This is a genomic window from Nocardioides sp. NPDC051685, from assembly GCF_044453405.1.
Lineage (GTDB): Bacteria > Actinomycetota > Actinomycetes > Propionibacteriales > Nocardioidaceae > Nocardioides.
This window is the reverse complement of the sequence record NZ_JBITCR010000012.1, coordinates 1-55,066: the sequence shown is the minus strand read 5'-3', so window position 1 is coordinate 55,066 and position 55,066 is coordinate 1. Positions and strand designations below refer to the sequence as shown.

Here is a 55,066-nt window from a genome sequence, read left to right as displayed (position 1 = left end):
TACACGACCGATCTCCCGATCGCCCACGCCATCACCGGCAGCAAGCGCCGCACCATGGCCGAGCGGTTCGCGGAGACCGGGATGAGTGCCTACAAGGGCACCACGGTCCCCGAGTTCCCGAACCTGTTCTTCGTGGTCGGCCCCAACACCGGCCTGGGCCACTCCTCGATGGTCTACATGATCGAGTCGCAGGTGGCCTACATCCGCGATGCCATCCGCACGATGCGTACGAATGCGTACGCCACCGTCGAGCCGACCGAGGACGCCACCTCCGCCTGGAACGACGACCTGCAGCGCAAGATGGACAAGACCGTCTGGTCGGACGGTGGCTGCGCATCGTGGTATCTCGACGAGCACGGCCGCAACACCACCCTGTGGCCGACCTTCACGTTCCTGTTCCGCCACCTGACCAGCAAGTTCGACGTCGACAAGTATGTCGTCACCGCCGCCGACGGCCAGCAGGCCGACAAGACCCAGGAGAGTGTTCCCGCATGAAGTCCTTCGACGACAAGGTAGTCGTACTCACCGGAGCCGGCTCCGGCATCGGCCGCGCCCTCGCGGTCAACCTCGCCGGCCGCGGCGCCCGCCTGGCGCTCTCCGACGTCAACGAGGCCGGCCTGGCCGAGACCGTCGAGCTCGCCAAGCAGGCCGGGGCACGCGAGATCAAGGAGGACAAGCTCGACGTGGCCGACCGCGAGGCCTTCAAGACGTACGCCGCGGGCGTCACCGCCCACTTCGGCACGGTCAACGTGGTCGTCAACAACGCCGGCGTCGCACTGTCGGGCCGGGTCAACGACCTCGACTGGGACGACATCGACTGGATCATCGGCATCGACTGGTGGGGCGTCGTGCACGGCACGAAGTTCTTCCTGCCCGCCCTGATCGAGTCCGGTGACGGGCACATCGTGAACATCTCCTCGCTGTTCGGGCTGGTCTCCATGCCCGACCAGGCGTTCTACAACGCGGCGAAGTACGCCGTGCGCGGCTTCACCGAGGCCCTGCGCGAGGAGATGCTCATCGACGGTCACAAGGTGGGCGTGACCTCGGTCCACCCCGGCGGCATCAAGACCGCGGTCGCCCGCAGCGCCCGCGTCTCGGCCAAGGACGACCAGGCCGCGACCGCGAAGTTCTTCGACGAGAAGCTCGCCAAGATGGAGCCCGAGCGAGCCGCCGAGATCATCGTCAAGGGCATCGAGAAGAAGCAGGCCCGCGTGCTGGTCGGCCTCGACGCCCACGTCATCCACAACTTCGGCAAGTTCACCGGCTCGCGCTACCAGGACCTGGTCGCGCTGGGAGCCAAATACGTGCTGCCGAAGAAGAACGCCTGAGGCAGAATCGGCGCCCATGCGCTTCGAAGCCGGCCACCCCGTTCGTGTCGAGTTCACGAAGTGGGGTGGCCGGCCTCATTGGTCGTTCGGCGGGCTCTACCTCGGCGAGGACGAGCACGGTGAGTGGATCGGTCACCCGGCCGGCACCCGTGCCGTCAAGCCGAACGACAGCTACATCGCCGGCTGGTCGTGGCTCACCCTGTCACCCCGCAAGGATCCCGCCCATCTGGTCAGGATCAACGGGCAGGGGCAGCCCCAGGACATCTACGTCTACGTCGACATGGCCACGGCACCCGTATGGACGGACACGGTGCTGAGCTGCGTCGACCTCGACCTCGACGTGATCGAGCTGCGCGACGGAACCGTGATGCTGATCGACGAGGACGAGTTCGCCGAGCACCAGGTCTCGCTCGACTATCCGCCTGAGGTCATCGACCTGGCCCGGGCAACGGCGGACCGCGTGCTGCCCGAGGTGAGGGACCACGTCGCGCCGTACGACGGTTCCGCCGAGCGCTGGTTCGAGATCCTCGACCGGCTCACACCGCCGGCGCCGGTCGTGGCAGATTGACCCCATGACGCGCTTCGAGGCAGGGGAACGGATCCGGGTCGAGATGACGAAGTGGGGCAACAAGCCCCATTGGGGCTTCGACGGGATCTACCTCGGCGAGGACGAGCACGGCGAGTGGATCGGCCACCCGGTCGGCACGGAGTTCGCCCGGCCGGGCAAGGGGTGGGTCGCCGACTGGGACTCGGTCAGTCTCATCCCTCACCGCGACGCTGCCCATTTCGCTGCCTTCAACCGGCCGAACGAGCGGGTGAGCTCGCAGATATATGTCGACATGTGTACTCCGCCGATGTGGCAGGACTCGACGGTCACCTGCATCGACCTGGATCTCGACGTGGTCAAGAAGTTCGACGGCTCGGTCTACATCGACGACCAGGACGAGTTCGAGCACCACCAGCTCGAGTTCGGCTACCCGCCCGAGATCATCTCGATGACCGAGGACTCCGCCGAGCGGGTCTATCTCGCGGTCAAGGAGGGGCGGGCGCCGTACGACGCCACTCCTGAGCGCTGGTTCGAGGTGCTGAGCCTTCATCAAGGTATGTAGCCGAAGGCGCACATCCCTCGCGGAGCTCCGCCAGGGATCTGTTCCTTTCCCTGCATACCTTGACGAAGGAACGCCCCGCCGCGCCTAGGAGTCGGTATCGGCGACGGGCACCGGCGTCGCGGCCCGGTCCTTCCGCAGCGGACCGACCAGGCGCGGCCCGGCGAGCCGCGTCTCGATCCGCCAGGAGCGGCGGCTGAGCGGCTGGGCGATGAATTCGCCCAGGTAGACACCGGAGGCGAGGGCGAGGGCGACCGAGGCCGCGGTGAAGAGGGCGACCAGGCCGACCGAGGTGGTCGCCGGCGTCTCCTGGGCCAGCATGGTGAGACCGCGGTAGATCGAGTAGCCGGGCAGGAACGGGACGACCGACGAGACCACGACGACCAGCGGCGGCACCCGCAGCTTGGTGGCGACCGAGTAGGCCACCAGACCGATGAAGAGGGCGGCCACGGCCACCCGCCACGTACGTCCGACGTCGCCGGGGACGACGATGGAGAGGATCACGGCGATGCCGGCGATGACCGCGATCGGAGCCAGCGTCCGCTTGGGGGCGTACGCCGCGTAGGCGAAGGCCGCGGCACCGACCGCACCACCCGCGGTGGCCAGGGTGAGCGACTGCAGCGAGGTGGCGCCGCCCGAGACCGCGGAGTGGATCGGCACCCCGACCGCGCGCGCGAAGACCAGGCCGCCGGTGACCCCGGCGATGATCCCGGCCGTGGAGACCAGCGCCTCCATGATCCGGGCGCTGGCGGTGACGTGGAACCCGGTCAGGGCGTCCTGCAGTGCACCCATGAAGCTGATCCCGGCCAGCATCACGGTGATGTTGGCGGTGATCGAGGTGGAGACGTCGAGGTCCAGCGGCAGCGCCGCGGCGATGACCGCGAGCAGCGTGGCCAGGCCGGCGCCGGCGACCTGCAGGTAGAACAGGGGCAGCCGCCACCCGCGGTGGAGGAAGTGCTGCAGCTGGTCGATCGCGGCGCCGGAGATGAACGCGAGGACGATCACCCAGAGCTCACCGCCGACGTAGACGGTGAACGCGGCGGCCATCACCGCCATGCCGAGCGTCGCGGCCCAGCGCGGCCGGCGGTGGCCTCCGGAGATGATCCGGCCGAGCGCGATCCGGGCACCCTGCAGGTCCACCTCGTCGCGTACGACCTGGCGGACCAGGTGGTCGACCGCGGTCAGGTGGTCGTAGTCGATCGTGCGGTTCTTGACCTGGCGCGTGGTGTGGATCGGGATCGCCTCTGGGTCGGCCTGATAGCTCATCGAGAGGCTGGTGTAGGTGACGTCGACCTCGGCTCCGCGGAGCCCGAGATGCTGGGAGAGCGACCTCATCGTCGCGGTCACGTCAGCGGCCCCGGCGCCGGTCGAGATCAGCAGCTCACCGACGCGGAGGCAGAAGTCCAGAGTCAGGTTCACCTCGCGCGCGTCCACCGTCACAGGGTGCCATCGGGCCGGTGATCGACAGGCATTCACGATGCTCGACAAACGGGCCCGTGCAAGGAACGCTCAATACATGCGGATCGACTTCCATCCCTCGCCCCGGCCGACGCTCGGCGTCGAGTGGGAGCTCGCGCTCGTCGACCGCCAGACCCGGGACCTCGTCAACGTCGCCGACCACCTCTTCGCCCGGGCCAAGGCACGGGTTCCCAACCCGGAGCGGATCCACAAGGAGCTGCTGCGCAACACCGTCGAGATCGTCACGGGGGTCTGCGAGACGGTCGAGGAGGCCATGGACCAGATCCGCGAGACGACCTCCGGCGTCGTACGTGCCGGCGACGATCTCGGGGTGGACCTCTTCGGCGCCGGGACCCACCCGTTCGCGTCCTGGACGACGCAGGAGCTGTCCGCGGGACATCGCTACGAGGAGCTGATCAACCGCACCCAGTGGTGGGGGCGACAGATGCTGATCTGGGGCGTGCACGTGCACGTCGGGATGCCGGAGCGGGACCGCGTCATGCCGGTCCTCAACGGGCTGCTGACCTACTACCCCCACTTCCAGGCGCTGTCGGCCTCCTCCCCGATCTGGGCGGGCGTCGACACCGGCTACGCGTCCAACCGGGCGCTGATGTTCCAGCAGCTGCCGACCGCCGGGCTGCCGTTCCAGTTCGCGACGTGGCAGGAGTTCGAGGCGTACGTCTCGGACCAGACGATCACCGGCGTGATCGAGGAGATCAGCGAGATCCGCTGGGACATCCGGCCCTCGCCCCGGATCGGCACCATCGAGAACCGGATCTGCGACGGGGTCTCCACCATCCAGGAGCTGGCCGCGATCGCCGCGCTGGCCCACTGTCTCTGCGTCGACCTGGACGCCCGGATCGCGGCCGGGGAGCCGGTGGCGACGATGCCGCCGTGGCACGTCCAGGAGAACAAGTGGCGTGCCGCCCGCTACGGCCTGGACGCGATCGTGATCCTCAACGACGCCTCCGAGGAGCGGCTGGTCACCGAGGACCTCGCCGATCTGCTCGTCCGGCTGGAGCCGGTGGCGGCGCGCCTCGGCTGCGAGAAGGAGCTCGCCGGGGTGCACGACATCATCCACAAAGGCGCCTCCTACCAGCGGCAACGCGCGATCGCGGCGTCGACCGAGGGTGATCTGGTCGCGGTCGTGGACTCGGTCGTACGCGACCTGCGCGGGTCGCTCTAGGCCGTTCGGCGCGACGGCAGCGGCGGCAGCGCGTCGGTCGCCTCGAACTGCCCCATCCCGGTGACCCCGAGCAGGTCGACGATGATCGACCTGATCTGGACGAGGATGACCTCGGCGTTGAGGGATTCCGTACGCTCCACCTCGGCCGAGTGGTCGCCGACCGCGAGCAGCACCGACCTGGCCTCCCCGCTCAGCCCGTCCGGGCCGAGCCCCGCGGCGAGCTCGGCCTCGACGACGTCGACGGCGTCTGCGAGTCCGAAGGCCAGCTGGTAGTAGCTCTCCGGCACGATGTCCCCGCGATAGGCCGACACCGCCGCCCGCCGCACCAGCACCCGGGTGCTGCGCAGCGCACGGTCGAGCGGCTCGACGAGCTCGGCCATCCGATGCACGTGGCTGCGATGCCGGAACCGGAAGGGCGACACCGCCAGCACCGACATGCCCTCGTCGGAGGCGTCCTGCAGCTCGCGGATCAGCGGGTCGGTGGCGCGCGCGTCGGCGAGCACCTTGAGCCCGTGGACCGCGTCGGCGTCGAGCATCACCTGGCCGGCGGCACGCAGCAACGAGGCGATCTTCTTGGCCACCACCGCGGCCTGCTCACCGGGCCGCCGCAGCGGCGCGGCGGGCACGATCGAGGCCGCCACCAGCGCGACCGCGCCGCCGATCAGCGCGTCGGTCCAGCGGGTGAACGCCGCGCCGGGCGTCGGCAGCAGCCCCATCACGAAGATCGACTGCACCGCCGCCTGGTTGCGGAAGACCTGCCCCGAGGAGATGAAGATCCCCACGGCCATGGCCATCGCGACCACCAGGGTCATCTGCCAGGCACCCTCGCCGATGACCTGCACCACGATGTCGCCCAGGAACACCCCGAGCGCCACCCCGATGGTCACCTCGGTCACCCTCCGCAGTCGCTGGCCGTAGGAGGTGCCGAGGCTGACCACAGCCGCGATCGGCGCGAAGACCGGTTGTGCGTGGCCCAGCAGTCCGGCCGCGATGAACCACGCCGCCCCGGCCGCCCCGGCGGCCTGCAGCACGTGCCACCGCTTCGACTTCAGCCGCGCCAGCCGGCGACGTACGTCGGACTCCACCTGCTCCCGTGTGACCCGTGGGGCAGAGAACGCCATGGCCGCGATCCTATCTGTCCAGACCCCGCCGAGACGTCACCCGCGTCGGCCGAGACGTCAGGCCCGTCGGCCGAGGGGGCATGACAGCGCCCACTCGGCCGACGCAGGCGACGCCTCGGCCGACCTAAGCGACGCCTCGGCGGGATCGAGATGTCAGCGGGCGCGGGTCACCGAGACGGTCTGGCTGCCGCAGCCGTTGGCGGAGGTGAGGTTGGTGAGGGCCGACTTTTCGGTGCTGTCGACGGAGAGGCGCCAGCGGATCTTCACCGAGACGAACTCCTTGAGATAGCGGCACTTCTGCTGGGCGGGCATCCACTCGGCCGGGTCCTGGTCACCCTTCGCCTGGTTGACGTTGTCGGTGACGCCGACGAGGGAGCCGTAGTAGCCGAGGTCGTTGGCGTAGTCGCGGCGCTCGGTCGAGGTCCAGGTGCGGGCGCCGGAGTCCCAGGCCTCGGCGAGCGGGACCATGTGGTCGATGTCGATGTCGCTGGTGAGGGTCCAGGAGACGCCGTCGTAGTAGGAGTACCAGCGGCCGCCCGACAGCGAGCAGCCGGAGCCGATGGTGGGGGCCTCCTCGGCCTCCGCGATCAGCACCTCGTTGCGGGTGTTGCAGCCGTCGCCGTCGGCGTCGATCCAGTGCTGGAAGAGGTCACGGCTGTAGCCGGTGCGGTTCTCGGCCGCGACGGGAAGGTCGCCGATGGCGGTGGAGAGCGGCTGGGAGTAGGACTCGGCGTGTGCTGCTGCCGGAATCGTGAGCGGCACGAGGGCGCCGCAGGCAAGGATGAACAGGCCACGGAGTTTCATGGGGGTCTCCCGAGGTGAGGTGTTCGGTCGCCCCCAGACGATGCCGCGTTTTACGCACCTCGTGTAACGCGGTTACCAGATGTTGCAAGAAGTTCATCCAGCGGCGCGATCACGCCGAGATGAACGGCTCCGTCAGATGCGGTGTCGCCAGGTGCAGCGTGGTGGCGGCTTCGCGGCTGAGCATGCGCTCCCTCGAGTGCCTGGCCGCCTCAGGGTCGATCTCGGGTGCGTAGGCGATCTCGGGGTGGAGCAGCTGGAGCGCGTGCACCAAGAGGTCGCCGGTGACGAGCGCCAGCTCGCGCCCCTCGGCGACCAGCACGCTCTGATGCCCGGGCGTATGACCGGGCGTGGCGACCGTACGCCCGGCGCGCAGGGTTGTGTCGCCGTCGAGGAGCCGGAGCCGACCAGCCGCCGCGAGCGGGTCGGTGAGGGTCTCGCGAAGCTGGGGGTTGAGCGCGTCGAGGGCGTCGTACTCGGCCCGCTGGAGCAAGTATTCAGCGTTCGGGAAGTAGGGGCGGCGGCCGTGGGCCTCGGTCACGACAGCCCATCCGACATGGTCGGTGTGCAGATGCGTGAGCACCACCGTGTCGACCTCGGCCGGATCGATGCCCGCGGCGTCGAGCGACCGAGGAAGCACACCGGGCACGGGCGCCCACGAGGCGGCGGGGCCGTCCGCCGGACCGATCCCGGCGTCCACGACGGTGAGGCCCTTGTCGCCGCGGATCGCGAAGGCACGGAACTGGAGCCGCCAGCGGCCCTCGGCGTCGACCGCGCCGGGATCGTAACGGTCGACCTCCGCCCACTGCGCGGCCGTGGCCTCGGGGAAGGCATCGGCGCGCGGGGAGAAGAACGGGCCCTCGCCGTCGGGGAGGGCGATGATCTCGGTCGAGCCGATCCGGAGCCGGGGAACGCTGAGGGCCATGGCGTTCTACGCACCCCGCGTGATGCCAGATGTCTCGAGAAGCTCATCCAGGTCGCGCTCGACCAACCCCGCGGCGCCGCCGTTCCCGTGCGCCGCGACCACGGCCCGCAGACGCGCGCGGGTGATGTCGGAGACGTACGCCATCTCGGCCTTGGCCGCGTTAGAGCCCGGCCGGGTCGTCTCGGCGATCTGGACCGACCAGCACGTACGCCGCGCCCCGTCCTCCACGTTGGCCAGCGCGACCGCGTGGCCGGTGGTCCCGGATCCGGCGAAGAAGTCGAGGACCCGCGCGTCGGCCGGCATGGTGGCCAGGATCCGCCGGATCAGGCCGGTCGGCTTCGGCGACTCGAACAGCGGCCCCACCAGCGACTTCAGCTCCGCGACGGCGGAGTCGGTCGAGCCGATCTCCTCGGCCAGCCAGATCGTGGTGAGCTTCTTGCGCCGCGCGTCGCCCGAGGCGTCGCGGGAGAGCCAGTCGCGCTGGTAGACGTCGACCCGCTCCCCCAGCTTCCCGCGTACGCGACGGCACATCAGGTCGTCGGGACGGGCCGCGATCAGCGGAGCGCTCCACCGCCAGACCGCGGGACGGCCGTCACCGAAGACCGGCCAGATCTCCTGGCCACCGTCGAACGGCTCGACATCGACGCGGCCGGAGTCCGGGTCGCCCCACACCGGGAAGTGGAGCGTCCTGGCGGTCGCCGGGTTGAACTTCTTGTTGGTGTTGCGCAGCGGCAGTCGCCGGTAGTGGCGCCCGTCGTCGGTGACCAGCGGGAAGTCCTGCTCGTTGACGGCCTCGGGGATGCTGGACTCCAGCGCACAGGACCGGGCGTCCTTGGCGTAGACCAGCAGATACTCGTGGGACGTCGCGAAGCCGTTGCCGAGCTGGCGGCCCTTGGGGTTGAGGTTGACCACGATCTGCGCGAGCTGGTTGCGCTCGTCGAAGACCTCGTCCATCAGGACCTTGAGGTGGGCGGCCTCGTTGTCGTCGATGGAGACGTAGATCGCCGCGCGGTCGGTCATGACGGCGCGCGCCGCCTCCAGCCGGGGCCTCATCATCGCGACCCACGCCTCGTGGCGGCCGGCCCGCTTGCCGTCCTTCCCGCGCCGGTCGTCGTGGTAGGCGAAGAGACTGCCGGTGTTGTAGGGCGGGTCGATGTAGATCAGGTCGAAGGTCTCCCCCGCCACCGCGAGCGCCCGGAGCACGTCGAGGTTGTCGCCCTCGACGAAGGTGTTCCACGGCTCCCCCACGCGGCGAACGTTAGCCGACGGGCAGGTCGACCGAGAGCAACGCGACCGATCGCTCGGCGACCAGGCACTGGATCTTGGTGCTCTTCGGCGGGGTGACGTGCAGGACCACGTCGTCGCCGCTCGTCGAGGCGGTGATGGTCGCCGGGTCCGGCGCCTCGCAGCCGTCGTAGACCGTCTGGGCGTACAGCCGCTGGCCTGCCGGGACGTGCGCGAGCAGCGTGGTCGCCTTCGTGGTGAACGATTCCTGGAGCGAGGTGCCGAGAGTGGCTGCGTACGCCTTGATCGCGGCCGCGTCCGGGAGCGGCGTCGCGGTCTTCTCCAGGTCACCCTCCGCCGCGCCGCCGGCGGAGACCAGGCCGCGTACGGGCTTCTCCGAGCTCGGCGGCCGGGACGGCTCGGGCTGCGGCTTCGGGGTTCCGGAAGAGGAGGCCGACGGACTCGAGCCCGGGTCGGTCGCTTCGTCGGAGGTGCCGCAGGCGGAGATCAGGAGCGCCGTCGCAGCGAGTGCGAGTGGGAGGAGACGCGTGGGGTGCATATTCCACATACTCCCCACGGCACCCGGCTGTTGCACCCCCGGACGGCCGGTCGTTACGCAGATGGAAGGATCACGCCGTGGCCCGCTTCACCCAGGCCGAGCTCCAGACCTACTACGGCGCCTCGGTCCCCGACCTCCTCCCGGCAGACGACCAACCGCTGCGCCTCCTCTTCGTCGGCATCAACCCCGGCCTGTGGACCGCGGCGACCCAGACCCACTTCGCGCACCCGCTCAACCGCTTCTATCCCGCGATCTTCCGGGCCGGGATCACCACCCGTCCGATCGACGCCTCCGCGGGGATGACGCCGGAGGACCGCGACTACTTCCGCGCCCGGGGCATCGGGTTCACCAACATCGTCCGGCGCGCGACGGCCAAGGCCTCCGAGCTCTCCAACGCCGAGCTCAAGGAGGGCGGCGCCGAGCTGTTCTCCCTGGTCGCACGGCGGAAACCGGCCGTCGTCGCGATCGCCGGGATCACCGCCTACCGCACCGCGTTCAACCGCCCCAAGGCCAAGCAGGGCCGCCAGCCCGAGCCGCTGGCCGGCGCCGAGCTCTGGGTCGTACCGAACCCGTCAGGTCTCAACGCCCACGAAACCGTCCCCACCCTCGCCGCGGCCTACGCCGAAGCAGCCCGCGCCGCCGGCCTGATCTGAGGCCTCAGAACCCCGACGGGGCCTCCGGCAGCTCCGGGACCCCGAGCTTGGCCAGCAGCGCGACCGCATCGTCGGCCGAGACTCTCGCGGACTGTGAGTGCAGCATGTCGTCGACAGCGAGGTCCACCTCGGCGGTGAGGCAGACGAGCACGTCCTCGCCCTCGGCCTCGGCCGGCCCCTGGAAGGCGAGCACGGGCAGGTAGGCGAGGTCCAGGGAAGCGGCCTTCTGCAGGAGACGTACGGCGGCGAGCACGTCGGCACGCGGATCAGCGACCTCGAGCGGGCGGCCCTCGACGGACGCCGCCCCGTCGGCCGGCACCTCGACCACACCGGCGGTCGAGGGGATGTCGTACTGCTCCACCACGGCGATCCCGCCGGGATGCACCACGACGGCCTCGATCTCGCGGCCGGAGACCGGCACGTTGAGCACCACCAGCGCCGACTCGAGCTGGCCGAGCGCCTGGCGGAGCTTCTCCTCGCCGAAGGTCTCCGGGGCGCCGAGATCGAGCATCCAGCCGCCCGCGGCGGTGGCGACCCACGCGGCGGTCTCCTGCTCCTTGAGCGCCATCAACTTCTCGGCCTCCTGGCGCAGCCGGTCGCGCTCGAGCGCCGCGTCGTGGGCCCGCCGCCGCTCGTCGTCGAGCTCGGCGCGCAGCATCGCGACCTCGCTCTCGGCCAGCTGCTGCAGCTCACGGCGCCGCTCCGCCTCCCGGGCACGCTCCTCGGCCGCCTGCTTCTCGGCCTTCAGCCGGGCGACCTCGAAGCGGCGTACGCCTTCTTCCAGGAGGCCGAGGGTGCGGTCGGAGACCGCGACATCGGCGCCGGACTCGAGCCGGTCCCGCAGCGCACCCCAGTTGACCTCGGGATGGTCGGTGACCAGCGCCTCCAGCACCTTCACGAGTACGTCACCCTCGACCCCCACCCGCGAGGCCAGCGAGGCCTGGTTGAACCGAGCGGGAGCGGGAGCCGCGGTCGAGGCAGGAGCCAGGCTCCACTGCCCCGGCGGCCCCTCGACGAAGCCGCCCGACTTCAGCACGGAGAGCAGCTCCTCCTCGGTCAGCAGCACGCGTTTGCCCTTCAAAGCGGCGCGCAGGACCTGCAGGCTCAACGGAGCCCGCAGGCGCAGGATCTCGGCGACGGCCGGCTTGGAGGATTCAGGCATAAGGGCTGGTTGGAGGGGTCGTTCTCGCAGGCGCGGCGATCGTACACCGCAGCACCGACATTCGAGGCCCGCCGGAGCGGTTCCGAACAAAGACGCGAAGGCCCCGGACACCTGCTGGTGCCCGGGGCCTCGCCGTCGGGCTAGCCCAACGGCTTCAGGTCGAAGTCGTAGACGGTCGTCTGACCAGCCACGATCTGCGCCTTCTTGGTCGCGGGCACGAACCCGTCGGCCGCGACGATCACCTGGAGCGGCGCGTTGGACTTCTGCATCCAGTACCCGTAGGTGCCGTCCGCAGATGTCCGAAGCGTCACGTCGTAGGACACCCCGTCGAGGGCCACCACCGCACCCTCGATCGGCGACCCCGAACCCGTCACCGTGCCCGTGATCTTGCCCCAGCCGGAGGGCGCCTTCACGATCATGGTCGCCGGGACCGGTGCCACGGTGTAGGGGGTGTTGTTCCCGATGACCACGTCGGCCGTATAGGTGCCCGGCTGGTCGACCGTGGCGGCGAACGTGACGATCGCGGTGACCGCCTTGCCCGGCGCCAGCGTGAACGACGGCGGCTGGACGTCCAGCCACGCGACGCCACCGCCGCCGGTCTCACCGGTCACATCGAGGATGATGTTGGAGTCGGGGAACCCGAGCTCCGCGGCATCGGTCGGCTCCGGCGTACCGCAGGCGTCGGAGGCCAGGTAGGTCGGCGAGGTCTCGGCCTCGGGGTTGCCGCCGAAGTAGACCGCACTGCCCGCGACGGAGACGACCAGGATGTCGTCGGGCGCGATCTCCGCGGAGGCCGCGACCGGCACCGTGTAGGTCGCCCCGAAGTCGCTGGTCACCGTCGTCGTGCCCGACCCGATCGGGGTCAGGTTGGCGAAGGTGAACGCAGCACCGGCCGGCAACGTGTAGAGCGTCGCCGTCACCGGCGTGTTCCCGTTGGCCGTCTCCTGGACCGCGAAGCTCACGCTGGTGGGCGTGAAGCTCCCCGAGATGCCGAAGTCGCCCGGTGAGTAGGTGCGCAGGATCGTCGTGGTCCCCGAGGGGCACGCGACCGAGCTGGACTGCACGACCTCGTGCGAGCTCGAGTGGGACAGCGTCGTCTCACCCGCCGGCGTGGGCGCGAGCGCCGTGACCGAAGGCTTCCCCGCCGAACCGAGCTTGCTTCCCGGCTTCGAGGAGGTCAGGCCCGACGACTTCGACCCGGCGCCCGGCGCCGTCTTGACCGCGGTGACCTTGTTGGTCGCGCTCTTGGTGACGCCGGCGGAGGCGGTCTTGTCGCCCAGGATGACGACCTCCTCCCCGGTGGCACCCAGATCGACCTCGGCGGGCGCGGACCCGGTGTTGGTGATCTTCAGGTTGCGGGAGACCGAGCCACCCATCGCGAGGCTGGCGTTGAGCGCCGTCTGGGTGACGGCGAGCCGGCCGGCCTTGAGCTGGGCGTCGGAGGTGACGGTCGCGTCCTCGGCGACGGTGACGTCGCGGCTGACCGACACGTAGTCGGGCGCGGTGATGCTCACGCCGTACGCACCGGTCACCATGTCGACGCTGTAGGAGCCGTCGGCGCCGGTCTCGACCGTCTTGGCGGAACCGCCGGCGGTCGGGGTCAGGGTGACCTCGGCACCGTCGATGCCGGACTTGGTGTTGTAGTCCGTGACGACACCGGAGACCGTGCCCATCGGGGCCAGGTCGAAGGTGATCGACTTGTCGTCGCTCAGCGAGGCGGTGTCGAGCGAGAACTGCGTGCCGATCTTGCCGGTGGTGTTCTCGATGCCGATGGTGGCCGAGCCACCGAGGGCCCGGTCGCCGCTGGGCAGGTCGCCGTAGCCCAGCTCGACCCGGCCGTCCTCGAAGAGGGTGACCGAGAAGTCGAGCGGGTCCGTCGTGCTCAGCGGGACGACGTCACGCCACTCGATGACGAATGCGTCCACGCCGTCGACCGTCGTCGCCCCGGTGAACACGTCCGCCTCACCACGAGCGTCGAGGTCGTCCCAGAACGGGTAGATCGCCGCGTTCGGCACGCTGACCGACGGGATCGCGCCGTTGTTGAAGGCCGCGTTCGAGGCGAGGAAGTTCAGGTGACCGTTCGAGGCGACGTACGCCTTGGTGTAGCTCTCGCCGTAGAGCGGGAAGCTGAACGGAAGGTCCACCGAACCCGCCACGTCGTCACCCTCGAGCCCGAGCGCGGTGGTCCCGGAACGTACGCCGTTCGAACCCTCGGAGCAGAAGTAGCCGTAGCCGTCGTAGGAGAAGACCACCTTCACCTGATGGGTCTTGTTGCCCGTGACCTCGATCTCCGAGCTCGTCGCCTCGGCACAGCCCGACCCCTCGGTGAAGATCGTGTACGTCCCCTCCGGCACGCCCGCGAACGAGTAGGTGCCGTCGGCGGCTGCGGTCGCGGACAGGTTGCCCGGCGACAGCTGGACCTCGGCCCCGGCGATGGGGGCATCGGTGCTGGCGTTGGTGACCGTGCCGCTGACCGTGTACTTCGGAGCCTCGGCGAGGTCGAAGTCGACGGTCGTGGTGGCGTCCTCCGTGACGGTCGCCGACCCGGTCTCGGTGACGTAACCGAAGGCCGTGGTGGTCACCTCGTAGTCACCGACGAAGACGTCGGCCGAGAAGTGACCCTCGGCGTCCGTCGTGAGGGTGCGGTCGAGAGCCGAGCCGTCGAGCTCGACGGTCGCGCCCGCGATCGGGTCGCCGCCGCTGGTGACGGTCCCGGCGACGGTGCCGCCCTCGGCCGGAGCCAGGGCGATCAGGCGCGCCAGGTCGAGGTAGCCCTCGCCGTACACGTTGTTGTTCTCGGCGGTGCCGCCGCAGGTGGTGTCGTCGACGTCGGTCGCCGCCTCGTTGAGCAGGCGGCGGGTCTCCTCGACGTTGCCGATCAGGGCCGGGTTGTAGCTCCACAGCGCGGCGACGGCGCCCGCGAGGTGCGGGGCGGCCATCGAGGTGCCGTTGTAGCTGGCGTACCCACCACCCGGGACGGACGAGCGTACGTTCACGCCCGGTGCCGCGATGTTGGGCTTGACCAGCCCGTCCTGGCCCGGGCCACGGCCCGAGAACGAGGCGACGGTGCCGGAGGAGTCGACCGCGCCCACCGAGTAGGTGAGCGTGTTCGCGCCCGGGGAGGACGTCCCCTGGCACATCGAGCCCGGGTTGCCCGAGGCCCACGAGGAGAACTGGCCGGCGGCGTTCCAGGCGGCGTTCACGTCGTCGAAGAAGGAGTCGATGTAGCCGACGCCGTTCCAGCCCCACGAGTTGTTGATGACGTGCGGACGCTTCGACACGTCCGGGTTCTCCCCGTCGGCGTCGGTCGGCTCCAGCAGCCACCAGCCCGAGTCGAGGAGACCGGCGTCGCTGCCGCAGCAGCCGTTGGTCTCGATCCACTCGGCGTCGGGCGCGACACCGATCTGGTTGCCGGCGCCGTCGTCGCCGACCATGGTGCCCATGGTGTGGGTGCCGTGGCCGTCGAGGTCACAGGGACCGCTGGAGCAGTCGCCGTAGGCGTCGAACCAGTTGTAGTCGTGGGTGAAGGTGCCGTCGCCGTTGTTGCCGCGGTACTGGTCGACCAGGGCCGGGTGGGTGTAGTCGGTCCCGGAGTCGACGCTGGAGACGACGATGCCGGCGCCGGTCGCGCCCTGCGCCCAGGCCTCGGGAGCGTGGATGAAGTCGATGCCCCACTCGGTGCCCTGCGGCGCCTTGGTGGCCGTCTCCTCCTTGACCGGCTCGACGAGCGAGAGCCTGGCCCGCTCGTGGACGGTCTTGATCTCCGGGTCGGCGGCCAGCTTCAGGGCCAGCTCCTCGGAGCCGTCCTTGACCAGGATCGCGTTCGAGATCGCGTACGTCTTGTAGCTGACCTTGGCGGCGTCGAGCTCGGCGACGGCGCCTGCCTGGGAGGCCTTCGCCGTCTTCTCCAGCGCGTCGACGACGTACTGGCCGCGCTTCGTCCAGTCCTTGATGGACGTGGCGGGCCCAAGGTTGGCCTTGTCGGAGAACCGGAGCCAGAAGTCGGTCGAGTCCGACTTCTCGAACTTCGACTCGAGGGTGGAGGAGAGCTTGGCCGCGGGGGCCTTGTCGTCGGCCGTAGGGGTGCCGGCGAATGCGGGGGTGGCGGCAAGCATCGCAGCGGTTGCGGCGAGTATGCCCGTGGCTGCTACGGCCGATCGGCCGAGGCGTGAATATCTCAAGGTGGGTCTCCTTGCGGAAACCGTCGGCAGAGCCCGTGATCAGATCGTGCGCGCTTCCCGGGTAATGCGGACGGATCGAATATTGCCGCCCGAAATCGTTCTCGGGATTTGTTACAGGTAAAGACATTCACAGCCCCGGAGCGCGGCAGATACCTGTCAATGTCGTAAAAGCGACACGGAGTCTAGACAGGTTGGCGAGTCAAATATGACACGGGTGTGTCATTGACACCGGCCCCGGTATCCACGCCGATCGGATGGCCCCACGAAGACCGCGGGTCGTTGGGGTAGGTCTCCTTTCCGTTCGCTGTACGTTTTGTGAAAGGAGGGGCATGTCTGCGATCAAGCGCGTGACGAACACGTCCGAGGCCGAGGCGCTGGCGGCGTTGCTCAACGGCGACACCCGCACCAAGCCGACCGTGGTGGTGACCGTCGCGTCCGGCCACACCGAGCCTTACGCCGACGTGGAGAGGATCGCGGCCGAGATCGGCGACCTCGCCGACCTCTACCTGGTCACGACCGGCGGCCACACCTGGGCCTTCTCCAACAAGATGACGCCGGGCACGCAGGTCTACGGCGGCGCCGGACGGGTCTACCCGATCGGCCTGGCGTGGAACGTCGATCTGAAGCAGGCGCCGCTCCGGTTCGCCTGGAACAGGTCCGAGGGCAAGAAGCTCACCGGACAGCTCATCGACGACGCCCTCGACATGGCCGCGGCCGCCGGCCTCTTCGACAGCGCTCGCACCGCCTCCACCCGCGAGCGCCGCGCCGGCACGGTGCGCTCGATCATGAGCGAGCGCGCGCTGGTCGACCTCGGCGGTGGCGACATGGCCTCGATCCCGCCCCAGCTCGCCCAGGCGGGGGTGCCGATCGAGCGCGTCCTCGCGCCCGGGATGGCGGTGTCCGGGGTGCTCGAGAAGAAGTCACGCTGGCTCGACATCCGGGAGAGCCGCCCCACCGCCGAGGAGGCACTGAAGGCGTACGCCGCCGGGGACGTCGTCCCCGCCGAGGTCCGCTCCGTCCTCGCCGGCTCCGCGGACCTGCGCCTGCATCCCGACGTCACCGTCGAGCTCTTCCGCTCGGATGTGACCGGCGACCCCGACGACGACCTCCAGGCCCTCCTCACCCCCGGCGAGGTCGTGCTCGCCCGGGTCGTCGCCACCGGCCCCAGGTGGCGGCTGTCGCTGCGCGAGGTCCGCGAGCACGACACGGCCCGCGAGGCCCTGGCCCTGTACGCCGGCGGCCCGCCCTGGCTCGACCCGGATGCGCCGCCGCCTGCTGTCGTCGACCATGTCGAGACCGTTCCCGAGCCTCAGGGAGTCGAGGCTGTCGAGGCCCCTGCGGAGGCGGCCCCTCCCGAGCCTGCTCCCGAGGCTCCGGCCAGGCCCGCGATCCCGACGCCCGCGATGATGCCGCGCCGCAGGGGCGAGCCGGTCCGTGCGGTCCGGCCGACGCCGGTGGCGGCGGCGTCGTCGCCCGAGCCGATCCCCATGCCGGAGAAGGAGGCCGCTCCGGCGAAGAAGGCCGCGGTGCAGTCGATGTCGCTGCAGGTCACCGCGATCAAGGCCGAGAAGGCTCACCTCGAGGCCGAGCTGGCCGAGCTCCGCGACCAGGTCTCGGGGCTGCGCAACGAACGGGTGCAGTTCGCCAAGGACCTCGCCCGTGCGGCCCGTCAGGTCGAGACCCGCGATGCCGAGCTGGCCCGGATGCGCTCTCAGCTGCGCCGCGCCAAGCAGCGGACCGCGCCGCCGGAGGTCGCCCTGCCCGTCTTCGCCGACCGTGAGCGCGGCTTCCGTCACCTGGTCGAGGCCGCCTGGGCCCGCCGGATCCCGGTCGGCGAGCAGGCCACCCGGCCGCTGCCCGAGTTCGCGATCGGCGAGCGGTTCCTCGACAGCGTCGACGCGCTCGAGGGCATCGCCCTCGACAAGATCGCCGACGTGGTCATGGAGGTGCTCACCGGCCTCGCGGAGCAGTCGACCGGTCGCGAGCTGCACCAGCTGCGTACTTCTGCCGGGGGCAACGCCGCGCCACAGTCCCGCCCCGACGGCGCGGTCTGCTACCGGGTCTCGATGCAGATCCACACGCCCAGTGCCCGCCGGCTGCACTTCTGGAAGTGCCCGGACGGCACCATCGAGCTCTCCCGGGTCGTCGTCCACGACGACATGGAGCCGTGACTCAGCCCCAGCACCAGGTCAGCAGACCGACCAGCGGGTCCGGGATCGACTCGATCTCGACGGCCTCACCGAGGATCGTGCCGTAGCGGATCTTGCGTCCCGAGGCGGTGCCGAAGAAGCGGTGCAGCTGGTCGGCGACCTCCTCGCCGCGGTGCTCGGGCTGGTTCTGCAGCGTACGGAACTTGCCGCCCTCGCCGTTGAGCTCGAGGATCTCGACGATCCGTGCCGCCCCGATCGCCCGGATCATCTCGTCCTCGAGGTCGCGCCGGCAGGCGAAGAACCCCTGCCCGGAGAGGTCCTCCCCGAGCTGTCGGCCCAGCGCGTTGGTGACGAAGTGCTCCTCCGCCTCGTCGTAGAGGCCTCCGACGCGGTGTCCTGCGGCCGTCGTCTCGCGGATGAACCGGCCGGCGTTGCCCGCGCCGTTCATCGAGACGACCTCGATGCCGAGCTCGGTCAGCTCTACCCCGTATCGCGGCGCCAACGCCTCCACCAGAGCCTTGTCCGACTCCCCCTCGACAAGCAGCGTGATCGGTCGCGTCATGGCGCACACCCTAGAAGAAACGTACGTCGGCATGCCTGGTCCATATATGCAACAGTCTGGACTAGCGTTGCATATATGGAACAGGACGTCGGACGGCTCGTCGCGGAGTGCATCGGACGCTCCGGGCTGAGCGCTCGGCAAGTGGCAGCGCGCGCCGGGGTGTCGGCCTCGACGGTTCACCGGATCGTCAACGGTGTGGTCAGTCCGTCTGTCGACACGCTCGACAACATCACCACGGCCTGCGGCGCCGGGCTGACGATGAGCGCCTCTCCGCTGGCGACGCCGTCGGCCGCGGCAGCGGCGCGCGCGATCCTCGATCAGCTGTATCCGGCCGACGTGTCCCCCGACATCGAGCTCTGGGCGGGCCGGCTCGACGCCTGGGCCGACGGCGACCCGATCCAGATCATCGAGGAGGCGGCGCGTGCCTCCGGCGTTCCGCACCGGCCCGATGCCCTCCTGCTGAGCGGGGAGGCGACCATCGGCCGGCTCGCCTCTGCCGGCGACGCCTCCGGCGGGCGCTGGGCACTCTCCGGCGCGGCCGGCCTGGACCTCCCCTCCTTCGACGAGGCCGTCCCGCGGGTCACGGTCCTGTGGTGCGAGGACCCGACCGCGGTCCAGCCCCTCCTCGTCGACGGCACGCTCCGCCCCGCGCCGGCCTCACAGCACGCGACCGTGGTCGTCGTCGCCGCCGAACCCGACCTGTTCATCGGTGCGTTCGAGCGTGACCGGGTCGTCTACGCGGCGCCGATCCAGATCGCCATCGACGCCATCTCGGTCGGCGGCGACGCCGCGGACCGGGCCCGCGAGGAGATCCGGACATGGTGACGAAGCAGCCCCGCTGGGCGCCCGACCCCGAGACGTACGCTGCCCGCAAGTCGGCCACGAGCGACATCTATCGCGAGGTCGCGGACCGCGAGGACCAGGTGCGCGACACCGGCGTCTGGTGGACGGAGGTCGACACCGCCCGGATGCTCCCGAGCGACACCGAGAGCGCCTGGCGGCGGTTCCGCGCGAGCCTGCCCGAGCTGGTCTGGAACGCGGCGCGGCTCGAAGGCAACAGCTTCACCCTTGCCGAGGTCCGCACCCTCCTCGCCGGCGTCACCGTCGGCGGCCACCTCTCTGGGGACGAGGCGCAGGTGCTGGCGCTCAGCGAGGCGTACGGCACGCTCCGCGACCTGGTCGGCTACGGCAGGTTCCATATCGACAAATCGACGTCCGACCGTCTCAACCGGATCGTCGCCCGCTACGAGACGCCTGACGCCGGGAGGTTCCGCGGCGAGGGCACGCTGCGCCGCAACAGCAGCGAGCAGCTCCGCGCCCGCTTCGCCACGCTGCAGGAGCGTGTCGCCGAGACCGACGACCCACGGCTCCAGGCGCTCGTCTACTTCTGCTCCGCCGCCCGGACCCAGTTCTACGCGGGCGCCAACAAGCGCACCGCTCTGCTGATGACGACCGGCATCCTGTTGTCCAACGGCTTCGACGCCATCACCGTCCCGCACTCCCGGCGCCTCGAGCTCGACCACGCCCTCGAGACTCTCGACACCACCGACGAAGCCACCGAGCTGATGGCCCTCATGGTCGACTGCGCTGCCTCGGAGGGCTGAGCTCACAGCACCAGATCGGCCCGATGCCGGGTCGCCCGCACCAGCGCGGCGTTGCGCAGGTCGCTCTCGGCGATCTTGGCCTCCGCCTCCGCCCGCGACCTCCCGCCGGCGAGGAACCGCTCGAGCAGCCGGGGCACGAGGATGTCGTCGGGGACGTCGACGAACCACGCCTCGTCGAGCAGGCTGCGTACGTCCTTCCAGGGGCCCTCGTCCAGGAGCAGGTAGTTGCCCTCGGTGATCACGATCGGCTCGTCCTCGATCACGACGCCTGCGGGCACCGGTTCGTCGGTGACCCGGCTGAACGTCGGCCACTCAACCCGTCCCGGCCGCGCCCGCACCCGTCGCAAAGCCGCCACATACCCCTCGGCGTCGAAGGTGTCCGGCTCCCCCTTGCGTGCCCTCGCACTCATCTCGTCCAGCTCCGCGTTGCGCCGATGGAACCCGTCCATCGGCGCCACCACCGCGACCCTTCCGGCTTCGTTGAGTACGTCCCGCAGCCGCTCCGCCAGCGTCGACTTCCCCGCCCCCGGCGGCCCGACGATCCCCAGGACATGCCGACCCATACCCGCGCGCTCTTGCACCCGCTCAGCGAGCTCGGCGACGTCCATCACTCGTCACGCCCTGAACGCACTGAACCATGTGCTGATCGTGTCGCCGACCTCGTCAGGAGGAACGAATACCGCCAGGTCGGCAGTTGCAAGGCTCTGGATGTGGCCGTCCCCGATGATCGTCCTCAGATAGCTCTGGCCAAGGCGGATTGCCTCGCCGCACTGCGGATCATCACCATGTTCGTCGAACTTCGCTCGCACCGCTGCGCCATCGCTCGTCGCCAGCAGTCGCCAGACGTCGACTGCATCTTTAGGACGGACGCGATCTCGACCGTTCCCATCACGCTCGCGGATCCGCTCGCCGAGCTTGTATGCCTTCGCGCAGAGCAGACCGGCATATCCGGCCACCCACGCATCCCTCATCGAGCCGTCGACGAAGTTCTCGACCTTCATCAGTGATCGATCTAGGACAACGAGCTCCAGGCCCGGCGTGTGGCGCGTCGCCTGTTTGCCATGGCTCTTGAGCGCGTGGGCAGACCGACGCCCGCCTCCCGCGATCGAGGTCGGCACCAGGAGGTCGACCTCTCCGATCGGGTCGCCCGACGTGCCTATCCCAGTTGCCCACAGGCCGGGCTGCGCCCCGTATCGGCGGCGCAGTCCAGGATCGTGGTGACGTGCTTCGTCCTCGAGCTCCGCAAGAGTCCGGAACCCTGCCCCGCGCATCGCTGTCTCCAGTCGTGGCTCAGCGCCCACCAGCGCTGGCGTCAGGGCAAGGTCTCCGTCCTTGGTGGCGTCCGCCGCTATGTCGAGGTCGCGGGTGCGCTCGAAGACCGCGTGGGCGCCTGCAACGGTCACCGCATCACGGTGCGAGGCGATGGCGTCCAATGCAGCACACAGCGCTGCTCGGCTCGGCGCCATAGCCGCATGGACCCCCGCGAACGCTCGTGATGAGGCCGGCATCTGCAGCCTTGCCGCGACTTCCACGAACGGGCTGATGGAACGGCGAGACCCGTCAGGCACTGTGCACACCTTTGTCTTCGGATTCAGGCGCAAGCAGCGCCTCCAGGATGGTGTCGGCCTGCTCTGGCACCCGGTCGTTTCCGCCATAGCAGTCGAGGACGATCTGCCAGGGCGCGACGTACCAAAGGCCGTCCTCCTGCCAACGACCGGCCTCGCTGAAGCCGTCGAACGGAAGCAAAGTGATCGGCTTGCCCCACTCCCGCGGCCCTTTGAAGACCAGACCGAGCGCGTCGATCGCGGCGTCCACGTTCTCCACGTAGAACGTAGGCTGGCTTTCACTCGCCGAATAGACCAGGCGGTTGGCCGCGCGGTCCCCCGTCCCGGCCCATGCAAGATCGGCCCGGATCAGTCCGTCGGCGACGTCGTCCCAACCGCGGTCCTGACGCACCCTGACCACCTTGGGTCGATAGGCGAGAGCCGCCGCGCGACCGGCCCGGAAGGCGAAGGTCTGCAGGTCGGGGACGGTGACGTCACCGACGCCGTCCAGCTTCAACGTCCCGGTCATGATCCACCGGTTGATCCAGTAGTCGGCCTCTGGTGGTTCCTCCCCGACGCCGAGGATCCAGCGCGCTGTGGCCGCGGCGAGAGGGTCGGACACCGGGTCGAACCGCTCGTCGAGGCCGACCGCGTCGAGCAGTTTGAGCACCACGTCGTACGTCGGGTTCATCTTGCCCGACTCGACCCTTGTCACGGTCGACGGAGATACCCCCGCCAGCGCTGCCACTTGACGGGCGGACAGCGCGTTCATCATCCGCGCGGTGCGCAGCCGCTGGGCGAGGGTCCCCTCCATGAACACGAACCTACGCCTTGGCGTTGCTGATCCGCAACACCGAAACTCAGGCCACGGCGACCTCGAACTCCACGACCGCCCACGACAGCGGGGGCAGGGTGAGCCGGGCCGCGCCGTCCTGGACCCCGATGCCTTCGAGTGGCACCAGCCCGACAACGTCGGGAGCGGACTCGACGTTGGATGAATGCCGGTCGCCGCCCTCGGGAATGGTGAGGACCTCGGCGCTCGCCACGCGGGTGACTCCCAGACCGCGCAGGTCGACCGTCACATCCGAAGCCTCCTCGAGCCCACGGTTGGCGACGAAGAGCGCGACCCGGCTGTCGGTCTTCGACCAGGTGGCGGCAGCATCGATGACGTCGACGTCGCCGAACTTCTCGGTGGCGATCTGGTCGGCCGAGACCGCCAGCCGCAGGATCTGCCCACGGGCCAACGCAGCCATCCGGGCGAACGGCCAAAAGATCGTCTGCCGCCAGGCGGAGCCGCCCTCCTCCGAGCGGATCGGGGCGATCACGTTGACCAGCTGCGCCTGGTTGGCGATCCGGACGCGGTCGCCGTGGCGCAGCAGGCTGTTGAGCAGGGTGCCGACGACCACGGCATCGGTGACGGAGTAGGTGTCCTCGATCAGCCGCGGGTGCTCGCGCCACTCCTTCCTCACCTGGTGAGGCTGGTCGGCGGTGTCGAGCCCTTCCATGTACCAGACGTTCCACTCGTCGAAGGAGATGTCGACCTGCTTGGTGTGCTTGCCGGCCGCCTTGACGGCGTCGATGGTCGCCACGACACCGTCGATGAAGGCGTCCATCCCGACCGCCTCGGCCAGGAAGGAGGCGGCGTCGCCGGAGCGCTCCTGGTAGTACTCGTGCATCGAGATGTAGTCGATCTCGTCGTAGGCGTGGGTCAGCACGGTGTGCTCCCACGAGCCGAAGGTCTCCATGTAGCGGTTCGACGAGCCGACCGCGACCAGCTCGATCGAGTCGTCGACGAGCTTCATCGCCTTGGCCGTCTCCTGCGCCAGCCGGCCGTACTCGTGCGCTGTCTTGTGGCCGATCTGCCAGGGCCCGTCGAGCTCGTTGCCCAGGCACCACAGCTTGATGTCGAAGGGCTCCTCCGCGCCGTTGCGCCGGCGAAGATCCGACCAGTACGTCCCGCCGGGATGGTTCGCGTACTCGACCAGCGCCCGCGCCTCCTCCACCCCACGCGTACCGAGGTTGATCGCCTCCATCACCTCGACGTCGGCCTCCCGGGCCCAGCCCATGAACTCGTGGAGCCCGAACTCGTTGGTCTCGATCGTGTGCCAGGCGCCGTCGAGGCGGCGGGGCCGGTCCGCGACCGGGCCGATCCCGTCCTCCCAGTGGTAGCCGGAGACGAAGTTGCCGCCGGGGTAGCGTACGACCGTCGGGCCCAGCTCCCGGACGAGCTCGAGCACGTCCTTGCGGTAGCCGCGGTCGTCGGCCGTCGGGTGGTCGGGTTCGTAGATGCCGGTGTAGACGCACCTCCCCATGTGCTCGACGAACGAGCCGAAGAGACGACGGGGTACGTCGGCGATGGTGAAGTCACGGTCGATGGTGATACGTGCGTGGGTCATAGGTCTCCTAGCGTTGCACGCGCACTATTACATCGTTGTAATGGCGTGGGCAAGGGTCTCGTCCTCCCCTATTCGGTGGATCCCTCCCGACGCCGACCGACCGGGTCTCGATCACGAGGGCCAATGGAGGCATGACGTCCCGAAAGCCACCCTCCCGATGAGCACGACGCTCCTCATCGGTGCGGGTATCGGCTACCTGCTGGGCATCCTCGTCGGCGCGTGGATCGCCCGCGGCCGCCGGACCGCCCACTAGCTACCGCGTGGTGCTCCCCCGGACGACCAGCTCGTGCGGGATCGCGACTGCGCGCGGCGGCGCGGTTCGGTCACCGATCCGGGTCAGCAGCAGGTCGACCGCTGCCTCGGCGTACGCGCGCCGGTCCAGGGCGACCGTGGTCAGCGTCGGGTTCATGAAGCGGGCGTGCTCGACGTCGTCGAAACCGGTGACCAGGACGTCCCGGGGCACCTCGAGCCCATGCTCCTGGAGCACATGCATCGCCCCGAACGCGATCGAGTCGGTGAAGGCCATGATCGCGTCGAAGGTTGTTCCCCGGTTCAGCAGCTCTTTTGCCGCCCCGGCCCCGCCGACCATCGACCACTCCTCGACGTTCACCTCGAGCGCCTGGTCCGGCTCGATGTCGTGGTCGCGGAGTGCGCGGTGATAGCCCTCGAGCCGCTGGACGCTGGTGGCCACGGCGTCGACAGCCCCCGTCTCGCCGCCTAGGACGGCGATCCTGCGCGCACCCCGGTCCAGGAGGTGAGCCGCCACCTCGTACCCCGCCTGCCGGCTGTCGATCAGCACCCGGTCGACCTTGTGCTGCTCGACCTCCCCGATCAGCACGACCGGCGGCACCTGATCGTCATGGACGATGATGCTGTCCTGGAGCCGGATCGGGTTGAGGATCAGGCCGTCGACGAGGTGCTCGCGGGCACGCGAGACGAGATCGTGCTCCCGCTTCGGCTCGGCCCCCGTCTCCTCGATCTGCACCGCCATCCCCCGCGCGTGCGCCACCTGCACCGCCCAGTGCACCATCTCGGCCGAGAAGGCCGTCGACAGGTCCGGCAGCGCCAGCGCGATCACCCCCGACCGCCCGTTCCGCAGGCTCCGGGCACTCAGGTTCGGCACGAAGTCCAGCTCCGCGACCGCCGCCAGCACCTTCTCGCGGGTGTCGGGACGTACGAGCGCCGTCTCGTTCATCACGTTCGAGACCGTCTTCGGCGACACCCCCGCCAGCGCCGCGACATCCTTCACCGTCGCCCGCCGCGACCCCCTGGTCATGGGGTCAGAGTATGCGAGCACACCCTCTGTGCCCTGCGGAACGGGGAGCTTCGGCCAGACGAGAGCGTCCAGTAGCCAGCCTCGTACAGAACTTTTATGTTCTCGTCTGGCGAATGCATGTTGACCAATGTTGACGCGTGTCGAAAACCAAGGCCGGAACCCACCGACCTCTGCCCACAACCACGGCGCAGACTCTCGCTTCACGCCTGCGCTATCTCCGCGAACAAGCAGGACTCACTCAAGAGCAGGTGGCCGGCTCCGCCGACGTTTCCGTCCAAATGGTTCGACGTCTCGAAGCTGGCACCGCCAATCCCACTCTCGGCACGCTCCACGCGGTTACCACCGCACTCGACATCGCGTGGACCGATCTCTTCCTAGAGATCAAGTAATGGCCGAGTACTTCTTCGGAGAGATCCCGGGACAGCCCGTTGGCACTTCGTACGCCCGCCGCCGCGCCCTGGCGGATGCCGGCGTCCACCAAGTCCTTCAACAAGGCATCGCCGGAAACCGCCGTGTCGGGTGCGCCTCCATCGTGGTTTCAGGGGGCTACGAGACTGACGAAGACTACGGACACGAGATCTTCTACACCGGCGCAGGCGGACAGGATCGCGACACTAAGAAGCCGGTCGAGGACCAATCCCTCGACAAGAACGACAACGCGGCCCTGGTGCGCTCGGAGGAGACTGGTCTCCCTGTCCGTGTCGTTCGAGGCAAAGCATCGGACAGCGAATACGCGCCCGACGTTGACTATCGATACGACGGCCTTTACAAGGTGGTCAACCACTATGAGAACTACCCGGACGACGGATTCCGTCGCTGGATGTTCCACCTGGTCCAACTCACCCCTGAGGAAGCGGCCCCGTACACACCTACAGAGAACGCGTCCGCAAACAGGCGCGCGTATGTCGAACTCGGCCTCGGCTCGGAACCCCGCCGCTCTGATACCCCGCTTTCAACGGACCCATCCCGAGTCGACCCGTTCTACGACAAGCCGGTCGAACTCATCCTCCCACCAGGCAAGACTGATCCGGGCACGAAGACCGTCATCAGCCAACGAGTTATCCGAGACACGAAGGTCACTGCCATGGTGAAAGCCATGTACGCAAACACCTGTCAGGTCTGCGGGATCCGGATCGAAGTTAGAGCCGGCGGGTACTCAGAAGGTGCGCACATCCGACCTCTCGGCAGGCCGCACCACGGTCCAGACACCATGAACAACATCCTCTGCCTCTGCCCTAACCATCACGCAGCCTTCGATAAGGGCGGGCTCTACCTGGACGACGCCCTGACCGCTTACACCGCGGACGGCTCAGTCCTCGGCACGTTGTCGTTACACGCTGACCACGACATTGATCTGAACAACGTCCGCTACCATCGCAACTTTCACCGACACGGCATCATCGAACATCCGTGAGCCCGCAGGCCGCTACTGCCAGTGCGGTTGCAGCCTCGGCGAAAGCCAGCGAAGCCGGCGCACGGGTCACCAACCGCGACGGTCGTGACCAGGAACTGGCCTCGCCCGCCGCGTCGCGGCCGCACCAGGGGTCGGTGACCTGCTTCTCGACGCGTTAAGCAAAGACGGCCTGGCCCTACTGCGCGAGATTCTTTGCTTGATTCGGTTTAGATGTCGGTGGTCGCGGGTAGAACACTTCACGTGAAGGCTGCTCGGGCGGCATCGAGGGATCGGGGAGGCAGGCGGGCGTTTGGCCGACTGCTGGCCTTGGCAACCCTTCTGCTCACGTTGCTCACCATGCTCCCGGCTGCGGCGATCGACGTACCGTTCGACCCGTTGCCGATCCCGGGCGAGGACGCGTGCAACAACCTCGATGCGCCGATTCCGGCTTCACCTCATGGGTTCGGATCGTTCGTCGTCGAGCTCGATATCGATCGTGCGGGACGCTCGGCAGATCCGTTCGCGGCTCAACACCCGGCGTCGATCGAATCGGTCTACGGAACCTCGCCGCAATGGTTCACCTACGACAACGGCTGCACGGGACAGTTCGTGGCCGACGCCGGGACGGCCATCAGCAACATCCTGCTGGAACTTTCCGGCCTGCTGCCGAACTGGTCCCACGCTCTGCTTCACTCGGTGCTCTCCCCCAGCTCATGGCTGATCGCACTCGAAGAACCCGTCGTGGATGCCACGACTGCAACCGCACAGGGAGTGTGGTCGCCATGGTTGCCGATCGTCCTCCTTCTCGTCGCCGTGATCATCATCTTGCGGTCACGGGCCGGTCGATTCGCCGGGTCGGCCACCGCAGCAGCCTGGGCGCTTCTCGTACTCGGCCTCTCGTCCTGGTTGATGAACTACCCGTTGGAGGCCGTCCACCTCGTCGATGACGGAGTGCGCGGAGCGACCGAGCTGATCGCCACGTCGTTCAACGACGACAAGGCTCTCCCGGAGGACGCCAAAGACCTCGGCGACGAGTCGGCGGTGGTCGCGGTGGACATCCAGTTCGACCACATCGTCCGAACCACGCAGTACCGCACCTGGGCGACGGGAGTTTTCGGCAATCCGGACTCGACGACAGCCAAGGAGTACGGGCCTAAGGTCTTCGCCGCAACGCACTTCTCCTGGGAGGAGTACGAGACCTACCGCGGCGATCCCGAGGGCGCCGGCGCGAAGATCGTCGAGAAGAAGGCCGATGACTTCAAGACGTACGCCGAGCAGATCAAAGAGACCGACGCGCTCGCGTACGACCACTTCAAAGGCGGCCACTGGTCACAGCGAGTCACCACCTCGCTCGTGAACCTCGTCATGATCTTGGTGACCTGCGGTTTCTTGCTCCTCGCTGCTCTCGCCACGCTGCTCGCGTACGCCCTGATCCGGCTTCTTGTCCCCTTCTCACCGGCACTGGGTGTGCTGTTCACGATCGACCACACGCGCGACGCAGCGGTCGCGATGCTCAAGCGCGTCGCCGGCCCGTTGGTGATGGGTCCCGTCTGTTTCCTCGTCGGACTTCTGCTGCTGAGATTCTTCGCTGCCATCCTTGCCTCCGACACCATCTGGTTCGTCCTCAAGCTGGGTCTCATCGGCGTCCTGACCTATGTCGCTTGGAAGCTGGTGCGTCCGCAGGCGTACACCGTCGGCCCTGTCCTGAACCGCGCCTTCGCGCCTCTCAGGGCAGCCGTGGCAGCACGAGCGGGTGCTGCGTCTGGAACACAAAGCGTCGCCAACAGAGTCGAGGCGACACCCACACACGCTGGTCCGCGGTCGGCCAGCTTCGCTCTTCCGTACCTGCCACCGCCCGGGGCGACTTGGACCGATCCTGATGCGGCCAGCTTCGTGCCGTACGTTCCAGCGCCAAAGGCGCTGGAGGCATCGCCCTCGGCCGAGGTAGGGCTCGTCGCGCGCTCGCCAGCCACACCGCCTGCGAGCAAGAGAGATCCGCAGTACGGCTGGCCGATCGGGCCGCACCCACTTGTCAGGGCTAGCGAGATGTACCCGGCGCCACCTGTAAGGCGAACGGCCGCGATCATGCCTCTCGGACCTAGGACCCGGTTCCCACCGGACGGTCTCAAGCTGGAGCCAAGCACGGCCTACCAAGTGGCTGGGCGCGGGACCTACTACACGGACGAAGAGGGAAGCGTCATCCACGTCGAGACGGCGTTCGGAGCGAAGGGCAACCTGAACTGGGACCTGAACTACCCAGCGGCCAACGTGACCTACGTTGTCAGCGACCGGTTCCGCTACGACACCGACAACGGAACCAGGACCGTGAGAGCGAGCGACGTACAAGCTAGGCGCGGCGATGCGCCGCGGTCACCGTCGATCCAGTCGTCAGTCGGAAGAGCCGCCGGAGACGGCTATGACGGCGGCCATCTCCACCAGAACGCACACGCGGGAGGAGCGGAGCGAATCAATATCGTCGCCATGCTCCAGGAACTGAATCGGTCCGGCTCGCAGGAGTACGGCTCCATCCCGAACAGCTTCTACCGACTTGAGACCGAACTGCGTGCCATGGTCGACACCGGGCGTAACGTCGAGATTGATTTGTACATCGACTACCCCGAGGACAGCGACAGCCGAACGCCGACGGCCATCACCGCCGAGTACCGGATCGACGGCGGAGACCCCATACGAGAGGAATTCGAGAATGTCCGAGACGACTGATCCCGAGGTTCCGGCACTGATCCGCCAGGGCGAACTGATCGAGGAGATCTCATCGCTTCTGTCGGAGAGTGTCACGGGAGACTGGACGAAACTCGTCCTCAATCGGCGCGCCTTGTCGATGTTCTCGGAAGAGACCATGCAGGTCACCCGCCCTGACGGTTCCACAACCGGAACTCTGGGACCACGACAGGCATCGAAGCTGTTCAAAGAACTGCGCCACGTCATGTACCGACCGGGAGCAGGCACCTGGCTGTCATTGGAGTGGACCGTGACGAACCAGGGCGGACAGCGAAGGGCGGATGTCGACTTCAACTACGACGACGAGCCCGCATGGCGGCGCGACATCGATCCGGGTCTGTACGGACTCGACCTCGACAAGTTCCCGCGACGTGAGGACGCCATTCCTGACTGGCTCAAGGCGAAACTGGCCGAAGCCCGCGCACGTGCCAAGTGATGCTGTTTCAGGCTTCAATCTTGGCGAGGCTGAGGTCGAGACGGTGGAGGAAGGTTGAGAAACGTACGGAAGCTGCTCGATCCTACGACCTTGTCATGTCCGCTCGTGCCGTGCGCATCACCCGATCGACCTCCTTCAGCGCTTGATGGCGGCGCTCGACGAGGTCATCCATCTCCACGGGTTCGGTCCCTATCGACCTAATCGATTCTCGCACCGTCTCCAACTCGGCCAACAGGTCCTCGTCGCCGCTGAGGATGGCGACCTGACCGATGACAGCCCGAAGGCGGGACTCCATGCCGTACATCGCCATCCGGCGTGGCTCTCGCTCGTCCTCTGGAAGATTCTTGATGCGCGCGTCAGATCTGTCGAAGCAGACGCGCAGGTACTCATACAGTCCCCCGGCACACTCTCCGTATACGACGAGCTTTGCCTCGAGAACTCGATTGTCCCGGTCCTTACGACGGGCGATTTCCCCCGAGAGCCAGGTTGCGCCCAAGGTGGCAATCAAGCCCATGGCCGCCACGATGATGGTGATCACCTCGGTGACCATAGTGCTGCGTGGACTGAACGGCAGGGGAATGTGCGGACTCGAGCCACGCTTCGCCGAAGTGCGGTAGGAGAACGCCACGGCCGCTCAAGCCTCCCGGCGCCAGCGGTCGGGGGTGGTGCCGTAACGGGCCTTGAAGCGGCGTACGAGGTAGCCGGGGTCGGTGAGGCCGGTGCGGGTGGAGATGACCGACAGGGGCAGGTCGGTTTCGCGGAGGAGGCGGCGGGCTTCGGTGAGGCGGCGCTCGGTGAGCCAGTCGAGGAGCGTACGGCCGGTGCGTTGGCGGACGACGGTGGTGAGGTGGCCGGGGGTGTAGCCCAGGGATCGGGCCAGGTCGCCGGCGGAGACGCGGGTGGCGTACGTCCTCTCGATCTCGTCGAAGACGCGGGTGACCAGCGGGTCCGGGGCGATCGGAGCAGACGGGGCCAGGCGGGCCGACGCCACGAGGAGCTGAGACAGGAGCGCGGTGACGGCGTCGTGGGCGCCGAGGCGGTCGGGGTGGCGTAGCTCGTCGGCCAGCTCGGTCAGCCAGGCCTGCCAGCGGGGGCGCTCGGGTTCGGGCACCACCGCGCGACGGCCGTCGGCGGCGAACAACGCGAGCAGCGGGTGGTGGGCCCAGGTGAGCGGGGAGATGGATGCCAATGAGGGGATGGCGTCGGGGGTGAACGCCACCGACCAGGCCCGGGCGTGGGTGAGCTCGGCGATCGACTCGGCCGCGACGACCTCACCCGGGGCGACCGCGTGGACCTCGCCGTCACGCAGCGCCACCTGCTTCCCGTCGAGGTCGACGGCGCCGCCGCCGTGCTCGATGTAGGCCAGCACCCAGAAGTCGTGGGCGTGCCGGTTGCCGGGAGGCAGGTGCTCGGTGTCGCAGTCGGGATCGAGGGGTACGACCCTGACCGCCGGCATGCCGGGGCTCTGGTCCCAGCCGTAGACCGGGGTGCCGTCGGCGCGCACCATCCGCACAGGACGACCACCCGCCAAGGCATGATCCGAAGAACGTCCCATCGCTACCGACTTCCCTCCCACCGCAAATCCGCAGAATATCCCATCGTGGAACCATGACCACCATACAGATCATCGACGGCCGCGCCGAGAGCGATCAGGGCCGAGACTTCCTCCCCGGCATGGGCCGCACCTGGCTCCTCCCCCTCTACGACCTCTTCACCCGCTTCGCCCGCGTGCGCAAGCTCCACGAACGGACGGTCGAGCTCGCCGGCATCCAGCCCGGCCAGAGCGTGCTCGACGTCGGCTGCGGCACCGCCAACCTCTCCTTCGCGGTGCTCCGCGCCGTCCCCGAGGCCGTCGTCACCGGGCACGACCCCGACGCCGGCGCGCTGCGGATCGCCGCCCGGAAGGCGGGTCGGCGCGGCGTACGTCTCTCGCTGGTGCAGGGGTACGCCGACCGGCTGCTGCCGAAGGACGGCAGCGTCGACCACATCGTCTCCTCGCTCGCGCTGCACCACGTCGACGATGCCGGGCGCGAGGGGTTCGGGCGCGAGGCGTATCGGGTGCTCGAGCCCGGTGGTCGGGTCACCATCGTCGACTTCGGCGCCCCCGACCACGGACACGGCGGGCACGGGCACCGCGGGATGAACGCCCACACCGAGCGCAACCTCGACAACGGGATCGTCACCATCCTGACCGACGCCGGGTTCACCGACGCCCGCGAGATCGACCACATCGAGCACCGGTTCGGGCCGATCACGATCGTCCAGGCGACCCGCTGACAGACCTCGGTGTTAGACCCGCGCCGCACGGGCGGGCAGGCTGGCCCCATGTACTTCATCGGAGTCGACCTCGCCTGGGGCGTGCGCAGGCCGACCGGCCTGGCCGTCCTGGACGAGGAGGGCCGCCTCGTCCACGTCTCGGCCGCCAAGACCGACGACGAGATCGTCGCCGCCCTGGAGCCGTACGTCGACGGCGACTGCCTGGTCGCGATCGACGCTCCCCTGATCGTCACCAACCCCACCGGGAACCGTCCGGCCGAGGCGGCGCTCAACAAGGACTTCGCCCGCTTCGACGCGGGTGCGCACCCGACCAACACCAGCAAGCCGGAGTTCAGCGAGCAGCCGCGGGGCGCCCGGATCGCGGCCCGGCTCGGGCTCGACATGAACCCCCGCTCGGGCCGACGGCGGCGGGCGATCGAGGTCTATCCGCACCCCGCGACGGTCGCGTTGTTCCGCCTGGGCCGGACCCTGAAGTACAAGCACAAGTCGGGGCGTGAGGTCGACCAGCTCCGTGCCGAGCTGCTCGTGCTGCTCGGCCTGCTCGAGGGTCTGACGACCGCCGAGCCGCCGCTGCTGCTCGACGACCCGTCCTGGCTCGCCCTCCGCACCGCCGCCGAGAGTGCCGTACGCAAGAGCGAGCTGCGCGCGGTCGAGGACCAGGTCGACGCGGTCCTGTGTGCCTACATCGGCCTGTTCGCGACCCGCGCACCGGACCGGACCACGACCTACGGCGACTTCGCCACCGGCTACATCGTCACGCCGACGCTGCCCGATGACCTCCGCCCCACACCGCGCGGACGGGCCGGGGCGACGGTCCACGACCCCGGGACCGCGGTCCGTGAGTACGCCGCGCTCCAGCCGATCCTGCAGGAGGCAGCCGACCAATACGTACGGCTGGTGACCTCGATCCTCGACGAGGCGGGCATCAACTACCTGACCGTGACCTCGCGCGCCAAGTCGGTCGCGTCGTTCGCGGCCAAGGCGGCGCGCACCGTCGACGGACGGCCGGTCTTCACCGACCCGCTCCGCGAGATCACCGACCAGATCGGGCTACGGGTGATCACGTACGTCCACAGCGACGTCCAGGCCGTCGCCGACCTCCTCGACGACCAGGTCGTGGTCCACGACGACCGCGACATGGGCGAGGAGACCGCGAGCGAGGGCCGGTTCGGCTACGCCAGCCGCCACCTGCTGGTCAGTCTCGACCCCGCGCGCGAGGGCCAGGCGGCGTACGAGCTGTTGCGCGGCCGCCAGGCGCAGATCCAGATCCGCACCGTGCTGCAGCACGCCTGGGCCGAGTTCGAGCACGACATCCGCTACAAGGGCACGATCCCCAGCGAGCACGTACCCGACTTCGACCGCCGGTTCACGCTCGCGGCCGGGCTGCTCGAGCTCGCCGACCGCGAGTTCTCCACGATCAGGGACCGGCTGCGGCAGGGCGTGACCGGCGCCAGCACCGAGGCCGTCGACGACGACCCGCGCATCAGCCCCCGTGAGCTGGCGGCGTTCCTCGCCGGGCAGTACGCCGACGCCGGCTGGTCGCGCACCGACCACTACGGGTGGATCTCCGGCGTCATCCTCGAGCTGGGCATCACCTCGCTGACCGAGCTCGGCGACGCGTTGCGCTCGGTGGACGAGGACACCCTCATGGCGCGGATGGACTACCGCTATCCGCCGGGCGCCGTGCGGCGGCTCGACGACGCGCTGCTCTGGGTCTACGGCGACACGTACGTCGGGCTGCGCGCCAATGCGCAGAGGGTGGCCGGCCTGCGGGCCAGGCTCGCCAAGATGCACGACACGGACTGAGTCGATCGCCCGTGTAACACGCTGTTCGTAGGACTATCCGGTCGTTCTCATAGGGCGAGTAGTCCTACGAACAGCGTGTTACAGGAAATCCGCTCCGTCTCCGGGCGCGAACCACCCCCATGAGACGTCTGGATCGTCACACCCTCGCCCATGCCGCCGCCGGCGTGCTCGCCGGAGCGGTCGGCATGTCCGTCGCGCACCTGACGGCCGCGCTGCTGACGCCGGCCTCGTCACCGGCGCTCGCGGTCAGCACCGCGGTCATCGACGCCACCCCCACTCCGGTCAAGGAGTGGGCGGTGCGCGAGCTCGGCAGCGCGGACAAGCCGATCCTGATCGGCAGCGTGCTGCTGGTCACGATCGCGTTCGCCGCCGCGATCGGCGTCGTGGCCCGCCGACGGCTGCGACTCGCCGTCGCGCTCATCGCGGGACTCGTCGTGCTCGCCGGAGCCGCCGTGGTCCGCCAGCCGCTCTTCGAGGTCACCGACCTCGTGCCCACGGTTGTGGCGCTCGTCCTCGGGCCCGCCGTGCTGGTGCTGCTGACCCGCGCCCTGACCACGGAGCGCACACCGGCTCACCGGAGCGACGCCCCGAGCGAGGGCGCTGCCACCCGCCGCAGCGTGCTGATCGGCTTCGGGGCGCTGGCCCTCGTCTCCGCCGCGGCAGCGACCGGCGGGCAGCTCATCGTTCGTGGTCGCACCGCGCTCGCCGACATCATGCTGCCGCGGGTCCGCGACCCGTTGCCCACGCTGCCGGCGGGGCTGGAGGAGAAGCACAAGGGGATCTCCCGGTTCATCACCCGCAACCGCGACTTCTACCGGGTCGACACCAAGCTGGCCGTCCCGATCGTCGACCAGAACAGCTGGTCGCTGACCATCGACGGGGACGTCGAGCGCGAGCTGACCTTCAGCTACGACGACCTGCGTGAACGGGAGAACGTCGAGCACGACATCACCCTGACCTGCGTCTCCAACGAGGTGGGCGGCAAGCTCGTCGGCGCGGCGCGCTGGACCGGCGTACCTCTCAAGGACCTGCTCGAGGAGGCCGGCGTCGGGAAGGACGCCGACCAGATCCTCTCGACCGACGTCGAGGGGTTCACGATCAGCACCCCGCTCGAGGCGGCGCTCGACGGCCGAAACGCGATGATCGCGCTCGGCATGAACGGCGAGGTCCTCCCCCGCACCCACGGCTTCCCGGCCAGGCTGGTCGTGCCCGGCCTCTACGGGTACGTCGGTGCCACCAAGTGGGTCACCAAGCTCACTCTGACCCGCTATGACGAGGCGACGGCCTACTGGACCGACCGCGACTGGGCCATCGATGCCCCGATCAAGCTCTCCAGCCGGATCGACACGCCCCGGCCGCTGAGCAACATCCCCGCCGGCCGCACCGTGATCGGCGGCGTCGCCTGGGCCCAGCATCACGGCGTCGCCAAGGTCGACGTACGCATCGACGGCGGCCGCTGGCAGCAGGCCGAGCTCGGCCCGGACGCCGGGATCGACTACTGGCGCCAGTGGTTCCTGCCCTGGGACGCCGATCCCGGCAGCCATCAGCTGGCCGTGCGGGTCACCGACCGCGACGGCACCGTGCAGAGCGACGACCGCGCCGCCCCGTTCCCGGACGGGTCGAGCGGCATCCAGGAAATCGTCGTCACCGTCACCTGAAAAAAGAAGAAATCCGATCTGGCCACCGTGCCGAAGCCCTCATGACAGCAACAAAGAACCTCCCTCGAAAGGCCCTTCCATGAAGATCAACACGATCACCCGCACCGGCAGCGCGGCCGCCACCCTGGCCCTCCTGCTGGGACTCGGACTCTCGGCATGTGGGTCCGAGGACACCGGCGCCAAGGACAGCGGCTCCAAGACCGACGAGTCCTCCGAGTCGATGCCCGCTGAGACCGACGAGGCCGACAACGCCGGGGCGCAGACCTTCGGTGAAGGCTGCAAGCTGATCCCCGCCGACGGCGCCGGCTCGTTCAACGGCATGGCGACCGCACCGGTCGCCTCCGCCGCGAGCGCCAACCCGCTGCTCAAGACCCTGGTAGCCGCGGTTGGCCAGGCCAAGCTGGTCGACACGCTCAACAGCGCCGACGGGCTCACCGTCTTCGCCCCGACCGACGACGCCTTCAAGAAGATCCCGAAGGCCGACCTGGACGCCGTGATGGCCGACAACAAGACGCTGACCAAGATCCTCACCCACCACGTCGTGGCCGGCCAGCTCGGTCCGGACGAGGTCGCCGGTGAGCACGAGACCCTGGCCGGCGACAAGATCGACGTCAAGGGATCCGACGAGAACTTCACCGTGGGCAAGGAGAACGCCAAGGTGCTGTGCGGCAACATCCCGACCGCCAACGCCACGGTGTACGTCGTCGACACCGTCCTGATGCCCTGATCGGGACATCGGACCGGATATCCGCGAGGATCGACACATGAGACCGCTCAGCTCAGTTCCCTCCGGCGACTCGTCGCCGGAGGGATCCGGGTCCCTGGGGCTCGCCGAACTCCTCCGTCGTACCGCCCGAGGCGACGAGGAAGCCTTCGCCGCCCTCTATGACGCGACCTCCGCCCGTGTGCACGGACTGGTGCTGCGGGTGGTGCGTGACCCGGCCCAGGCCGAGGAGGTCACCCAGGAGACGTTCCTCCAGGTGTGGCGCACGGCAAGCCGGTACGACGAGAGCCTGGGCAGCGCCCATTCGTGGCTGCTGACACTCGCTCATCGCCGTGCGGTCGACCGGGTCCGGTCAGCGGAGTCCGCCGGTCGCAACGACACCGCCTACCACGGCACGACCCAGACCCCGCCCCACGACACGACGGCCGAGGCCGTGGAGACCTCCCTGGAGGCCCGCCGCGTCCATTCGGCACTCGAGACCCTGACAGCTGTGCAACGGGAGGCACTACAGCTGGCCTACTTCGGCGGTTACACCCACACTGAGGTCGCCGCCATGCTTGATCTGCCGATAGGCACTGCAAAAACCCGTATCCGGGACGGACTGATCCGGTTGCGCGACGCGATGGGAGTGAGCCGATGACCGCGCATGACATTCACGCCCTCTCCGGGGCCTACGCCGTCGACGCGCTCGACGACGTCGAGCGCGCTCGGTTCGAGGAGCATCTCGCCGTCTGCGCGGACTGCCGTGACGAGGTGGCCAGCCTCCGCGACAGCACCTGGATGCTCGGCGCACTGACCGACACCGCCCCGCCACCGGAGATGCGCGACCGCCTGCTCGCCGGCATCAAGGAGATCCGGCCGCTACCGCCGGAGACCGCGCCGCGTCACCGAGCCGACGAGACCGTCTCCCCGGCGACCGCGTCGACCGGCCGCCACCGGTTCGGGTGGCGTACGTTCGCCGCCGCGGCCGCGGTGCTGGCCGTCGTCGGCACCGGTACGGTCGCCGCCGTCGAACTGATCCGTGACGACACCAGCCAGACCATGTCGACGGCAGAGCGGGTGCTGCGTGCGGACGACGCGACGACCGTGGCCGTCGACCTGCCCGGCAAGGCGCGGGCCCGGGTGGTCCGCTCGGTCTCGGAGAACAGGGCCGTGCTGGTCACCTCCGGGATGCCGGCCGCCCCTTCGGGCAAGGTCTATGAGCTCTGGCTCCAGCACGACAACGTCATGGTCCCCGCGGGCCTGATGCCCAAGGGCAGCGACCAGACCTTCGTGCTCGAGGGCGACGCCGCCGATGCGAGCGCGGCCGGGATCACCGTCGAGCCCGAGGGAGGCTCCGACGAACCGACCTCGGCCCCGATCGCACTGTTCGACTTCTCGCAGAGCACCTGAGCTGCGGGAAGTGGAAGCCGGCCGGCTCAGGCGTAAGGCTCGAGGGAGGCCTCGGCCGGCTTCCAGGTCGCCGCGCCGAATTGGGCTGCGACGAGGCGGTCCGGATGCCGACTGAGCCCCCTCGAGCCGAAGACGACAGCTACTGACCAGCAAGGGCGTACTGTCGAAGGATGGAGCCATTCAGGCTTCCCATCAGAGAGATCCCCATGAGCGACAAGTCGCCGCGACAGAAGATGTCCAAGAAGTCCGGGAAATCCATCAAGGCGAAGCGCGCCGAGAAGCGCAACGCCGGGTCCGAGGAGACCCTCGCCGACAAGATCCACCCGCCGAAGAAGAGATGATGCATCTGGGGCTCGGTGTCATCGGCTCGTCGGCCAAGGAGAACGAGCACCGGCTGCCGCTCCACCCCGAGCACATCCCGCACCTGGACCCTGACATCCGGTCCAGGATCACTCTCGAGGACGGGTATGGCGCCCGGTTCGGGGTCAGCGACGAGACTCTCGGGACGTACGTCGCCGGGTTCGCGTCACGCGACCAGATCTTGGCCGACTCCGACGTCGTGCTGCTCCCCAAGCCGCAGCTCGAGGACGTCGAGGCGCTGAGCGCCGGGCAGACGCTCTGGGGCTGGCCGCACTGCGTACAGGACCCAGAGCTGACCCAGATCGCCATCGACCGGCGCCTGACCCTGATCGCCTTCGAGGCGATGAACCACTGGACAAGCGACGGTGCGGTCGGGCTGCACGTGTTCCACAAGAACAACGAGCTGGCCGGCTACTGCTCGGTCCTCCAAGCGCTCGAGCTGGCCGGGTTGACCGGTGACTACGGTCGCCGCCTGAGCGCGGTGGTGATCGGGTTCGGGGCCACCGCACGTGGCGCCGTGACCGCCCTCAACGCGCACGGGGTGCACGAGGTCGCGGTGCTCACCAACCGAGAGGTGGCCGCGGTCGGCTCACCGATCCACTCGGTGCGGATCCGGCAGTTCGACCACGAGCCGGACGGCAATCACCTCAGCCACGTGATCACCGAGCGGGGACGCGAGCCCCTGGCGCCGTACCTCGCGGAGAACGACATCGTCGTCAACTGCACTCTGCAGGACACGGCCAACCCGCTGATCTACCTCGAGGAGAAGGACCTGTCCGCGTTCCGCCCCGGCAGCGTCATCGTCGACGTCTCCTGCGACCTGGGCATGGGCTTCGCCTGGGCCCGGCCGACCACCTTCGACGAGCCCGCCTTCGTGGTCGGCGACAACGTCCTCTACTACGCGGTCGACCACAGTCCGTCGTACCTGTGGAACTCGGCGACCTGGGAGAACAGCAACGCGTTGATCCCGTTCCTGCGGCCGGCGCTCGAGGGACCCACCGCGTGGGACGCCGTCGAGACGCTGCGCCGAGCGATCGAGATCCGCGACGGCCGGGTGCTCAACCCCGCCATTCTCGCCTTCCAGGGGCGCGCGACGGAGGCGCCGTACGCCCTGGTGTGACCAGGAGTCAGGCGTAGGGGTCGAGGGAGACCCCGGCCGGCTTGCCGTTGGCCAGCGTGCTGCCGAAGCGCGCGTCGGTGAGCTTGAAGGTGGCGGCGCCGAAGTCGGCCGCGACGAGGCGGTCGCGGATGCCGGCCGGGTAGTTGTCCCAGCCGACCAGGCCCTTGACCTGCCAGACGCCCTCGTGGTTCTCGGGCGGCTCGTCGCCGCCGTCGGCCTTGGGGAAGCGGAAGCAGTGGGTGCTGCCGCCGTCCTTGTGATAGACGGCCTTGGGGTGCGTACCGCCCTCGAACTGCAGCTCCGACTCGGGCTTGATTTCATAGCCGGAGTGCTGGGAGACCGACATGTAGCGGGCGTGACCGTCCTGCACCCACACGATGATGTGCTCCCAGTCGTGGCGGTGGCCGGCCGAGCCAGGGCCCCAGGAGACCTGGTCCTTCTCGAAGTAGTAGCCGTAGAGGTACGCACACCAGCCGTTGTTGCACTTCGAGCGGGAGTAGACGTTGGTGTTCTGCAGGTCGGAGAGGTCACGGCACTGGCCGTTGACCGTGCCGCCCATCGCCAGGCCGCCGTTGAGCGTGCCGTCCGGGCCGATCGCCGGGGTGCTGTAACAACCGTCGGTGTCGAAGTCGAGGGCCGGCTGCCAGGTGCGGTCGGCCTCCGGCGCCGAGGCCGGCAGCGCCGGCGGCGGGGCGGCCCAGGCGGCCGCCGGGATGGCGGTGAGAAGTGCGGCGAGCGGAAGCGCGAGGGCGAGCTTGCGGGTGAGTCGTTTCCCGAGAGGCATGTGGGGGTCCCTTGTCCGTGGGGGGCAGCTCATCGATGCAACCAGTGCCGCGAGCGTGTGACAACCCCTGGGGTGTGAACACGGCGGTAACGCCGCTCCCCGGCCGTGCGTCGCCCGTTTGGTTGGATGGACGGATGGACGCGACGCAGTGGCAGGAACGGATCGCCTCCGAGCTCGCCGATCTCGGGCAGCAGGAGTTCGTGGTGGTGGGTGAGCCGGAGCCGGCGGCACCGGAGCCGTCAGGCTTCCTGGCTCGGCTCAGGTCCAAGGCGTCGGCGCCCGCGCCGTTCCGCTGGGGTCAGGTGCTGTGCGTGGACGAGACCCTCTACGCCGAGTTCACAGGTACGCAGCACATCGGTGGCACCTGGCAGGCCTCGGCCGAGCAGCACGAAGCGCTTCGCGCGGCCGGCTGGCTCACGCCCGGGGAGACCGACCCGATCGCCCCGGCTCCTGGGTTGCCGCACTACTGGCGCACCGTGTCCCAGCCGGAGGCTGAGTTCGTCGCCCGCCTCCTCGTCGACGCCTTCGGCATCCTCGGCGCCGACTTCGCGACCCTCACGCTCCGCCGGGATCAGTAGGCGCCGAGCTGCTGGCACAGCAACCGGTAGAAGGCGGTGTTGGTCACCGGGGTGAGCCTGTCCGCCAGCGCGAGATGGAGGCCGCCGGGGCCGTTGATGCCGGCGAGCTGCCACGAGTCGACGGTGATCGACCAGGCGGTGCGGGCGCCGAGCTCCTGCAGGACCGCGTCACGTGTGTCCTGGTCCTCACCCAGCAGCTCGGCCATCCGGGCGGTCGGGAACGGGCGCACCGACCCGACGGCGCCCTTGACCGGGCGGATCTTCAGCGTGCGGACCAGGCTCGGGACCAGGTGGCCCCGTGGGAGGTCGAGGGGCTGCGTACGGGTGCCGTCGAGGCCGAGCTCGAGGTGGATGCCCATCGGGTCGACCGCGGCGCGGTGCTCGAGCCGTCCGCCCGGTCCGGCGAGGATCCAGGTGACCTCCGTCGGCGCGGTCGTCGCCGCGCTCATGCCGGGCTCCAGGTCGCGGCGGTGGCGTCGATCTGGGCCGCCCAGGTCGCATAGTCGCTGGTCACGACCGTGGCGGTCAGGGTGTGGCCGACTCCGTCGATCGCGACGAACCACTGCTCCATGGTCAGCGCGGAGCCGCCCGGCCCGTCGTACATCGCCAGCCGCCGCCCCGCCTCCTGCCCGGCGATCGTGAGCCGCTCGAGGTCGATCGGCGTGTAGCCCGGCATCATCTCGGCGAACGCCATCTCCGAGCCGACCTGCCAATCGCGGAACCCGAGGTCGCCGTTGGTCTGGGCAGTCACGGTGAGGTTCGAGCGGAAGGTCCCGCTCTCCGGTGCGAGCGCCAGGAAACGTACGCCCTCGGGTGGGTCGACGCTCTCCCAGCCGTCCGGGAGCGTCAGGGTCGTCTGGAGATCGGACAAGGTCACTTCTTTCCCGCGCTGCGCTTCTTCTTCGGGCGCGACTCGCGATACCACTTCGGCTTGATGAACGACGGCGTGGGCACGACGACCAGCAGCGGGTAGACGATGCAGGTGAGCAGGAAGAGCCCACCGATGACCGTCCATGCCGCGGTCTGCTCCGGCACCAGCCCGAACGCCGTCGAGCCGGTGATGGCCAGCGCGGAGATGCACGGCAGATGGATGAGTACGACGTCCTCGCCCACACCGCCCCGGTTCCACGCGGTCGCCCAGGAACGGGCACGAGCGGAGAGCCCGAGATGCTGCCAGATGCTGACCCCGGCGCCGATGACGCCGGCGACGAGGATGAGTGCGGCCCAGATCATTGCGGTCCTAGTCCCAGAAGGTGATGGCGTCGCCGACATCGGAGGCTACCTCGCCGGCGCCCTCCGCGAAGTCGCTGACCCCGTCGACCACGGCCTCACCGAGCTCACCGGCCTCGTCGACCACGAAGTCGGCGGCCTTGCCGGCCAGCCCCGAGCCGATGGCACCACCGATCACGCCACCGACGACACCGCCGATGACCGTGCCCGGGCCGGGGAAGATGCTGCCGATCGCTGCACCGGCCTGAGCGCCGGCCCAGGCTCCACCCGCGGCGCCCGCGGTCGTGATCGCGGAGGTGCTCACCGTACGGCTCACCCGCTCCGTCGTCGACAGCGACGGGTCGTCGGCGTCCTTCTGCCACTGCTCCCACGCCGAGGTGCCGGCCGTGACCACCCAGCCCGCCCGGGTCGCCCACTTGCCCGCGGTGAGCCACTTGCCGCGTACGGCTGCCTTGTTGGCCTTCGCGTGCCAGTTCTTGTCGCTGAGCACCTTCGCGGCGCGCTCCAGCTTCGTCAGGCTCGACGGGCTGGCGAACCGGCCGTTCACCCGCGGCTGGAACGTGCCGTAACGGCTCTTCACCATCCAGTCGACGCCGGCACCGGCACCCAGACCGGCCAGCCCCAGAGCGTACGCACCGATCTGCATGCCGTCGGAGAAGTCCTTCGGCAGCAGGCCCAGGTCCTCGAGGCGGTCCTCGATCCAGCCGTCGCCGGTCGACTTCGAGATCGCCTTGCCGAGGTCCTCGTGGGCGTTGTCCTCGTCCTTGCGAGCCGTCTCGACCCGGCTGACCAGGTCGTTCCACTTCTCGACCTTGGTGTTGTGGGCGTTGACGTCGTCCTCGGAGGCGTCCTCGCCCGGGTCGGTCGGCGGCGAGATCATGGTGCTGCTGACCGTGAGCCCAGCGCCGCTGGCTTCGGTGCGGATCGTCGACATCTTGGTCTCGACCGCCTTGAGGTCGCCCGAGAAGGTCGAGAGACCCTTGCCCATGGCCTCGATGCGCGACTCGAGCTGACGCAGATCGCTCTTGCGCTTCTCCGCCTTCGACTCGAAGGCGGCCCCGGCCTGGCCCTTCCACGAGCCTGCGGTCTTGATCGCCTTGCCGAGATCGTCGAGCGCGTCCCCCACCGCGTCCTTGGCGGTCGTGCACGCATCCGCCGCGGTCTGCGCCGCCGACGCGTCGCCGTAGACCTTGGTGTCCATCGCCTCGGCCATCAGCTGCCCCTCACCTTCTGCTCCTGGCGCCTGCCCGCATCGCCGGCGGCGTGATCGGACGTGGTCGCGTGATCGAGGGCGTTCTGCACGCTGTCGCCGAGCGACCCCAGACCCTCGGACATCCCACCGACCGCTGCTGCCAGGGACGCCAGCGCGGTCGCGACCTCGGAGGACGACTCGCCGACGTCGGGCGTCTTCTGCAACGGCTCGGCCTGCTTGAAGAGGTCTCCGCCGGCGGTGTCGAGCGTGTTCTTGATGGACCTGAGATCGTCTGGATTGACGTGGATGTCGTCGTCGGTCATGCCTTCGTCCTACCCGCTCTCGCCGATTTCAAACACGGACGAAAGTAAAAAGCCCTGTAGGGCGGCGCATAGACAGGTGTGCGCGAGCGACCTCGCGGAGTTTCAGGCGGCCTCCTCGTGGTGGTCGACCAGGTCGCGGATGAGGCCCGCCGCGGGCTCCCGGACGAAGTCCGCGAATCCGACAAGCGCGGCCCGGCCTTCAGGCGGCAGCCCCGCGCGCAGCGCGGTGATGGTCTCCGGACGGACCAGCCAGGCGGCCAGGCAGGCCGGATAGTCGGCAGGATGGGTGAACAGCTCGGCGAGCTCTTCGTCATCGGGGTGGTGGAAGGCGTGCAGCCCAGCGTCCATGGCGAGGTTGACCAGGGCGTGAGGGATGTCGGTGAGCAGTCCGTAGTCGCGCAGCCCCCGGCGGATCCAGATCTCGCTCGGATCCTGGGCACAGGCGTCCCGCAGCGCCTCGATCCATCTGTCCGGCTCGTCCGCCACTGCGTACGCCACCTCGTCCGGTACCCGCAACGGCGCCGTCTCGAACATCCACCCGCTCGCCAGCGGCACGATCCGGCCGATCGCGCACTCCCCGTCCTCGATGAGCATGCCGGCTCCGAGGTTGATCGTGCGCACCTGCTCCCCGGTCTCCGGGTCCTCCCAGAGCAGATGTCGCGGCTCCCGCTCGAGAAGGCGTACGCCGCGCATCGGTGCCCCGACCCACTCCCAGATCCGGTCGGCGCCGGCGATGAGATCACCGGAAGCGTTGTGGCGCAGGAACACCTCGAGCCCGCCGAGGTCGTAGAGGAACGCCTGGCGGTAGACCCAGTCGCGATCCATGATCTGGATCCGGTCGGCCTCCCGGTCGCGGACAGGGTCGGGACCTCCACGGACGTCGAGCGCGGCGTTGATCGCCTTCGACATCCGCCACTGATTGCGCGGATGGGTCCCCTGCATCGCCTGCGCGACGATCCATCGCGAATGGGCCCACCTGGGCATGAGCACCCCGAGCAGGTGCATCTGTTCCAGCCGCTCGAGGCGCGACGGATGCCAGAACTGCTCCTTGTCGAGCTGGTCGCTGGTCTTGTGGATGATCCCCAGGGCCGCGTCCACGTCCCCGCGAGCCTCGGCATCGTTGACCGCGAACATCGCCGGCCAGTAGGGACTGTCGACGACCTTCTCGGCGAACGACCGTCGCCGCGGGTCCCCGAACCTGTTGGGCGGCCGGGGCGACCTCTCGTGCTTCTTTCGTTTGGGCATGGCCCCAGCACACCGCCGATCCCGCCGTCCCGCCACCCACATCGGCGGGCCTGTGGATAACCCGGTCCCGAACCCCACCTGTGGACAGCAACCGGCCCGGCCGCCTCAGGCCAGCGCGAGGAAGAGCTTCTCCATCTTCTTGGTGTCCACGCTGTCGCGCCCACCCTCGGCGAGACACTTCTCCAGCCCAGTGGCGACCAGGGCGTAGCCACCCCGGCTGACTGCCTTGTTCACCGCCGCGAGCTGGGTGAGCGCGTCCTCGCACTCCGAGCCTTCCTCGAGCATCCGGATCACCGAGGCGAGGTGTCCGTTGGCGCGCTTGAGTCGGATGATGATGGCCTTGATCTCGTCAGGCTCGAGCCGCATCGTCGTCTTTCTTCTTTCCAGTGAGTGCTTCCAGCATGCCGCTGAGACGCTGACGCGCATCCGCCGCGACCTCGGCGACACCCGCATCCGTGCTGAACGAGGTCATCGCGGACGGGTCGAAGATCTCGACCCGGGTCTCCTCGCCCTCGTCAGCGACCACGACATTGCACGGCAGCATCGTCGCGATCCGTGGATCGGCCTCGATCGCACGATGAGCGAGCTGGGGCATGCAGGCTCCGAGGATCACCTGCTGGGGAATGTCGACACCGAGCTTGGCGCGCAAGGTCGCGGCCAGATCGATCTCCGTGATGACACCGAACCCGGCCTCACCGAGGAGTTGTCGCACGCGCTCCAGGGTCGCCTCGTACGCCGCAGGAACGGTGGCTGTCAGCGTGAAACTGATCATCGGTCTCCTTCTTTCTCCAAGATTCTATAACCCCCCAGGGGGTTATGCTACCGTCGATATCGTAACCCCCCGGGGGGTTATAGACACAGAGGCCGCCCCTCGAAGACAGCAGCAGGAAGGAACCGCCATGACCACGACGACCGACATCGACTCACCCCACACCGAGTCACCCCACGGGAAGAGCGTCCTGCGGGACCTCGGCCCCCTCCACAAGGAGCTGCGCCGCGCGATCCCCGACGTCTACAAGGGCTGGGGCGAGCTCTCCAAGGCAGCGTTCGCCGACGGCGCGCTCGACGCCTTCCGCGAGTTCGTCGACGCTCTCGACGCCGGCGAACCGCCCGCCTGACCACCGACCCAGAACCACAGAACAGGACTCGAACCATGTGTCGCTCCGTACGCTGCAAGAAGTGCGGCAAGACCACCTGGGCCGGCTGCGGCCGCCACGTCTCCCAGGTCAAGGCCTCCGTGCCCTCCAACCGCTGGTGCCCCGGGCACTCCGCCGACCCCAAGGACCCCAACGGCACGCTGCTGAGCCGTATCCTCGGCCGCTGACCGAACCGCAGGAGCCCGCGTGGCTATTCGCCCTCGGACATCTCCTCGAACTCCCCGTGCCAGCTGTGATACCAGACGGCACCCGTGACGGCGTTCACCGAGAGCATCCCCTCGATGCGGTCGCCCTCCAACGTGTGCAGGGTGAAATAGCCGGGAAAGGCTTCGGGTTCGTCGACGGCGAGCCCGCCGTGGTCATCGGCCCACGCCTGCGCGACGTCCCGGGCCTGCTCGGCGCTGAGCCGGGCGCGGGTGCCGGGTCGGGCCATCATCCCGTAGCGGGTGTTCCACATCATGGCCGGCCCGAACTCGAGCTGCACGGCCCCGGTCGAGGGGTTGATCAGCACCTCGGTGGCTTTGTCCCCATCGGTCTCCTCGAGCTCTGCGTAGTAGTTGTTGGCGAACCGCATCACCTCGCCCACACGCAGCTCCGGTCCCAGCTCTTTGGCGAAGTCGTCGGCTCGGTCCCGTGCCTCGGCGAGGTCGTCCACCGGGTCGCGGTCACCGGCCAGCCACCCCGACTCGGCCGGACCACCCATCATCGGCATGCCCGTTCCGCCCCAAGGGCCGAACCCTCGGTCGTCGTCCTCATCCTGGGTGACCAGCCAGATCCCGGAGCCGAGCATCGCGAGCAGAGCGATCAGCGGAACCCACAGCTCCTTCGCCGTACGCATCACCGGGGCTCGGTCCCGGTGGACCTGGAGGAGCGCAGGGTGGCGCGCATCGACCGGTAGGTCTCCTCGTCCAGCTCCCCGGCGGCGAAGCGCCGGTCCAAGATGTCCTCCGCGCTCTCCGTGGGGGCTCCGCCCGGTCGCGGCGCGACGTCCCTCCACCCACCTCCGGTCGGCAGCACACGGGCGATGACCCAGATGACCAAGGTGATCAGCCCGACCCAGAAGATGGTCATGGCGATCCAACCCACGGCGCCCATGCCGTATCCGTAACCCATCATTTGTCGACTCCTGCCCTTCGGACGAAGGCCGACGGCACGGCTGCGCGGCGCCCTTCATACAGTGATCGTCACGCGCCGGTCGACAGGGAGACAGGGACGAAGGCCACACATCGGAGGGCCGGAAGGCTGTCGGTGCTCCCACCTATCGTTCCGAGGAAACCAACGGCGACATGGGAGCCCACGTCCACCGTGACTCCCACGTCAGGAAATCAAGTCGAGGCCCATGGACACCGACATCGATGCCGAGCGCGCCGCCCACGATCTCGTGGGGCGGCGGATGTGGGCTGCGCGTGAGCTCGAGCTGCAGGACGGCGTGGCCAGCCGCACGCAGCTCATCCTGGGCGGTTACACACCCAACGACATCCGCCGGGCGATCCGACGCCGCGAGATGCATGCAACACACCGCGGCGTCTACGTCACCCACACCGGCCCGCTCACGTGGCGCCAGCGCGCCTGGGCGGCGGTGCTCTACGCCGAGCCCGCGGCCCTGTGCGGGCCATCCGCCCTCGAACCGAAGAGCACCGATGAAGCCGGCGCACCCATCCACGTAGCCATCGACCACACCCGCCGCCTCGCTCCGCCGCCCGGCGTCGTCGTCCACCGAGTCGTCGGCCTGTCCCGACAGATCTTTGCGGGAGCACGCCCTCCCCGCCTCAAGCTCGAGGACAGCGCCCTCCTCCAAACCCGAGAAGCCACCTCCGAGATCGAGGTGATCGGCTTCCTGACCGACATCATCGGCCGCCGAGGAGTGACCACCAATGCCGTACGCACCGCACTGAAGCGACACCCGCGACTCCCCCGCCGCGCCTTCATCCGCGACCTCCTCACCGACGTGGACGCCGGCACCTGCTCGGTCCTCGAGCACGCCTATCTCACCCGAGTCGAACGTGCCCACGGACTCCCGAGGGGCACCCGCCAGAGCCGGCGACTGACGCCAACGGGGAAGGAGTTCCGCGACGTCGAGTATGAGACGTACGGACTCGTCGTCGAGCTGGACGGCCGCCTCAACCACGAGTCCTGGAGAGCTCAGGGCCGCGATGCCGACCGCGACCTCGACGACCTGGCCCTCGGCAGCCGGGCCACCGCCCGCATCCGCTGGCACCAGGTCTTCGGCACCTCCTGTCGAACCGCAGCCAGGATCGCCCAGATCCTGAAGAACCAGGGATGGAACGGGATGCCGACCCCCTGCGGCGAGGGGTGTGACCTTCCGACGTGGGAGTCCTGAGGTCACCCAGTGACACCGGGACTCCCACGTCCTCCTACGCCTCCACGCCCGCGATGTAGCGTGTGGGGGCATGTTCGGTGACCTGGGGGTCGATGACCTGAGCGGTGCAATCGTGCTCGTCGTGCACGCTCACCCTGACGACGAGGTGTTCGCCACCGGAGCCGCGGTGATCGCTGCCAAGGCCGCCGGGGCGCGGACTCACCTGCGCATCTTCACAGGCGGCGAGGGTCGCGACAGCCTGTTGACCCCGTCAGATCTCGCGAGCGCACGCCGGGCCAAGGAGACTCGGCTCGTAGCGTCAGCAGGGCTGCTCGGGATCGACACCTGGGACTACCTGACCGAGCCCGGACGCTGGACGGACACCCCGCACGCACCAGCCCGGACGATCGGCGCGGCTGCCACCGCCGACATCGCCGCCCCCGTCAGGACCGCGCTCGAGGCGCTGTGCCCTGACATCGTTCTCACCGTCGGACCGGACGGACTGACCGGACACCCGGACCACATCGCCTGCCACCACGCAGTCGCTCACGCCCTGGCAACGGCGATCCATCGCCCTCGGGTTGCCCTCGGCGCGGTCCTGGACCAGCGTTCGGTGAGAGCAGCCGCCGAGACCGCTCGAGCAGTCACCGGCCGCCCCGTCGGGTCCGGGCGAGTCACCGGGATGGCCCTCGACACCTCGGTCATCACGGTCACCGGGCCGCCCGGAACCGACGACCGACGCAGGCGGGCCCTCGATGCGTACGTCCCCGGCCTGGGAACCTCGAACGCGACCGACGTCGATACCGAGCGCATGGGCACGGGCGACTCGGTCCTGCTCCGCTTCATCCTGGACACGGACGGCTGGACGCAGGACCATTTCGTCCCCCTGCGCGTCCACGCAACCTGGGAGTCCTGAGGTCACCCGGTGACACCAGGACTCCCACATCAGCTCTGATCTCGGCGCCCGCCGCTGTGGATGTGGACGTGCAGGTGCTTGGAGTCCTGGTAGGCGCCTAGATTGGTGAGAACTGCCGCGGCGCCGTGTTCGCGCTCCACGTCCCGGGCCACCGCCTGGACGACACGGAGCAACTCACGTACGTCAGCCTCATCCTCGGCGCACACGGTCGTGAGCGATCCGATATGACGCTTGGGGACCGCCACGATGTGGACGGCCCAGAACGGGCGTGTGTGATGGAACGCCAGCACGTGTTCGTCCTCGTGCACGACGTCGAGGCGATCCGGGTGCGGGATCGCGACATCGCAATAGAAGTCGGTCCCTGCATACGGAGCGTCCGTGCCAGCTGAGTTCATCCGGAGACCCTATTTCCCACGCAACCTGGGAGTCCTGAGGTCACCCAGTGACACCACGACTCCCACGTCCCTGAAAACGAGCCGGTCCCGCGCCCTCTCGGGCACGGGACCGGACTCAGTCACTCAGAGGCTCAGCTGCAACCGGAGGTCGAGCCGCAGCCCTCGCAGACGTAGCAGGAGCCGGCGGGGCGCATCTTGGTGCCGCAGGTGAAGCAGAGCGGGCTGTCGATGGCCATGCCGCTGATCGACTCGAGCAGCTCGGCGGTGGTGTGGGCGGTGGCCTTCGGCGCCTCCTCGACGACCTCGGCCTCCTCCTCGACCTCTGCCTCGACCGGCTCGGCAACAGCCGCAACCTTGCGCTCCGGAGCCGGCTTCTGGACGAGCTCGGCGGCGGTGGTGCCGTTGCCGAGCTGCTCGTAGGAGCCGGTCTCGAGGTAGCGCTGACGCTCGTCGGCGGAGTAGATGCCGAGAGCCGAGCGGTCCTCGAAGGACATGTAGTCCAGCGCCAGCCGGCGGAAGACGTAGTCCATGAGCGACTGCGCCATGCGTACGTCCGGGTCGTCGGTCAGACCGGCGGGCTCGAACTTCAGGTTGGTGAACTTGGAGACGTAGGTCTCCAGCGGCACGCCGTACTGAAGGCCGACGGACACCGCGATGGAGAAGGCGTCCATGACACCGGCCAGGGTCGAGCCCTGCTTGCCGAGCTTGAGGAAGACCTCGCCGAGCTCGCCGTCGGCGTGCGCACCGGAGGTCATGTAGCCCTCGGCGCCACCGACCGTGAAGGAGGTGGTGCGCGAGACGCGGGACTTCGGCAGGCGCTTGCGGGTCGGGGCGTAGACGATCTTCTCGATGATCTTCTCGACGACCTCGGGCTCGACCTCGGCTGCGGCCGGAGCCTCCGGAGCGGCGGTGGAGAGACCCTGGTCCTTCTTGGCGCCCTCCGACTTGCCGTCGGCCAGCGGCTGGCCGACCTTGCAGTTGTCGCGGTAGATCGCGGTGGCCTTCAGGCCGAGCTTCCACGACTCCATGTAGACCTGCTCGATCTCCTCGACGGTCGCGGTCTCGGGGAGGTTGACGGTCTTGGAGATCGCACCGGAGAGGAACGGCTGGGTGGCCGCCATCATGCGTACGTGGCCCATCGGCTGCAGCGCGCGCTTGCCCATCGCGGTGTCGAAGACCTCGTAGTGCTCCTGGCGCAGGCCGGGGGCGTCGATGACGTGGCCGTGCTCGGCGATGTAGGCGACGATCGCCTCGATCTGCTCGGGCTGGTAGCCCATCTTCTTCAGCGCACGCGGGATCACCTGGTTGACGATCTGCATCGAGCCGCCACCGACGAGCTTCTTGAACTTGACCAGCGAGAAGTCGGGCTCGATGCCGGTGGTGTCGCAGTCCATCATGAAGCCGATGGTGCCGGTCGGCGCGAGCAGCGAGGCCTGGGCGTTGCGGAAGCCGTTGACCTTGCCGATCTCGACGACGTCGTTCCACACCCGGGTGGCCGCGTCGATGATGTTGCGGTCGACCGGGTTGATCGAGCGGACCGCGTCGTTGGCGGCCTGGTGCTTGCGCATGACCCGCTGGTGGGCCTCGGCGTTGCGGGCGTAACCGGCGTACGGGCCGACGACGCCGGCCAGCTCGGCCGAGCGCTTGTAGCCGGCACCGGTCATCAGCGAGGTGATGGCGGCGGCCATCGTGCGGCCACCCTCGCTGTCGTAGCCCAGACCCATCGCCATCAGCAGGGCGCCGAGGTTGGCGTAGCCGATGCCGAGCTGGCGGTAGTCGCGGGTGGTCTCGCCGATCGCCTCGGTCGGGAAGTCGGCGAAGCAGATGGAGATGTCCATCGCGGTGAAGACGACCTCGCAGGCCTGCTGGAAGCGGACCGCGTCGAAGGTGTCGTCGTCCTTGAGGAACTTCAGCAGGTTCAGCGACGCCAGGTTGCAGGAGGAGTTGTCCAGCGACATGTACTCCGAGCACGGGTTGGAGCCGGTGATCCGGCCCGTCTCCGGGTTGGTGTGCCAGTCGTTGATGGTGTCGTCGTACTGCAGACCCGGGTCGGCACACTCCCACGCGGCGATCGAGATCTTGCGGAACAGCTCGCGGGCGTCGATCTCCTCGATGACCTCACCGGTCGTACGCGCCCGGAGGCCGAACTTCTTGCCCTCCTCCACGGCGCGCATGAACTCGTCGGAGACACGCACGGAGTTGTTGGCGTTCTGGTACTGCACGGACGAGATGTCCTTGCCGCCCAGGTCCATGTCGAAGCCGGCGTCGCGCAGCGCGCGGATCTTGTCCTCCTCGCGCGCCTTGGTCTCGACGAACTCCTCGATGTCGGGGTGGTCGACGTCGAGCACGACCATCTTCGCCGCACGGCGGGTGGCGCCACCGGACTTGATGGTGCCCGCGGACGCGTCGGCGCCGCGCATGAAGGAGACCGGGCCGGAGGCGGTGCCGCCGGAGGACTTCAGCAGCTCCTTGGAGGAGCGGATGCGGGAGAGGTTGAGACCGGCACCGGAGCCGCCCTTGAAGATCAGGCCCTCCTCCTTGTACCAGTTCAGGATCGAGTCCATGGAGTCGTCGACCGAGAGGATGAAACAGGCCGAGACCTGCTGGGGGGACTCGGTGCCGACGTTGAACCAGACCGGCGAGTTGAAGGCGAAGTGCTGGTTGACCAGCAGCCAGGTGAGCTCGCGACCGAAGAGGTCGGCGTCGGCCTCGGAGGCGAAGTAGCCGTTCTCCTTGCCGGAGGCGACGTAGGTGTTCACGACCCGGTCGATCAGCTGCTTCAGGCTCTGCTCACGCTTGTCGGTGCCGAGGGCACCGCGGAAGTACTTGGTCGTCACGATCGTCGAGGCGTTGATCGACCAGAAGTCGGGGAACTCGACTCCGGTCTGCTCGAAGACGGTCTCACCCGTCTTCCAGTTCTTCTGGACGACGTCGCGTCGCTCCCAGGTGATCTCGTCGTAGGGGTGGACGCCCTCGGTGCTGAAGATCCGCTCGATCTTCAGCCCGGCGCCCGCCTTCGCCGATGTCTGTGCCTCTGATGCCGTGTCTGTCATTTCGTTCCCCCTGTTGTCATCGATCGCTGTGCCGTACTGCTGGTCGGTGCTGATGGTGGAGTCCTTGCTCTGTTCTGTCTGTCTTGCTGGATGGCCCGGACAGGTCGCTTCCCCACGGCCTGCCCGGGCCGGTCTGTGTGATCCCGTGGGACCTAGTCGGAGCCCACCGGGGCCTCGACCGGATGTTCTGTCTCGAAGTCCTGGACTTCCCGTTCCGTACGCAGCATCTGGATCTCACGCTCGAAGTCGTCCGCCGAGCCGAAGGCCCGGTAGACGCTCGCGAAGCGCAGGTAGGCCACCTCGTCGAGCTCGCGCAGCGGCGCGAGGATCGCCAGTCCCACCTCGTTGCTGGGAACCTCGGCCAGACCCTGGCTCCGCAGCGCCTGCTCGACCTCCTGGCCGAGGCAGGCAAGCTGGTCCTCGGTGACCGGACGCCCCTTGCACGCCTTGCGTACGCCGTGCACCGCTTTGTCGCGGCTGAACGGCTCCGCCGCGCCGGAGCGCTTGGCCACCATCAGCTGCATCTGCTCGACGGTCGTGAACCGCTTCCCACATTCCTGACAGACCCGGCGGCGCCGGATCTGGCCGCCGTCCTCGGCCACGCGGGAGTCGAGCACCTTGGTGTCGCTGTGTCGGCAGAACGGACAGTGCACGGTCGAGCCCCTCTCGTGAGACCTGTGGATCCAGGCCGTCTCAACGGCGGCCCGAGCCTGTGGAACCTGTGGATATGAGCGTGAGCCCCTGTGGAACAACACCCTCGTCGCTGTGGGCCATCCACCCGTTCATGTGAACTAGATGTGGATAACTACAGCCGTGTAACTACTAGATGTAGTGGTAACCGTACGCCCGCCCCCCAGACGATGCAAGCGAGGGTCGCGTTTCCCCGCGTGTCCGGCGTGTCGCCGGTCAAACACCGAAAGATTCCGGTTCAACGGCGCCGGGCTGGCCCGGATGCGTAAGAATGGCCCCCGTGACAAACATCTCCGGAGGAAATCGCGTCGGGTCGCGGAGAGGCACGCGCCCCAGAAGCGGTCCCCGGCCACCTTTCATCTTGCCTGCGATCGCGACACTGGCATCCCTCATCGCCTGGGGAGTGCTCGTGTGGGTCGCCGTCGGTTTCGGGGCCGACGCACGGGGAGGCGATTCCGGCGCCTGGGCAAAGCTCGCCATCGCGGCAGTCGTTGCCGTCGCCTGCCTCTTCCTGACCTTCACCTTCGCCGGGAAGGCCTGGCGGGCCCTCTCCGGCTCCCCCACCCCGCCACCCGCCGACGACTACACCGGAAGCCACTCCAGCGCCTACGTCGAGGAGCAGGACTACCCGGACCAGGCCTATTCGGAGGCCTACCCGGAGCAGCCCTACACGGACCAGCCCTACGGCGAGCAGAACTACTACGGCACCGGTTCCTACGGCTACGAGGACACCGGCTCCTACGGCCGGCACAACTCCGACACCGGGAGCCAGCCGCCTTACGGCGACACCGGGAGCCGCTCGGCCTACACCGACACCTCCACCCCGTCGCCCTACGACTACTCCGTCGGCGATCAGGGTTACGGCAACACCGGCAGCCGGGCAGCCTACGGCGCACCGTCCTACCAGCCGCCGACCAGTCCACCGCCGACCCCGCAGCCCTACTACACCAGCCCACCGACGCCCACCTCGACGCCGCAGAGCACCCCGGGGTACGCCCCGCAGGGATACAGCACCGACAGCTATCCCACCCAGCAGGCCGGCTCGACGCAGTATCAGTCCGGGGCCTACCAGACTCCTACCGGCTACGGTCAGACCGGCTCCAGGGCTCGACTGACCCAGGACCCCGCCGCGACCCAGGCGATGCCCACCCAGCGGCAACCCCAGGAGCCGCCCGCCGCCGAGCCGGACGACGAGTGGCCGCCGAGGCACAGCGCCCGCAACAAGCCGTGGCCCCCGGCCGACCCGGACACCCCCTACCGCGGCCGCCACTAGCAGCGACATGACAGCGAGAGTGCTGCAGACGCTTCCCATCGTCTGCAGCACTCTCACTTTCCCCGGTAGCCGGCCGCCAGGGTGCCCGCTGCGCGGGCTGACTCCCTCGCTCGGCGCGAGCGGACGAGCAAGCTCGCCGCCCGACCTCGCTCAGTCGTCTCGAAGGAGCGGCCGGACATCTGAGAGGCGCCCTACGGCGCGGTCGGGATGATCAGGGTCTGCCCGGACACGAGCATCGAGGACTCGAGACCGTTGAGCTCCTTGATCGTCTGCTCCATCTCCCGAATCGAAGCATCGGTGCCGGCGACAGCGTCCGAGGAGATGTCCCAGAGCGTGTCGCCATCGCCGACGACCATCGTGTGGGCGGAGGGACTGGGGCTTTTTTCGGCACCACCCTCCACCGCGAAGGCCACCCGCGCCCCGACGAAGGCGATCGCGAAGAGGACGACGAGCGCAAAGGCGAAGACGACCACCCGGCCGCGACGGGTGAGCCGCACGGTCGAGCGACGCACCTCCCGCACCGGACGGGGCGGCTCGGCTACGGGCAGCACATAGACGGTTGCACTCATCACGGCCTCCAGTTCACAAGTCTCTCGATCACGTGTTCGATCGAGCACATGTTCGAAGGTAGATCACGTGTTCGAACAACGCAAGTAGCGACCCCAAAGAATTTTTGTGATGTCTCAGGACTCCGGTGACAGTTCTGCGTCAGGACATCGGTGACGGTTGATGTGTCAGGACTTGGGTGACGGTTCGGGGGTTGTGGGGC

Annotated in this window: 58 protein-coding genes (1 of these 58 cut by a window edge); 27 read left to right on the top strand and 31 right to left on the bottom strand. The window is 68.8% G+C overall.

The window, feature by feature from the left end:
- The 4 genes in view from ACIA03_RS25475 to ACIA03_RS25460 are tightly spaced (at most 16 nt apart) and all read left to right on the top strand, a layout consistent with a single transcriptional unit that may run on beyond the window.
- Window positions 1–495, top strand: partial view of a flavin-containing monooxygenase gene (locus ACIA03_RS25475; protein WP_396987776.1) — the end only. It extends 1,035 nt beyond the left edge of the window; only the last 495 of its 1,530 coding nucleotides appear in the window; its start codon lies beyond the left edge, outside the window; its stop codon occupies window positions 493–495.
- Window positions 492–1,328, top strand: a complete 837-nt coding sequence (locus tag ACIA03_RS25470; RefSeq protein WP_396987774.1) for an SDR family NAD(P)-dependent oxidoreductase — start codon at window positions 492–494, stop codon at window positions 1,326–1,328. The genes ACIA03_RS25475 and ACIA03_RS25470 overlap by 4 nt, the downstream gene beginning before the upstream one ends.
- A 16-nt stretch (window positions 1,329–1,344) precedes the next feature.
- Window positions 1,345–1,896, top strand: coding sequence for a DUF402 domain-containing protein (locus tag ACIA03_RS25465; RefSeq protein ID WP_396987772.1), 552 nt, complete (start codon window positions 1,345–1,347; stop codon window positions 1,894–1,896).
- Between the two features lie 4 nt (window positions 1,897–1,900).
- The gene (locus tag ACIA03_RS25460) at window positions 1,901–2,437 is read left to right on the top strand and encodes a DUF402 domain-containing protein (protein ID WP_396987770.1); all 537 of its coding nucleotides are present in this window, start codon (window positions 1,901–1,903) and stop codon (window positions 2,435–2,437) included.
- An 84-nt stretch (window positions 2,438–2,521) separates the two neighbouring features.
- Here ACIA03_RS25460 and ACIA03_RS25455 read toward each other — a convergent pair whose 3' ends face one another.
- Window positions 2,522–3,868 (bottom strand): threonine/serine exporter ThrE family protein, encoded by a 1,347-nt coding sequence (locus ACIA03_RS25455; RefSeq protein WP_396987768.1) that lies wholly within the window; start codon window positions 3,866–3,868, stop codon window positions 2,522–2,524.
- An 82-nt stretch (window positions 3,869–3,950) separates the two neighbouring features.
- Between ACIA03_RS25455 and ACIA03_RS25450 the strand changes: the two genes are divergently transcribed.
- Window positions 3,951–5,078 (top strand): glutamate--cysteine ligase, encoded by a 1,128-nt coding sequence (locus ACIA03_RS25450; RefSeq protein WP_396987766.1) that lies wholly within the window; start codon window positions 3,951–3,953, stop codon window positions 5,076–5,078.
- On the opposite strand, the gene ACIA03_RS25445 is transcribed toward ACIA03_RS25450, so the two are convergent.
- The 5 genes from ACIA03_RS25445 to ACIA03_RS25425 all read right to left on the bottom strand — a co-directional run bounded on the left by ACIA03_RS25445 (window position 5,075) and on the right by ACIA03_RS25425 (window position 9,708).
- Window positions 5,075–6,199, bottom strand: coding sequence for an aromatic acid exporter family protein (locus ACIA03_RS25445; RefSeq protein WP_396987764.1), 1,125 nt, complete (start codon window positions 6,197–6,199; stop codon window positions 5,075–5,077). The genes ACIA03_RS25450 and ACIA03_RS25445 overlap by 4 nt on opposite strands.
- A gap of 153 nt (window positions 6,200–6,352) precedes the next feature.
- Entirely contained in the window at window positions 6,353–7,003 is a 651-nt protein-coding gene (locus ACIA03_RS25440) for an HNH endonuclease family protein (RefSeq protein WP_396987762.1), read from the bottom strand.
- 109 nt (window positions 7,004–7,112) lie between these two features.
- Window positions 7,113–7,925, bottom strand: a complete 813-nt coding sequence (locus ACIA03_RS25435) for an MBL fold metallo-hydrolase (protein ID WP_396987760.1) — start codon at window positions 7,923–7,925, stop codon at window positions 7,113–7,115.
- A gap of 6 nt (window positions 7,926–7,931) precedes the next feature.
- A complete protein-coding gene (locus tag ACIA03_RS25430) occupies window positions 7,932–9,173 on the bottom strand; it encodes a site-specific DNA-methyltransferase (RefSeq protein ID WP_396987758.1) in 1,242 nt (413 codons plus the stop codon).
- Window positions 9,174–9,183: 10 nt separating this feature from the next.
- Window positions 9,184–9,708, bottom strand: coding sequence for a hypothetical protein (locus ACIA03_RS25425; protein WP_396987756.1), 525 nt, complete (start codon window positions 9,706–9,708; stop codon window positions 9,184–9,186).
- Between the two features lie 77 nt (window positions 9,709–9,785).
- Between ACIA03_RS25425 and ACIA03_RS25420 the strand changes: the two genes are divergently transcribed.
- Window positions 9,786–10,361, top strand: a complete 576-nt coding sequence (locus ACIA03_RS25420; protein WP_378815606.1) for a mismatch-specific DNA-glycosylase — start codon at window positions 9,786–9,788, stop codon at window positions 10,359–10,361.
- 4 nt (window positions 10,362–10,365) lie between these two features.
- On the opposite strand, the gene ACIA03_RS25415 is transcribed toward ACIA03_RS25420, so the two are convergent.
- Window positions 10,366–11,523: a hypothetical protein gene (locus tag ACIA03_RS25415; protein ID WP_396987754.1), complete on the bottom strand. Its 1,158-nt coding sequence runs from the start codon at window positions 11,521–11,523 to the stop codon at window positions 10,366–10,368.
- A gap of 140 nt (window positions 11,524–11,663) precedes the next feature.
- Window positions 11,664–15,704 carry a carboxypeptidase regulatory-like domain-containing protein gene (locus tag ACIA03_RS25410; RefSeq protein ID WP_396987752.1) on the bottom strand — a complete coding sequence of 1,347 codons (4,041 nt, stop codon included), beginning with the start codon at window positions 15,702–15,704 and terminating at the stop codon, window positions 11,664–11,666.
- Window positions 15,705–16,033: 329 nt separating this feature from the next.
- On the opposite strand from ACIA03_RS25410, the gene ACIA03_RS25405 reads away from it, so the two are divergent.
- Window positions 16,034–17,875 (top strand): hypothetical protein, encoded by a 1,842-nt coding sequence (locus ACIA03_RS25405; protein ID WP_396987750.1) that lies wholly within the window; start codon window positions 16,034–16,036, stop codon window positions 17,873–17,875.
- A 1-nt stretch (window position 17,876) separates the two neighbouring features.
- Here ACIA03_RS25405 and ACIA03_RS25400 read toward each other — a convergent pair whose 3' ends face one another.
- On the bottom strand, window positions 17,877–18,416 hold the full coding sequence (locus ACIA03_RS25400) for a TOPRIM nucleotidyl transferase/hydrolase domain-containing protein (RefSeq protein ID WP_396987748.1): 540 nt from the start codon (window positions 18,414–18,416) through the stop codon (window positions 17,877–17,879).
- 75 nt (window positions 18,417–18,491) lie between these two features.
- Between ACIA03_RS25400 and ACIA03_RS25395 the strand changes: the two genes are divergently transcribed.
- Both ACIA03_RS25395 and ACIA03_RS25390 read left to right on the top strand, forming a co-directional pair.
- A complete protein-coding gene (locus ACIA03_RS25395) occupies window positions 18,492–19,241 on the top strand; it encodes a helix-turn-helix domain-containing protein (protein WP_396987746.1) in 750 nt (249 codons plus the stop codon).
- Window positions 19,235–20,020, top strand: a complete 786-nt coding sequence (locus tag ACIA03_RS25390; RefSeq protein ID WP_396987744.1) for a hypothetical protein — start codon at window positions 19,235–19,237, stop codon at window positions 20,018–20,020. The genes ACIA03_RS25395 and ACIA03_RS25390 overlap by 7 nt, the downstream gene beginning before the upstream one ends.
- Window positions 20,021–20,022: 2 nt before the next feature.
- Here the strand turns inward: ACIA03_RS25390 and ACIA03_RS25385 are convergent, their stop codons facing one another.
- From ACIA03_RS25385 to ACIA03_RS25365, 5 genes are all read right to left on the bottom strand, one after another.
- Window positions 20,023–20,628, bottom strand: a complete 606-nt coding sequence (locus tag ACIA03_RS25385; RefSeq protein ID WP_396987742.1) for a nucleoside/nucleotide kinase family protein — start codon at window positions 20,626–20,628, stop codon at window positions 20,023–20,025.
- Window positions 20,629–20,634: 6 nt separating this feature from the next.
- Window positions 20,635–21,423 (bottom strand): hypothetical protein, encoded by a 789-nt coding sequence (locus tag ACIA03_RS25380; protein WP_396987740.1) that lies wholly within the window; start codon window positions 21,421–21,423, stop codon window positions 20,635–20,637.
- Window positions 21,424–21,580: 157 nt separating this feature from the next.
- Complete coding sequence (locus ACIA03_RS25375) at window positions 21,581–22,378, bottom strand: helix-turn-helix domain-containing protein (protein WP_396987738.1); 798 nt, start codon at window positions 22,376–22,378, stop codon at window positions 21,581–21,583.
- A gap of 46 nt (window positions 22,379–22,424) precedes the next feature.
- Window positions 22,425–23,960: an alpha-N-arabinofuranosidase gene (locus ACIA03_RS25370; protein ID WP_396987737.1), complete on the bottom strand. Its 1,536-nt coding sequence runs from the start codon at window positions 23,958–23,960 to the stop codon at window positions 22,425–22,427.
- A 253-nt stretch (window positions 23,961–24,213) separates the two neighbouring features.
- On the bottom strand, window positions 24,214–25,236 hold the full coding sequence (locus ACIA03_RS25365) for a LacI family DNA-binding transcriptional regulator (protein WP_396987735.1): 1,023 nt from the start codon (window positions 25,234–25,236) through the stop codon (window positions 24,214–24,216).
- Window positions 25,237–25,373: 137 nt separating this feature from the next.
- Here ACIA03_RS25365 and ACIA03_RS25360 point away from each other — a divergent pair, with 137 nt between their 5' ends.
- The 4 genes from ACIA03_RS25360 to ACIA03_RS25345 all read left to right on the top strand — a co-directional run bounded on the left by ACIA03_RS25360 (window position 25,374) and on the right by ACIA03_RS25345 (window position 29,804).
- The gene (locus ACIA03_RS25360; protein WP_396987733.1) at window positions 25,374–25,625 is read left to right on the top strand and encodes a helix-turn-helix transcriptional regulator; all 252 of its coding nucleotides are present in this window, start codon (window positions 25,374–25,376) and stop codon (window positions 25,623–25,625) included.
- Window positions 25,625–26,650: a YDG/SRA domain-containing protein gene (locus ACIA03_RS25355; RefSeq protein ID WP_396987731.1), complete on the top strand. Its 1,026-nt coding sequence runs from the start codon at window positions 25,625–25,627 to the stop codon at window positions 26,648–26,650. Before ACIA03_RS25360 ends, ACIA03_RS25355 begins: the two co-directional genes overlap by 1 nt.
- A gap of 240 nt (window positions 26,651–26,890) precedes the next feature.
- On the top strand, window positions 26,891–29,350 hold the full coding sequence (locus tag ACIA03_RS25350; protein WP_396987729.1) for a DNA/RNA non-specific endonuclease: 2,460 nt from the start codon (window positions 26,891–26,893) through the stop codon (window positions 29,348–29,350).
- Window positions 29,334–29,804 (top strand): agglutinin cell wall attachment protein, encoded by a 471-nt coding sequence (locus ACIA03_RS25345; RefSeq protein WP_396987728.1) that lies wholly within the window; start codon window positions 29,334–29,336, stop codon window positions 29,802–29,804. The genes ACIA03_RS25350 and ACIA03_RS25345 overlap by 17 nt, the downstream gene beginning before the upstream one ends.
- A gap of 82 nt (window positions 29,805–29,886) precedes the next feature.
- Here ACIA03_RS25345 and ACIA03_RS25340 read toward each other — a convergent pair whose 3' ends face one another.
- Both ACIA03_RS25340 and ACIA03_RS25335 read right to left on the bottom strand, forming a co-directional pair.
- Window positions 29,887–30,342, bottom strand: coding sequence for a hypothetical protein (locus ACIA03_RS25340; protein ID WP_396987726.1), 456 nt, complete (start codon window positions 30,340–30,342; stop codon window positions 29,887–29,889).
- A gap of 96 nt (window positions 30,343–30,438) precedes the next feature.
- Window positions 30,439–31,311: an AraC family transcriptional regulator gene (locus tag ACIA03_RS25335; RefSeq protein WP_396987949.1), complete on the bottom strand. Its 873-nt coding sequence runs from the start codon at window positions 31,309–31,311 to the stop codon at window positions 30,439–30,441.
- Window positions 31,312–31,412: 101 nt separating this feature from the next.
- On the opposite strand from ACIA03_RS25335, the gene ACIA03_RS25330 reads away from it, so the two are divergent.
- The 8 genes from ACIA03_RS25330 (at window position 31,413) to ACIA03_RS25295 (ending at window position 39,141) form a co-directional block, all read left to right on the top strand.
- Window positions 31,413–32,081, top strand: a complete 669-nt coding sequence (locus ACIA03_RS25330) for a class I SAM-dependent methyltransferase (protein WP_396987725.1) — start codon at window positions 31,413–31,415, stop codon at window positions 32,079–32,081.
- A 48-nt stretch (window positions 32,082–32,129) separates the two neighbouring features.
- Window positions 32,130–33,887, top strand: a complete 1,758-nt coding sequence (locus tag ACIA03_RS25325; protein ID WP_396987723.1) for a DUF429 domain-containing protein — start codon at window positions 32,130–32,132, stop codon at window positions 33,885–33,887.
- 119 nt (window positions 33,888–34,006) lie between these two features.
- Window positions 34,007–35,545, top strand: a complete 1,539-nt coding sequence (locus ACIA03_RS25320) for a molybdopterin-dependent oxidoreductase (RefSeq protein ID WP_396987721.1) — start codon at window positions 34,007–34,009, stop codon at window positions 35,543–35,545.
- 79 nt (window positions 35,546–35,624) lie between these two features.
- Complete coding sequence (locus tag ACIA03_RS25315; protein WP_396987719.1) at window positions 35,625–36,272, top strand: fasciclin domain-containing protein; 648 nt, start codon at window positions 35,625–35,627, stop codon at window positions 36,270–36,272.
- A 37-nt stretch (window positions 36,273–36,309) separates the two neighbouring features.
- Window positions 36,310–36,909 (top strand): ECF RNA polymerase sigma factor SigK, encoded by a 600-nt coding sequence (sigK, locus tag ACIA03_RS25310; RefSeq protein ID WP_396987717.1) that lies wholly within the window; start codon window positions 36,310–36,312, stop codon window positions 36,907–36,909.
- Window positions 36,906–37,661, top strand: coding sequence for an anti-sigma factor domain-containing protein (locus ACIA03_RS25305; protein WP_396987715.1), 756 nt, complete (start codon window positions 36,906–36,908; stop codon window positions 37,659–37,661). The genes sigK and ACIA03_RS25305 overlap by 4 nt, the downstream gene beginning before the upstream one ends.
- Before the next feature lie 206 nt (window positions 37,662–37,867).
- Window positions 37,868–38,002: a hypothetical protein gene (locus ACIA03_RS25300; protein WP_396987713.1), complete on the top strand. Its 135-nt coding sequence runs from the start codon at window positions 37,868–37,870 to the stop codon at window positions 38,000–38,002.
- Window positions 38,002–39,141: a N(5)-(carboxyethyl)ornithine synthase gene (locus ACIA03_RS25295; RefSeq protein WP_396987711.1), complete on the top strand. Its 1,140-nt coding sequence runs from the start codon at window positions 38,002–38,004 to the stop codon at window positions 39,139–39,141. The genes ACIA03_RS25300 and ACIA03_RS25295 overlap by 1 nt, the downstream gene beginning before the upstream one ends.
- 7 nt (window positions 39,142–39,148) lie before the next feature.
- Here the strand turns inward: ACIA03_RS25295 and ACIA03_RS25290 are convergent, their stop codons facing one another.
- Window positions 39,149–39,925 (bottom strand): NPP1 family protein, encoded by a 777-nt coding sequence (locus tag ACIA03_RS25290; RefSeq protein WP_396987709.1) that lies wholly within the window; start codon window positions 39,923–39,925, stop codon window positions 39,149–39,151.
- Window positions 39,926–40,059: 134 nt separating this feature from the next.
- Here ACIA03_RS25290 and ACIA03_RS25285 point away from each other — a divergent pair, with 134 nt between their 5' ends.
- Window positions 40,060–40,503 (top strand): TY-Chap domain-containing protein, encoded by a 444-nt coding sequence (locus tag ACIA03_RS25285; RefSeq protein WP_396987707.1) that lies wholly within the window; start codon window positions 40,060–40,062, stop codon window positions 40,501–40,503.
- Here the strand turns inward: ACIA03_RS25285 and ACIA03_RS25280 are convergent.
- From ACIA03_RS25280 to ACIA03_RS25245, 8 genes are all read right to left on the bottom strand, one after another.
- On the bottom strand, window positions 40,497–40,952 hold the full coding sequence (locus ACIA03_RS25280; RefSeq protein WP_396987705.1) for a hypothetical protein: 456 nt from the start codon (window positions 40,950–40,952) through the stop codon (window positions 40,497–40,499). The genes ACIA03_RS25285 and ACIA03_RS25280 overlap by 7 nt on opposite strands.
- Entirely contained in the window at window positions 40,949–41,374 is a 426-nt protein-coding gene (locus ACIA03_RS25275; protein ID WP_396987703.1) for a hypothetical protein, read from the bottom strand. Before ACIA03_RS25275 ends, ACIA03_RS25280 begins: the two co-directional genes overlap by 4 nt.
- A 2-nt stretch (window positions 41,375–41,376) precedes the next feature.
- Window positions 41,377–41,736 carry a hypothetical protein gene (locus ACIA03_RS25270; protein ID WP_396987701.1) on the bottom strand — a complete coding sequence of 120 codons (360 nt, stop codon included), beginning with the start codon at window positions 41,734–41,736 and terminating at the stop codon, window positions 41,377–41,379.
- Window positions 41,737–41,743: 7 nt separating this feature from the next.
- Complete coding sequence (locus ACIA03_RS25265; RefSeq protein ID WP_396987699.1) at window positions 41,744–42,946, bottom strand: hypothetical protein; 1,203 nt, start codon at window positions 42,944–42,946, stop codon at window positions 41,744–41,746.
- Complete coding sequence (locus ACIA03_RS25260; RefSeq protein ID WP_396987697.1) at window positions 42,946–43,248, bottom strand: hypothetical protein; 303 nt, start codon at window positions 43,246–43,248, stop codon at window positions 42,946–42,948. Before ACIA03_RS25260 ends, ACIA03_RS25265 begins: the two co-directional genes overlap by 1 nt.
- Before the next feature lie 102 nt (window positions 43,249–43,350).
- Window positions 43,351–44,493 (bottom strand): hypothetical protein, encoded by a 1,143-nt coding sequence (locus ACIA03_RS25255; RefSeq protein ID WP_396987695.1) that lies wholly within the window; start codon window positions 44,491–44,493, stop codon window positions 43,351–43,353.
- A 105-nt stretch (window positions 44,494–44,598) separates the two neighbouring features.
- On the bottom strand, window positions 44,599–44,859 hold the full coding sequence (locus tag ACIA03_RS25250) for a metal-sensitive transcriptional regulator (RefSeq protein WP_396987693.1): 261 nt from the start codon (window positions 44,857–44,859) through the stop codon (window positions 44,599–44,601).
- Window positions 44,843–45,265, bottom strand: coding sequence for a DUF302 domain-containing protein (locus tag ACIA03_RS25245; protein ID WP_396987691.1), 423 nt, complete (start codon window positions 45,263–45,265; stop codon window positions 44,843–44,845). Before ACIA03_RS25245 ends, ACIA03_RS25250 begins: the two co-directional genes overlap by 17 nt.
- Window positions 45,266–45,392: 127 nt before the next feature.
- Between ACIA03_RS25245 and ACIA03_RS25240 the strand changes: the two genes are divergently transcribed.
- Entirely contained in the window at window positions 45,393–45,611 is a 219-nt protein-coding gene (locus tag ACIA03_RS25240) for a hypothetical protein (protein WP_396987689.1), read from the top strand.
- 35 nt (window positions 45,612–45,646) lie between these two features.
- A complete protein-coding gene (locus tag ACIA03_RS25235; RefSeq protein WP_396987687.1) occupies window positions 45,647–45,817 on the top strand; it encodes a hypothetical protein in 171 nt (56 codons plus the stop codon).
- Between the two features lie 23 nt (window positions 45,818–45,840).
- Here ACIA03_RS25235 and ACIA03_RS25230 read toward each other — a convergent pair whose 3' ends face one another.
- On the bottom strand, window positions 45,841–46,488 hold the full coding sequence (locus tag ACIA03_RS25230; protein ID WP_396987685.1) for a hypothetical protein: 648 nt from the start codon (window positions 46,486–46,488) through the stop codon (window positions 45,841–45,843).
- Window positions 46,488–46,766: an SHOCT domain-containing protein gene (locus ACIA03_RS25225; protein ID WP_396987683.1), complete on the bottom strand. Its 279-nt coding sequence runs from the start codon at window positions 46,764–46,766 to the stop codon at window positions 46,488–46,490. Before ACIA03_RS25225 ends, ACIA03_RS25230 begins: the two co-directional genes overlap by 1 nt.
- A gap of 223 nt (window positions 46,767–46,989) precedes the next feature.
- On the opposite strand from ACIA03_RS25225, the gene ACIA03_RS25220 reads away from it, so the two are divergent.
- The gene (locus ACIA03_RS25220; protein ID WP_396987681.1) at window positions 46,990–47,991 is read left to right on the top strand and encodes a hypothetical protein; all 1,002 of its coding nucleotides are present in this window, start codon (window positions 46,990–46,992) and stop codon (window positions 47,989–47,991) included.
- Window positions 47,992–48,061: 70 nt separating this feature from the next.
- Complete coding sequence (locus tag ACIA03_RS25215; RefSeq protein ID WP_396987679.1) at window positions 48,062–48,886, top strand: PIG-L deacetylase family protein; 825 nt, start codon at window positions 48,062–48,064, stop codon at window positions 48,884–48,886.
- 29 nt (window positions 48,887–48,915) lie between these two features.
- On the opposite strand, the gene ACIA03_RS25210 is transcribed toward ACIA03_RS25215, so the two are convergent.
- The 3 genes from ACIA03_RS25210 to nrdR form a co-directional block, all read right to left on the bottom strand.
- A complete protein-coding gene (locus tag ACIA03_RS25210; RefSeq protein WP_396987677.1) occupies window positions 48,916–49,281 on the bottom strand; it encodes an HIT domain-containing protein in 366 nt (121 codons plus the stop codon).
- 131 nt (window positions 49,282–49,412) lie between these two features.
- Window positions 49,413–52,334, bottom strand: a complete 2,922-nt coding sequence (locus tag ACIA03_RS25205) for a vitamin B12-dependent ribonucleotide reductase (protein WP_396987675.1) — start codon at window positions 52,332–52,334, stop codon at window positions 49,413–49,415.
- Window positions 52,335–52,486: 152 nt separating this feature from the next.
- A complete protein-coding gene (gene nrdR, locus ACIA03_RS25200; RefSeq protein WP_396987673.1) occupies window positions 52,487–52,987 on the bottom strand; it encodes a transcriptional regulator NrdR in 501 nt (166 codons plus the stop codon).
- Window positions 52,988–53,385: 398 nt separating this feature from the next.
- On the opposite strand from nrdR, the gene ACIA03_RS25195 reads away from it, so the two are divergent.
- Window positions 53,386–54,297, top strand: coding sequence for a hypothetical protein (locus ACIA03_RS25195; protein ID WP_396987671.1), 912 nt, complete (start codon window positions 53,386–53,388; stop codon window positions 54,295–54,297).
- A 191-nt stretch (window positions 54,298–54,488) separates the two neighbouring features.
- Here the strand turns inward: ACIA03_RS25195 and ACIA03_RS25190 are convergent, their stop codons facing one another.
- Entirely contained in the window at window positions 54,489–54,866 is a 378-nt protein-coding gene (locus ACIA03_RS25190) for a LysM peptidoglycan-binding domain-containing protein (RefSeq protein WP_396987669.1), read from the bottom strand.
- Window positions 54,867–55,066: the final 200 nt, after the last annotated feature.

Bases quoted from the DNA above. Each gene is read 5' to 3' on its own strand.
- ACIA03_RS25470 (WP_396987774.1), top strand. From the start codon at position 492: ATGAAGTCCTTCGACGACAAGGTAGTCGTACTCACCGGAGCCGGCTCC.
- ACIA03_RS25465 (WP_396987772.1), top strand. From the start codon at position 1,345: ATGCGCTTCGAAGCCGGCCACCCCGTTCGTGTCGAGTTCACGAAGTGG.
- ACIA03_RS25460 (WP_396987770.1), top strand. From the start codon at position 1,901: ATGACGCGCTTCGAGGCAGGGGAACGGATCCGGGTCGAGATGACGAAG.
- ACIA03_RS25450 (WP_396987766.1), top strand. From the start codon at position 3,951: ATGCGGATCGACTTCCATCCCTCGCCCCGGCCGACGCTCGGCGTCGAG.
- ACIA03_RS25445 (WP_396987764.1), bottom strand. From the start codon at position 6,199: ATGGCGTTCTCTGCCCCACGGGTCACACGGGAGCAGGTGGAGTCCGAC.
- ACIA03_RS25440 (WP_396987762.1), bottom strand. From the start codon at position 7,003: ATGAAACTCCGTGGCCTGTTCATCCTTGCCTGCGGCGCCCTCGTGCCG.
- ACIA03_RS25435 (WP_396987760.1), bottom strand. From the start codon at position 7,925: ATGGCCCTCAGCGTTCCCCGGCTCCGGATCGGCTCGACCGAGATCATC.
- ACIA03_RS25425 (WP_396987756.1), bottom strand. From the start codon at position 9,708: ATGCACCCCACGCGTCTCCTCCCACTCGCACTCGCTGCGACGGCGCTC.
- ACIA03_RS25415 (WP_396987754.1), bottom strand. From the start codon at position 11,523: ATGCCTGAATCCTCCAAGCCGGCCGTCGCCGAGATCCTGCGCCTGCGG.
- ACIA03_RS25405 (WP_396987750.1), top strand. From the start codon at position 16,034: ATGTCTGCGATCAAGCGCGTGACGAACACGTCCGAGGCCGAGGCGCTG.
- ACIA03_RS25400 (WP_396987748.1), bottom strand. From the start codon at position 18,416: ATGACGCGACCGATCACGCTGCTTGTCGAGGGGGAGTCGGACAAGGCT.
- ACIA03_RS25395 (WP_396987746.1), top strand. From the start codon at position 18,492: ATGGAACAGGACGTCGGACGGCTCGTCGCGGAGTGCATCGGACGCTCC.
- ACIA03_RS25390 (WP_396987744.1), top strand. From the start codon at position 19,235: ATGGTGACGAAGCAGCCCCGCTGGGCGCCCGACCCCGAGACGTACGCT.
- ACIA03_RS25385 (WP_396987742.1), bottom strand. From the start codon at position 20,628: ATGGACGTCGCCGAGCTCGCTGAGCGGGTGCAAGAGCGCGCGGGTATG.
- ACIA03_RS25375 (WP_396987738.1), bottom strand. From the start codon at position 22,378: ATGGAGGGGACCCTCGCCCAGCGGCTGCGCACCGCGCGGATGATGAAC.
- ACIA03_RS25370 (WP_396987737.1), bottom strand. From the start codon at position 23,960: ATGACCCACGCACGTATCACCATCGACCGTGACTTCACCATCGCCGAC.
- ACIA03_RS25365 (WP_396987735.1), bottom strand. From the start codon at position 25,236: ATGACCAGGGGGTCGCGGCGGGCGACGGTGAAGGATGTCGCGGCGCTG.
- ACIA03_RS25355 (WP_396987731.1), top strand. From the start codon at position 25,625: ATGGCCGAGTACTTCTTCGGAGAGATCCCGGGACAGCCCGTTGGCACT.
- ACIA03_RS25345 (WP_396987728.1), top strand. From the start codon at position 29,334: ATGTCCGAGACGACTGATCCCGAGGTTCCGGCACTGATCCGCCAGGGC.
- ACIA03_RS25335 (WP_396987949.1), bottom strand. From the start codon at position 31,311: ATGGTGCGCGCCGACGGCACCCCGGTCTACGGCTGGGACCAGAGCCCC.
- ACIA03_RS25330 (WP_396987725.1), top strand. From the start codon at position 31,413: ATGACCACCATACAGATCATCGACGGCCGCGCCGAGAGCGATCAGGGC.
- ACIA03_RS25325 (WP_396987723.1), top strand. From the start codon at position 32,130: ATGTACTTCATCGGAGTCGACCTCGCCTGGGGCGTGCGCAGGCCGACC.
- ACIA03_RS25320 (WP_396987721.1), top strand. From the start codon at position 34,007: ATGAGACGTCTGGATCGTCACACCCTCGCCCATGCCGCCGCCGGCGTG.
- ACIA03_RS25315 (WP_396987719.1), top strand. From the start codon at position 35,625: ATGAAGATCAACACGATCACCCGCACCGGCAGCGCGGCCGCCACCCTG.
- sigK (WP_396987717.1), top strand. From the start codon at position 36,310: ATGAGACCGCTCAGCTCAGTTCCCTCCGGCGACTCGTCGCCGGAGGGA.
- ACIA03_RS25305 (WP_396987715.1), top strand. From the start codon at position 36,906: ATGACCGCGCATGACATTCACGCCCTCTCCGGGGCCTACGCCGTCGAC.
- ACIA03_RS25300 (WP_396987713.1), top strand. From the start codon at position 37,868: ATGAGCGACAAGTCGCCGCGACAGAAGATGTCCAAGAAGTCCGGGAAA.
- ACIA03_RS25295 (WP_396987711.1), top strand. From the start codon at position 38,002: ATGCATCTGGGGCTCGGTGTCATCGGCTCGTCGGCCAAGGAGAACGAG.
- ACIA03_RS25290 (WP_396987709.1), bottom strand. From the start codon at position 39,925: ATGCCTCTCGGGAAACGACTCACCCGCAAGCTCGCCCTCGCGCTTCCG.
- ACIA03_RS25285 (WP_396987707.1), top strand. From the start codon at position 40,060: ATGGACGCGACGCAGTGGCAGGAACGGATCGCCTCCGAGCTCGCCGAT.
- ACIA03_RS25280 (WP_396987705.1), bottom strand. From the start codon at position 40,952: ATGAGCGCGGCGACGACCGCGCCGACGGAGGTCACCTGGATCCTCGCC.
- ACIA03_RS25270 (WP_396987701.1), bottom strand. From the start codon at position 41,736: ATGATCTGGGCCGCACTCATCCTCGTCGCCGGCGTCATCGGCGCCGGG.
- ACIA03_RS25265 (WP_396987699.1), bottom strand. From the start codon at position 42,946: ATGGCCGAGGCGATGGACACCAAGGTCTACGGCGACGCGTCGGCGGCG.
- ACIA03_RS25260 (WP_396987697.1), bottom strand. From the start codon at position 43,248: ATGACCGACGACGACATCCACGTCAATCCAGACGATCTCAGGTCCATC.
- ACIA03_RS25255 (WP_396987695.1), bottom strand. From the start codon at position 44,493: ATGCCCAAACGAAAGAAGCACGAGAGGTCGCCCCGGCCGCCCAACAGG.
- ACIA03_RS25250 (WP_396987693.1), bottom strand. From the start codon at position 44,859: ATGCGGCTCGAGCCTGACGAGATCAAGGCCATCATCATCCGACTCAAG.
- ACIA03_RS25245 (WP_396987691.1), bottom strand. From the start codon at position 45,265: ATGATCAGTTTCACGCTGACAGCCACCGTTCCTGCGGCGTACGAGGCG.
- ACIA03_RS25240 (WP_396987689.1), top strand. From the start codon at position 45,393: ATGACCACGACGACCGACATCGACTCACCCCACACCGAGTCACCCCAC.
- ACIA03_RS25235 (WP_396987687.1), top strand. From the start codon at position 45,647: ATGTGTCGCTCCGTACGCTGCAAGAAGTGCGGCAAGACCACCTGGGCC.
- ACIA03_RS25230 (WP_396987685.1), bottom strand. From the start codon at position 46,488: ATGCGTACGGCGAAGGAGCTGTGGGTTCCGCTGATCGCTCTGCTCGCG.
- ACIA03_RS25225 (WP_396987683.1), bottom strand. From the start codon at position 46,766: ATGATGGGTTACGGATACGGCATGGGCGCCGTGGGTTGGATCGCCATG.
- ACIA03_RS25220 (WP_396987681.1), top strand. From the start codon at position 46,990: ATGGACACCGACATCGATGCCGAGCGCGCCGCCCACGATCTCGTGGGG.
- ACIA03_RS25215 (WP_396987679.1), top strand. From the start codon at position 48,062: ATGTTCGGTGACCTGGGGGTCGATGACCTGAGCGGTGCAATCGTGCTC.
- ACIA03_RS25210 (WP_396987677.1), bottom strand. From the start codon at position 49,281: ATGAACTCAGCTGGCACGGACGCTCCGTATGCAGGGACCGACTTCTAT.
- ACIA03_RS25205 (WP_396987675.1), bottom strand. From the start codon at position 52,334: ATGACAGACACGGCATCAGAGGCACAGACATCGGCGAAGGCGGGCGCC.
- ACIA03_RS25190 (WP_396987669.1), bottom strand. From the start codon at position 54,866: ATGAGTGCAACCGTCTATGTGCTGCCCGTAGCCGAGCCGCCCCGTCCG.